This is a genomic window from Chitinophaga sp. W3I9, from assembly GCF_050434025.1.
GTDB lineage: Bacteria > Bacteroidota > Bacteroidia > Chitinophagales > Chitinophagaceae > Chitinophaga.
This window is the reverse complement of record NZ_JBNPWC010000001.1, coordinates 3713098-3770768: the sequence shown is the minus strand read 5'-3', so window position 1 is coordinate 3770768 and position 57671 is coordinate 3713098. Positions and strand designations below refer to the sequence as shown.

Here is a 57671-nt window from a genome sequence, read left to right as displayed (position 1 = left end):
AGCTGCCATCTTCCAGGAACCGGGATGATTCCAGGTCAGAGTTTTTATTGCCGCCGTATACTGCTTTGGGATCTGTGGCAATGTCCCCCTCTTTCTGCCACCTGTTATGGTTTTTAGGCAGTACCCTTGAATTGGAAGTGGGCTCGCTGCCATCGTTCGTGTTTTCTTCATATACCTGGTTGCCGTTTACAAAATTGAAGAAGGCGCTCAATGTTATTCCTTTCCAGGAAAAACGGTTGTTGATACCACCGGTAAAATCGGGCGAAGCGCTGCCGATGTACTGCAAGGTGGCATCGTCATATGAATTAGTGGTACCAATGGTTTGCTTGCCGTTGGCGTCTGTGCTCACTACTTCCCAGAGCGGGTCGCCGTTCTTCGGATCTACGCCTGCCCATTTGCGCATATGCCAGCTGTACAGATCGCGGCCTTCGCTGATCCACTGCAGGGATGAATAAGGAATGTCTTCATGGTTGTTCAGCTTCAGCACCTTGTTCCTGTTGATGGAAAGGTTGAAGCTGGTTTCCCATTTAAAGCGGGCGCCATTTATATTTTTGGTATTCAGGTTGAACTCTATTCCCCTGTTGCGCACAGAGCCTACATTGCGGGTAACATAAGCATACCCGCTGGTGTAGGGAACCGGTACATCCAGCAACAGCGCACTGGTGGTTTTATCGTATACATCTACGGTCAGGGATATACGTTTTAACAGGTCTATATCCAGCCCGATGTTGGTTGTCTTTGATTTTTCCCAGGTGAGATCAGGATTTTGTAAAACAGATGGCACAGAACCCGGGTTGGATGCATACTGCGAGGTGTATGCATAAATGCCTAACGATTGGTAGTCGCCGATTTCCGCATTACCGGTAATGCCATAGCTGGCCCTGATCTTGAGCTGATCAATGAATCGTTGCCCTTTCATAAACGATTCGTTGCTCAGTATCCAGGAGCCGCCTAATGTGTAAAAGCCCGCCGAGCGGTGATTGGCTCCAAAGCGGGACGACGACTCATTGATGTATGCACCGATGAGATTATACTTTTCGCGGAAGGTATAATCGACCTGCACCAGTCCTTTTGTAAAACGGTTCTCAGACTTGCTGCCGGGGCCAAAGGGCGACTTCTGGATGTTAGCCGCTGCATCCATGATATGCAATCCTGCCGGGATCTTGTTGCCATACAGGCTGTTGTTTTCAAAATAGTTCTTCTCTCCTTCCGCTACCGCTATGGCACTCAGCGCGTGTTCGCCAAAGGTGCGCTGGTAATTAAGGCGGTTGGAGGTGATCAACCTGTTTTCATAGCTGGAGTTGTTATACATTTCCCCCAGTCCCCTGCCTGCTTTGGAGCGCACATCATAATACAGTTCACTTCGCAGGTTTGAATAACTTACACGGTTATACGAAGAAAAGGTGAGATGTGGTGTGATATAATAATCAAGATTGATATCGGCATAGGTGGTCAGCTGTTTTCCTTTATCATAATTGAATTGCCATCCGTGGAGGAAGTTGTCGTGTTCCCGGCCTATCCATCCTTCTTCAGTCCCCATCTTTATGGAGCCATCTGCGTTATAGGGATTATCCCAGGGCAAATTGATTTTCGACAATACCAGTGCGCCGTAATTCCCGGAAGCTTCATTTTCAAAATTGCGGGAAGCTGCGTTGATCCTGGTGCTTAGCTTCAGTTTCTCATTGATGCGATGGGTGATGTTGGCCCGCAGGTTGTATACTTCGTTACTGGTATGCCTGATAATACCATCTTCTTTATAATAATTTCCGGAGACATAAAACTGCGTTTTTTCAGATCCGCCGGATACAGATAACAGGTGATTCTGGGTAAGCCCTGTGCGATAAGCAAGGTCCATCCAGTCGGTGTTCTGCGACAGCAAGCTGGCAGGACGATCCCTTGCAAAATCGGCGGGAGCAAAATAACTTTTCTGGTAATCATACAGCTGCTGGCTGTTCATGAGCTTCATATTGCCCATGCTCATTTTATTGAAGCCAACACTGGAATTCAGGCTGATCTGTGTTTTACCGGCCTGGCCTGATTTGGTGGTGATAATGACTACGCCGTTGGATGCCCTGGCGCCGTACAATCCTGCTGCCGCGGCATCTTTCAGGATGGTAACGGAAGCAATATCGTTCGGGTTGGCGGTACCGCCAATGATACCATCTACCACGTACAACGGTCCGGAACCGGCGGTGATAGAACTGGATCCGCGGATGGTAACGTTAGCGGCTACACTGGGATTACCGGAGGCGTTTTGTACCACCACTCCGGCTACCTTTCCCTGCAACAGGCTGGCTACGTTATTGGAGGTGACATCATTTAATTGTTTCCCGGAAACTACGGCTACAGAGCTGGAGATCTGCGATAACCGTTTCGAAGTATAACCGGTTACCACTACTTCATTCAGGTTGGCATTTTCAGCTTCCATCTTCACCGCTATCCTGCTGCGGCTATTCACCGGCATTTCCTGCGATGCATATCCCATGGCCTTAAAAACGAGGTTTCCTTTTGCGGGTGCCTTTACCTGGTAATGCCCCGTGGCATCGCTGGCAGTACCCGTTTTCAGGGAAGGCACGTATACGGTTACACCGGGAAAAGGATTTCCTTTTTCATCCGTGATCAGGCCGGAAACGGGGATCAGCGTATCCTGCCGCAGTTGTGCATTGGCAGCGGCGCTTTTTTGTCCGCTGAAAACAAGCAGTAACAGGATCAGGCACACATGACAATACAGGTATTTTCTTTTAGCGTCGTTGCGCTGTCTTTTGGTTGACGGCCCGTTGACCGGGCCCTTCTTCATACATTGGAAATACATACGCTTACGGTATTAGGTAGTCTGTAAATAGTTGATCGCTGGCTGATTCTTCATAACTGCATTAACGTCAAAGCATTCAAACGGTAAATTTTTTCCAGTATAGCGGCACTTAATCCCAGCCCGTATAAAGGCCAGTGATAAGTGAATATTTCATGTTCATAAAAATGATCGTCTGTTGTTTCCATAATCCGGAAAGCAGTACGGTAAAACTTAGCGGCATACTCCATATTCATTTTAGGATCATAGCCCAGGTCGGTACCAAATAGCAGCCGGTCCTGGTACTTTTCATAAAATGCTTTGGCAAAACGCGGAATGGTGGCGGTTTCTGCAAACCTCGCGGCATTATCTGCATACAGGTTAGGATAACGATCCAGCATTTTCCCTACTATGCTGAGATCATAGGTGCAGTTGGCAAAATGACAGGCGATGAAAATGGTACCGGGGTTGTCCCTGACTACGTTTTCAAAGGTCTTTATCAGTGTGGGATGGTCCAGGAGTCCTGGCTGAGTGTGGTCTATGCGCCACTCGTATGCATTCATTAATCCGTCGTTCGTAGCATCCATCGGCAGGTACATCCACATGGGATCTGCGATGTGTATATTCACCGGCATATGCAGCTGGCCGCACTTTTCGAAGAGTGGTTTCATGCGCGGATCATCCAGGTGCAGGCCGTATCCGGCTACAGGCCGGGAATAAAATTCGCCAAGACCTTTGTCGCCCAGCTCTCCTACGCCTTTTGCTCCCATCCGGTGGCAACGTTCCAGTTCTGCTACCGCATGATCAATCCAGCTGTCGCCTGGCTGGTCATAACCGGTGTAGTCGAACCCGCACCACAAATCAAAGCGGTTGGCATAATCTGCATATTGCTTCGTAACGGCATCAAAGCCGGCGCCGGTTTCAAACGTAAGAACAGTACTTTTTTCAATGTTTGCCTCGTCCATGCGGGCAATCCATTTGCTTACATCGAGCTCCGGCTGCCATGCGTGAGTATGCATATCAATCACCGGGAAAGCAGCTTTTACAATGGCTGTTTCCGGCGTTTTAAATATCGACTTCGGCCGGTAGTCCTGTAATCTGATATGTTCCGGTGATGACGAAACATCTTCTAATGGCTTTGGTTTTACTTTGTCGAGATCCATAATCATCTGTTTTTAAAATGTCAGTTTATTTTTCAGCAGGATATAAAATACTTTAGTCATGGTAGCGGGCGACGGGCTGAAAATAGGGCCAGATGGGGAATACCCGGAATACCCGGATATTCCCTGTTGATCTGTTTTTTCATATAGGCGTTACGGTAATGTAACATATTTTGCCTCGTATGGATTCAGGTTTACTGCTAATGTGTTGTTGATCTTTGTTTTTTGTATGGCCGCCGTTTTATTGATCATCAGGATCTTTGTTTTGGAAGACATGACCATCACCCGTTGTTCATCTGATACCGTAGTGGTGCATAAGTTAGTACCTGCCGGAAAATAGGTGTTGAAATTTTTGTACAGCGAATAATTCCTGAATGGTTTGCCTCCGTTCGGCACCAGGGTACTGCTGAAAAAGTTGCTTACATTCCCTTCCCCTTCCTGCTGTTCGGGCGCCCAGCGCAGTGATGCGGCATCGCCGGCCAATGCGTGGTGTATCAGCATACAACCCAGTGCTGCCGGCTGAATGGTGGTATCTGTGTTCAGGCCCACATAATCTTCCGACCACCATATAGGCAGTGTAGTTTGCGAATGCAGCCAGTTACTGGCATCCCTGAACTTCTTCGTAGAGGCGATCACGTTGGTGGCAACCCCGTCTTTTGAATCCACGCCTCCGTCTACGCAGAGGAAGTCGCCGCCATGCTTGTTCTGCAGCCAATAGGTTACTACATCCAGGCAACGTTTATCCAGTTCTCCGTAAGTGGGATCTGTGATGCCGCTATGGGCGTTGCCTGGCGCACTATGCCAGGAATCTATCCCGATATACGGACCACCGATGATGGCATCCGGGCGTGCCGCTTTCACAGAGTCATATACCAGGTTATACAGCCGGGTATAGCGCACATAATCCCAGCGGTTATTCGTCTCGTCCCACATACTTTTCAGCTCATTCCATACCTGGAAGGTTTTTACCGCGGGATAACGTTTCGCTACCAATGCGCACAGGTGGGCAAAATCCTTTTCATGTTCCGGCAATGGCGCCCATTCCACTTTGCTCCAATCCGTATCGCTGCTATCTTCATATTTTCCCGGCGCCCAGTCGGGGTCTACCATCCAGGTGGGGGCCGTGGCAAGAGTGATCACCGGTGTTGATTGCATCGCGGTCATCATGTTTACGCGGAGGTCCAGCGATTCCCAGTCAAATACACCGGGTCTTGGCTCAATGTTATCTGCGCCGAAACCGAATATATGCTGGTTGTGATAAACAACCGCTCCTTTCAGCAAATTGGTACCCCTGGTAATGGAGGGGCCGTCACCCCAGGCGTCGAGGTTATTTTTCATATAGGTCACACCCAGCTTGAGCGAACTGGTCATCAGCACAGCATTCTTGTTTACCGTAATTTTCACGGTATCTGCCAGCAGGGCGCCTTTGGTGAGTGATGCTTCTGCAGACAGTATTTTTGGATCAACTTTGCATGATCCGGCAAAGAGGGCTATCATAGCCGGGGCGATAAGGAATTTTTTCCATGTTAGCGTGGTCATTATGTGAGGTTTTTCCAGTGCTTTTATTTTTTATGCACTGCTGGTGAACAATAAATAAAATCAATACTCCGTATAGTCGCGGGCGTTATAAGCGCCCCGACAGTTATGTTTCTAATCGTATTTATTTTTATTCAGACAGGATGAAGATCGCCACCGCTGCCAGCAGCAAACCTGCTGTCAGCACCGCATCCGGCACTACTCCATAAATAATGAGGGAAAGAATGACTGTGATGACAGATGATAAACTGGTGAGCGGTATTACAATAATCGCTTTGCCGTAGCGCAGTGCATATACCAGCATCAGGGCGCCGATGGCATTTAACAGGTGGATGGGAACAGCCAGCCCAAACCCTTTCCATCCCCAGTTGATGGCGCCGGAGAAGTTCGTCATGCCAATGGCCGCGGGCACCAGCAGTAAAGACGACACTGTCATATAAAAAAAGATACTTTCTGCTTTCATACGGCTATTGGCAAACTTCATCACAAAGCCCTGGGTGGCCCACATCACAAACACGAGCATGGCCATGATCAGCCAGGTGTAGCCCTGCGCCTGTTTATTCTGCCCTGGCTGAAAGGCCAGGAAAAATGCGGCCAGCAACGCCACGCCAATACCCAGCCATTGCCTGCGGGAGCAGGTTTCCCCGAGGAACACCACCGACAGCAGGATGGTGAGCAGCGGGAAAAGGGCAATGAGCGGAAATAAAATATAGGCCGGTCCTATCCGCAATGCCTGGAAAAGGATGAGTTGTCCTCCGGCGCCGAGCAGGCCCACCATAGACCCCAGGAAAATATCCCGCGGCGTATGTTCCAGTTGCCACTTCACTATCCGCAACGCTGCGATAGCACAGGGCAGCATAGTCAGCGTCCACACAATATATCCGAGCGTTGCCGGGAAGCCGGCTTTTTCAGGTATTTCTATAAAAGCCCCCCATACTCCTACAAATACAGTATTGATAGCGGTATATAAAAGCCAAAGCCGGGATTTGTGCATACGCGGATATTTGTTGTTTCAAGGCGCCTTAACCTTCGAAACCTTGTTTTTCATTTTAAAACAAAGTAAATATAAGTTTTTTAAATAGAAAACAAGTAATAAATATTTTTTTAGAAAGATTTTGAAGATGCATAACAAAGGAAACGAAGGCATCGGGGTATACAAAGACAGAAGCCGCAAAAAGACTGTTTTATGATCGTCTTTGCGGCTTCCGGCTTGCGGGAAAATGAATGCTATGCTATAATCACCTTTACGTCCAGGTCTTCCAGCCGCTTCTTATCTTCTGCGGAAATACCGGCGTCGGTAACTACGGTGTGGATCTTATTTACAGGGCAGATAAATGCCAGGCTCTTTTTGTTAAACTTGCTGGAATCCGCCAGTACAATCACTTCGTTGGCGATTTCTATCATGATTTCATTCAGGTAGGCTTCTTCCATATTGGGCGTATAAATACCATTGCGGGTATCAAAGCCATCTACCCCAAGAAAAACCTTATCTACATGGAAACTGCGCAGGTTCTTTTCCGCCAGCGGACCAACGAGCGACATGGAATTTTGCCGCAGATAGCCACCAGGGATGATTACATTGATATTTGGATAGCCGGAAAGCATGTTCACAATGTTCATGGCATTGGTAATGACGTTCAGGCTTTTGAAAGACTGCATATGCTTTACCATCTCCGCGGTAGTGGTACCTGAATCAATGATCATGGTATCGTTTTCACTGATGAGGGCAGCGGCACTTTTGCCGATCGCCACTTTTTCGACGTAATGAATTTTGTTCTTTTCACTGATCCGCTGATCCACTCCCACATTATTCTCCAGCTTGATAGCTCCGCCCCTGGCCCGTAACAGCATATTCTTCTGCTCCAGCTGGTCCAGGTCGTTCCGGATGGTCACTTCGCTTACATTAAATTCTTTGCTTAGTTCACTGATGATCACCTGCCCATTTTTATACAGCTTCTGCAGTATTTCTTTCCTCCTGTTTACAGTTGATCCGTTTTGGCTCTCTTCCATTTGCAGTTATTTATTTTGAGATTTTACTATTACAAGCCAGCTAAGTTACAAATTATTGTGCAATCTCTTTCAAACGAAATTTAAAACAAGTTAACCTAAATAATAAAAAGGTTTTGAAAGTAATTTACCTTTTGATATATTTGTATTGTATTACTCACTTATATCTTAACTATGCAATCAGTACTTGAACTGGAATCTTCCGCATTGCAAGAAAAAGGAGCCTTCCATACTGCCCGGGAAATTGCGCAACAGCCTTACATATGGGAAAAGATCATGAACGGGCTCACTGGCGAAGCCACTGCCCTGTCGGCGTTCCTGGAAGAAGCTTATCATACAGTGGACAACATTATTCTTACCGGTGCCGGTACAAGTGCTTTTATTGGCCTTTCGCTCACAGGCAGCTTCTTCCGCCATACCGGCGTTATCACCAGGGCTATACCCACCACAGACCTGGTAGCGCACCCGCACGATTATTTTCATTCCGACAGGATACCACTGATCATTTCCTTTGCACGCTCCGGCAACAGCCCCGAAAGCTGCGCTGCACTGGAACTGGCAGACAACATCTCCCGGCGCTGTTACCACCTGATCATTACCTGCAATCACAGCGGGCAACTGGCCGGCTGGCAGAGCCAACACCCGCAACACATGATCCTGCTGCCACCGGAATGTAATGATAAGAGCCTCGCCATGACCAGCAGCTATACCGGCATGCTGCTTACCGGCGCCCTGATCACCCGGCTGCATAACATCGCCGCCATGCGGCAGCAAGTGGAAGTACTGTGCACCTATGGGAAGCAGCTGCTCACCCGTTACACGGCCCTGCTCCGCACTATCGCCGGCAAAAAATTTACCCGGGCAGTATTCCTGGGCGACGGCGCATTTTACGGTACTGCCACAGAAGCCCACCTGAAACTACAGGAACTCAGCGGCGGCAAAGTCATTTGCAAAAGCGACAGTTTCCTCGGCTTCCGGCATGGCCCCAAAGCTATTATCGATGAAAACACCCTCGTCGTATATATATTCTCGAACAACAGCTACGTTTTAAATTATGAAAAGGACCTCGTCATTTCCATGAAGCAGGGTAACAAGGCACTGCTGGAAATGGGTATACTGCCGGCTAACGGCGAAGTGCCTGAACTGGATACCGTTCTGCTCACAGGTGATCAACAGTTGCTGCTGGAGGAAGATCTGTTATGTGTATGCAGTATATTGCCCCTGCAACTGCTGGCCTTCTTTACTTCTTTATCCCTGGGCCTTCAGCCGGACAATCCTTCCGTAAACGGCGCCATCACCCGCGTTGTGGAAGGTGTTGCCATCTATCCGCTCAATGCCTGATAAAAAACACCGTTATGAACAACACAACGTTTGATGTATTGGTGGTCGGAGAACTGAATGTTGACCTGATACTCAACAAGCTTAACACATTGCCCGCTCTGGGCAAAGAAATACTCGCCAAAGACATGACCTTCGTACTAGGCAGCAGCGCCGCCATCTTTGCCTGCAACCTTAGTACCCTTGGCGCTGCCGTTACCTTTGCCGGTAAAATAGGTAATGATATGTTCGGCCATAAAGTACTGTCGGAACTATCCTCGAAAGGCGTGGATACTTCGGGGATTGTATATAGCCGGACCGCCGGTACCGGCATCAGCATTGCTTTCAGTCATGAGCAGGAAAGAGCCATGATCACGTACCCCGGCGCTATGGAAGAACTGAGTATGGCAGATATTACGGATGCCACGCTCGCAAACGCCCGGCACCTGCATGTAAGCTCTGTATTTTTACAACCAGCCCTGAAACCTGATCTGTGCCGGCTTTTTGCCCGGGCAAAAATGCTGGGACTCACCACCTCTCTTGACCCGCAATGGGACCCGGCAGAACAGTGGGATATCGACCTCCCCACATTATTGCCCCACGTAGATGTCTTTCTGCCCAACATCGCCGAACTATGTGCATTCACCGGCGGCAACAGCGTTTCTTCCTGCCTGCAAACGGTCAGCGCCTATGCCAATATTGTAGCGGTTAAGCATGGGGAAGCAGGCGCCTATGTGTGGGACGGTCACTCGCTGTTCCACCAGCCTTCCTTTAAACAAACAGACATTGCCGATTGTATCGGGGCGGGCGACAGCTTTAATGCAGGCTTTATCAGTCAGTATATCCGTAACCGTTCGTTGCGGCAATGCGCTGAATACGCCGCCCTGGCCGGCGCCATTAACACCACCGCACCCGGGGGCACCACGGCTTTTCATAGTCTTGATACCTTCCACGCTATTGCCATTCAAAAATTTAATTACCTACCAGCATGAACCTGAAACAACAACTACAGCAATGTTCACAGTCGGGCTCCGCTTTGCTGGCTGTGAATTTTTATAATTTCGAAACACTGAAAGGCTTGCTGATGGCGGCCAAAGCAGCCAACTGCAGCCTGATACTGCAACTATCAGAAAGCACGTTGCAATACCTGGGTATCAACTCCGCCGTTAACATGGCGAGGGTAGCGCTTCGTCAGTATGGCGTAACCGGATGGGTACATCTTGATCATGGCAGCAACATACACACGATCCGTGAATGCCTGGATGCCGGCTTCGACTCCGTAATGATCGATGCCAGTGAAAGATCTTTTGAAGAAAATATTCGTACTACCACTGCCGTTGTAAGGGTAGCCGCTGGTTATGATGTGAATGTGGAAGCTGAACTGGGATATATTGCAAAACTCGGACAGGAACAAACAGCTGCCTTCACCAGCCCGGAACAGGCGAAGCAATTTGTAGAAGAAACCGGTGTTAACGCACTGGCCATCGCCATCGGTACCGCGCATGGTTTTTATAAATCACCTCCGCATCTGCAGATCGGCCTGCTCAAAGAGATCCACGCCGCCACACCCGCTGCTCTTGTATTACACGGCTGCTCCGGTGTTCCGGACGACCAGCTGAAAGAAGCGGTTAAAAACGGTATCACAAAAGTGAACCTGGCGACAGAAACAAAAAATATTTTTATGAAAACATTGCAGCAACAATTGCTGACCAGCCAGGACATAGATTTGCGCAGGGTTTTTCCGAAAGCCATCAATGCGGTAACCGAACTGATATCGCAGAAGCTGAGTGTGATATAAAATAACCGGGTTTAATTTTTTAAAGTAGCTGTTTTACCTGAAAACCTTCTGCAGAAATGCAGTGGAATAATCCATTGTTTTATCAAACCAGGGATCAAAAAACCAGAACGGATGCGGCGTATCCGGCAGCTCATGGGCTTCCGAATAGATCTTGTGTTCTTTCAGTACACGCATCATGTCGTTCCTGCCGGCATGAAACTGGGGAAAGGAGCTGTTAATAAAAAGCATGGGAACCGTATTGCTTCCTGCATAGGTTAATGCAGATGCCTCCTTCCATAGCTCCGGCTTTTCCTCATAGGTGCCGCCCAGCCATTCAGACGCCGCGCCGGCTTCCGCCGACTCCGGGTGTTTGAATGCCAGGATACCATCGATATCAATGGCGGCCTGAACAGCGGAGGAATGAGCTATGTTGCCCTCTTCAAACTTTGGTGCGCCGTTGGTGGCGCCCATTAACGCAGCCAGCTGCCCACCGGCAGAACAACCCAGTGCTGCAATGTGATTGGTATCAATACCATACTCACCAGCATGCGCGCGCATCCAACGTACAGCCGCCTTCAGATCCTGCACAGCCGCGGGGTATTGCGCTTCCCCGGACAAACGGTATTCTGCTGATACCGCTACGTATCCTCTTTTCACCAGCTCCACTGCCATTGCATGGTTATGGGTTTTATCGCCCGAATGCCAGCCACCGCCAAAGATCAGTAACACCGCAGGTTTACGCTGTTTTTCTTTACTATAAAATACATCCAGTAATAAACTGCGACCGCTTGCTTCGCGATAAGGCACATCCATTGCCTGCTTCATACCGGCGGGCGGCGTTGGCGATGCAATCTTTATAAATGGAAACTTCAAACGTTGTTTCTGATAAGTACTCCAAACGGCGAAAGACGTATCCCGCGGCACTTGTGTGTCCATCCGCACATTATCAAGCACAATATTATCGGCATCCGTTAATTCTTTTCCGATAGTTGTTTTAAAGACACTATTGCTGATCCGGATGTTCCTCACCGGCATCTCCGGTAAACCACGGATAAAAATTGCTTTCTTTGCACCATTACAAACAATGTTATCAAACTCCATGTCCCTGAATACCGGCGTACCTTCATTTACCTGTGGCCGTTCATCCCGCTGGCTGTCTGTAGTAAATTTCACGAAGTAGTACAGGTCAAAAAATACCGCTTCTTCCACAATATCTTTCATGAATATATTCTTTGCATAGATCTTTTCCACCACGCCTCCACGGCCACGGGTGGATTTGAATCGCAGCCCCTTGTCCGTTCCCACAAAAGTACAGTTGTATACAAAAATGTTCCGGGCGCCGCCACTCATTTCACTGCCTATCACAAAACCGCCGTGGGCTTTATACACAATACTGTTACGCACAATACCATTTTCGGTTGGCTTGCCCCGCCGGCGTCCTTCTTCATCTTTGCCGGATTTGATGCAAATGGCATCATCACCTACATCAAATGTGCAGCCCTCTATCAAAAAGTTGCGGCACGACTCAATATCAGCGCCATCCCCGTTTTGCGCATAAGCCGGGTTTTTAACCAGCAGGTTACGCAAAGTGAGATCTTCGCAAAGAGAAGGATGCAGGCACCACGCAGCGGAGTTCTGGAAAATTACGCCCTCCAGCAATACTCTTTTGCAGTTATTCAGCGCTACAAGATTGGGCCGGAGGAAATCTTTCATCACGGCATACTCCTCCAGTGGCTTGCCTGGCACCAGCAGCATGCTCATGCCTTGTTCCTTAGCCGCTTTGTATTGCTCACTCGGATACCATTCATTTCCATTTTTTCCAAATACACCACCCGACGCTACTTTCTTTTTCCATTCACTTTCGGTTAGCTGGCCCTTGCCCACTGCACGCCATACATCACCGTTACCATCAATCACTCCTTTCCCGGTAATGGCGATGTCATGCAGGTTGCTGCCGCTTACCGGCGATTGGTTACGGGCGGCGGAACGGCCTTCATAAAGACCTTCCACCAACGCATACTGGCTCTTATCCGGTGTAAACAATAGCGTAGCGGCACTTTTCAGATGCAGGTTCACATTATTTTTCATGACCACAGGCCCGGTAAGCCAGAGTCCTTCCGGCACCAGCACCACGCCGCCACCATTCCGGCTGCATGCGGTGATCGCGTTATTGATCGCCGTTGTATTCAATGTAATACCATCCGGAACCGCGCCATAGCGGGTGATATTAAAAGTATCTTTCTTAAAAACAGGAGATGCTATTTCAGGTAACCGCGTCCAGGAATACTGCGAAAAAGCCTGTACAGCTATTCCTATGCCTGCGGCCATTAAGATGCTTATCTTTCGTATGTTCATACCAGTTATTTTTCTTTGTTAACAGGATCCCACCCTCCCAATATATTAGTCGCCACATATCTTTTGGCCTCCCTGGCGCTCAATTGCTTGCTCCAGGGAACCCGCCCTGCAACAATGGCCCCTTCTCCCGTGTTATTATATTCTGCGTAAAAAGCAGTTTGTTCATTTTCCTTTTTATCCCAGTTATGCCAGCCTGCCGGCAAAATATGCCTGCCCATTTCACATCGGATAAAAACGGTACGGGCATACGCCCGCCACGGTCTGCCGAGATATACTTTGCTGGCCTCTTTACCAGCTGTGATGTTGCATTCCAGGAATACATAGCCGTATGCCTGTTCCTTTGTGGTAGAAGCGGCCGTGATATAGGAATCGGAAAGGCTCCGGATGGCGCAGCTACGGAACAACGCCGTAGCCGGGCCAAAAATAAAATCGGTGGTGCCTTCAATCAGACAATTCTCATAATACTGGCAGCTGTTGCTGTTAGCCGTCAGCAGCGTATCCTGGTTGCCGAGCAGATTACAGTTACGGATCACAAAATGATCGCCGTCTACATGCAATGCAACGGCCTGGCCTACACGCCCTGCTGTATTCCGGATCGTAAGGTTTTCTATTTTCACATCATTGCCCTGCACCCATACGGTGTAGGAGTTGAAAGTACTTAACTTCTTATCTCCCACCAGCTTACCGGAATAATCATCATTGGTGATAATAGTGCTATCACGGCTTTCACCGATGAAGGTGATGTTTGTAACCCATGAAGGAACGACCAGCTTTTCGGGATACACCCCGTTTTTAATAGTAATAGTAAGTGGTACGGGAGAATAAGCCCTGACGGCATTCACCGCTTCCTGGATGGTACTATAGTCTCCGCTGCCATCTTTAGCCACCGTTAACCGCGAGGGATATACTTGCTGCGCCATTGCGCCTGCAGCGGAGCATATAATAAGTAGCAGGTAAAATATTTTTTTCATATGGATGATTTTTAGAATTCCCTTAACCAGATATTGCGGAAGCTCACGCGGCTATTATGTTCCTGTAATACCAGCGGTAATTTATTTTCATGATATTGATACTCCGGGTAACCGGCATATACCATTGGTCCTTTGATAGCTACATGATATTGTATCAATACCCCGTTATGAAATACCGTGATATACGCCGGTGTTTTCATCGACCGGTCGGTGTTGAATACCGGGGCTTCAAATACCACATCAAATGTTTGCCAGGTTTGCGGCGGCAAACAGGCATTTACCAGCGGCGCGTATTGTTTATAGATACTGCCTGCCTGCCCGTTGTAATAGATTTTATGAAGATATTGATAGTTCTCGTATATCTGCAGTTCATATAGTCCCATGAACAGTACCCCGCTGTTACCACGACTATTACCACGATCTTCCCGGGGATCAGGTGTTTTCCATTCTATGTGCAGTTGTATATTGCCGAAGGCCTGTTTGGTACGGATATCTTTGGCTCTAGGCGTTACCGTTAGTTCGCTTCCTTTTACGGTCCATTTTACCGCGCTGCTGTCGGCGTGCTCCCATTTGCCCAGGTCTTTTTCCCCTGCAAACAACACGATGGCATCGGAAGGGGGGCCTGCATTTTTACCGGGTGTTACCTGCGGCGGTTGCGTGGACCAGTCCTCCGTAGCTTCCGGTTTTATTTCCTGTGCCTGCACAACGTATGTAAAAAAAAGGAATGCTGTAAAAAGATAAATTGTTTTCATAGAGAAATCATTGCTTGATCATTTGTAACCGGCCGACTGTCATCTGTAACTGGTAGCGCTTTCCTTTCTTCGCCGTAAATTTCACCTGTTGTTCTTTATAGCGCAATTCACAAGGTCCATCTGAAGTAGCCGTTACCGTTAGTTGCTGCAGCTGGCATTGTTGCCAGCGGATATCCAGCACAAAACCTCCCCTGGCGCAAATGCCGCTGACCTGTCCCGAGGGCCAGGCATCCGGCAACGCGGGCAGCAGTTCAATATAATCCATATGGCTTTGCACGATCATTTCTGCCATGCCGGAAGCGCCGCCAAAATTTCCATCTATCTGGAAAGGCGGATGCGCATCAAACAGGTTAATATACGATCCTCCGTGTGCCTTTCCGGTAGGGCCTTCCGCGGGAGTAAGTAATTTGTTGATCATGGTAAGCGCGTGATTGCCGTCTTTGAACCTTGCCCAGAGGTTGATCTTCCAGGCCAGGCTCCAGCCGGTGCCATCATCGCCACGGAAAAGAAGCGATTGGCGGGCGGCTTTCATCATGGACGGCGATTGATCCCAGGTAATGTCGGTGCCGGGGAATACGCCCCACAGGTGCGATACATGGCGGTGATGATTTTCCGGGTCATCCACATCCTGCAACCACTCCTGCAGCTGCCCGTACTTTCCTACCTGGTTGGGCGCAATCTGTTTATATTTTGCCTGTAAGGTTTCACGGAAGGCGGCGTCCTGGTGCAATATTTCGCTGGCTTGTATACAATTCCGGAACAGGTCTCTTATTAGCTGGTGGTCCATCGTGGGACCCGCCACTAAGCCGCCATTCTCCGGCGAGTTGGAAGGAGTGCTGATCAGCCAGCCTGTGGCAGGATCTTTTACGAGGAAATTCACAAAAAAATCAGCTGCGGCTTTCATCAACGGGTAAGCCTGTTGCTGTAAAAAAACTTTATCCTTTGTATAGAGATAATGTTCCCACAGATGGTGGCACAGCCATGCAGCGCCTGTAACCCATATGCCGTGGTTGGCGGCATTGATAGGCGCTGTTCCTCTCCACAAATCCGTGTTATGATGCAACACCCACCCAGGAGCACCGTAATGCTCCGTTGCGGTGCGGCGGCCCGCTTCCGATAATTCGCGGGTCATGGCGAACAGCGGCTCCGCACATTTGGAGAGATGCAACACTTCTGCCGGCCAGTAATTCATTTCCAGGTTAATATTGGTGGTATACTTACTGCCCCAGGGCGGCGACATCTGATCGTTCCAGATACCCTGTAAGTTGAGTGGTTGTCCGCCTGGCCTCGACCCGGAGATCATCAGATACCGGGCGTATTGAATATACAATGCGGCCAGCGCGGGATCGGTAGTCGCGGTAAACCGGCTGATCCGCTGGTCTGTAGGCAACTCCGTTTGTCCCTGGCCCAGATCCACCGAGAAGGTATTGAAATATTGCTGGTAGTCTTTGATATGTGCGGAGCGTATGTTTTGGTAAGATGATAACGGCTGTATAACCTTCCTGCACAGCGTCGCCGGATCCGCCGAAACATCCTTATAATTGCGGTAACTGGTAGCAGCAGTAAGATATAGCGTAGCTGCGTTCGCGTTAGTAACCGTGATGCTGCTATCTGTAACGGCTACACGTCCGTTTGACACACTCACCTTCAGCCAGCTTTCTCCTTTCAACACGCCGTGCAGTACTTTCAGGGAAAGCGCCAGCGTGCTGTCATTTATTTTCCGGGTGGTATACAATGGCTGCGGGCTTTTCAATGCAGCGGTGAAGCTGATGCTGCCGGGCTTATTAGCCGACAGCCGCAGAACGATGGCCTGATGTGGTGCACTGGAAAAATACTCGCGGGTATATTGCACGTTATTGGCAATATAAGTCGTACGGGCAACAGCGTTAGCAAGGTCCAGTTCCCGCCGGTAACCTGTTGCGGCCGGCAGTGTATCTTTAAAACGTAGCCAAAGGTCGCCGAACGGCTGATAATCCGCCTCATAGCGGGATACCGGCGGCGCGCTTTTCTGTCCCATGAAATGCTCTTCCGCCAGTTGTTCCGCTTCCTTTTGCCGCCCTTCGGCGAGGAGTGCACAGATCTTTGGCAGGTACTGTACCACACCGGCACGCGCATGTTCACGCGGACCATCAGTCCATAAGGTAGCTTCATTGAACTGCAGGTGTTCTTCATTTACACCCCCAAAGATCATGGCGCCCAAGCGCCCGTTGCCGATGGGTATTGCGGCGGTCCATTTAGCAGCGGGGTGGTCATACCAAAGCGTTAACGCTGCTTTTTTGGGCGGCAGTGGCGTTAGTACGGGTGTAAGATTGGCTCCGCTGTATATTTTCCCCCCATCTGCAAACACCTGGAAGCCTTTCCCTTTATGATATTTTTTACCCGTTTTATCCCACAGGATGGTAAGCAGGCGGCCATGATAACGCACCTGGTCCAGGCAAAAGTAATCCCAGGTTCCGGCGGGTATCAGCGGGTATATCTCCACCTGTTCATCGTCCCGTGGTTTCAGTCCCACCAGGTCGCTGATCACCAGGTCGCAGAAGCTGGAGTGGTTATAATAGCTGCTGCGCGGATCATCCCCCTTCAGCCAGTAGCCATTCTTTTCATCCTGGTATTCACCCAGGTAAGGCTGCCCGTTTTTCTGATGGGAGCGCGCATAGGTTTGTAACGCGCGGAAATATACACTTGCAGTGATGCCGTCATGATGCCGGTAACACGTAAGCAGGTTGGCCAGCCCTTTCAATGTTTGTGTAGTGGCAAACGGCCATATGGCGCCGTCCCACTCGCAACCACCGGTACCGTGCGTACGAAAAGCCGGATGCCGCTGCTCTGCGGTGGTAAGCCCCCAGGGCGCATTAAAGCCGTTGCGGTCTGTTAACTGCTGCCAGGCCTTTGCATATTCAGGCTGATCGTCCGGCAGGTTGAAATACCAGGGGATATACCCTATTTCTTCTCTTACGCCTGACAACGGGCCCTTGGCCAATTGCACCTTAAAAAAAGCAGCGGTATCATCCCAAAGCCTGTTTTGCACACCGGCTTTGAGCTGTGCTGCCAGTTGCACGTATCTCTGCCGGAGACTGTCGCGCCCGGCCATAGCAGCCAACTGCGACAATGCCCTGGCATTTCCGTACATATAGCTATTGATAGTGGGACGGATATTTCTTTCCTTACGTGAACCACTGATGGATTCTTCCATGCCATCTTTCACATCAAACTGCCAGTACATGCCGTCGGGTAAACCTCTTTCCTGCTCCCACAGCCGGTAATCTTTATCGAGTGAATCCAGCAGGCTTAGGGCAAAATTCCGGTCCGCATTTACGAGATAATAATTATAGATAGCATCCGCCGCCCAGCTGCTGAACTGGTGGAAACGCGGTTTGGTCTGCTGCTGGTCCTTCTCCAGCCAATAGCGGATATATTGATGAACGTACTGTGTATCGCGCAACCAGCGTCCTTCATAAATATGATGGCCAAGTGCGCAACTCAGTGCATTATATCTGCCTGCATGTTTTACAGGAATAATAAATTCTGTGAAGATAAACCCGTCAGGAGTTTTTTTAAGATGCTTACGAAAACTCCACCAGCGGAAATAGTACGTTTGTTCGATCATGTTATCAGGGCAATCAAATAACGGCACATTGCTTTCAAGCCACGCAGCTGCCTGGTCATCCGGGATGTATTGTTTCACTTCTCCTGTGTCCAGGCGGTTGAAGAGCGTAACATATTTCTTCAGTTTATCTGTACTTAATACAGCTTTCCTGTCCTGTGCCCAGCTATTGGCCGACACGCATATCCATAAACAAACATAGAAAAATCGTTGCATGATCACTTTATTTCTTTACAACTTTCAATATTCCTTTCATCACGGTATAATGCCCGGGGAACGTACATACGTAAGGGTAATTACCCGGTGTTGCCGGTGCAATAAAATAAATGCCCTGTGATGTTTCCGGTTGCAACAGGCAGGTGTTAAACAACACATCTGCTGAACGGGGCACATAGGCGAGCTGGGAACCATTCAATCCCATATCCATCGCCAGTTTTCCTACCACATCTCCTTTGCCGGGTTTTACGATCACCAGGTTATGCAGCATATCATCGTTATTATTAAACACCAGTTTCACTTTGCTTCCCGCCGGCACCTGCACTTCAGCCGGATCAAACTTCAGACCGGGCAGGGTACCTATTTTGATGACTACATCGGGACCTTTGGTCCAGCTGGCCGGCTGCATATTTACGCATTTCGAAGGATCACTGCCACAGGCAGTATTATTATTGGCAGTAGCTGCCGCGCTTTTGGGTGTTATAGCACAACCAGGCATCCCGCCGCTTCCAGCCGGAATAGCATTCAGCGTATAATAGGCCGTATTATGCAACAGTGGTACGCCGGCCTGCGATTGCAGACCGGTTATATCCAGCGCATGAATATATCCTTCGCGTAAACCTTCTACATAGATCCTCACCCGGCGGCCATCATCAGACACTTCGCTTTTTACAACGGCGCAGGGTTGACTGTTAATCACCGGGCTGCCGTACTTACTGTGATAGCTATACGTAAATCCTGTTACCTGGAATAAGCGGTTATTGACAGCCTGTTTTTTATTTACCGGAGATGTAAATTCAAGTTCAAAGCCATTGCTTTGCGCCCGCATGGCCTTTATCTCAAAAGGCGTGTTACCCTTAAAGTTCACCCGTTGCAAACCGTAGGGAGCCGGCCCTGTAGAGGCCCATCCCCTGCTGGTCATACCAACAAATAACGAATGATCGCTTCCCCATACAAGCCGCAGCACACCTGACGAAAACCCTTCCAGGAAAGGGAAACAGGCGCCCTGGTATTTGCCGTTCACTTTCTCCAGGAAGGCGCGCATTACTTTGCTGTGTCCCTGATCGCCTACCAGCAGCTGGCCTTTAAAAGGACCAAATGCGTCTGAGTCGATGTTGATGACTGCTGACGTAGAAGTGCCCATGAGTGTATGCGGAAACCATACGCTGGGTTCCTTGAAGTGCGGTATTTTACGGGCAAAATCGTGCAGGATACCGATGGAGTCAGGAAATTGCTGCGGCTTTAAATGCAGTGGTGATCCGTATTCGCCGGACCAGCGCATACCTGCAGGGTGACCCGCAAAATCGCCATAGTCCAGTTGAGTGATCCTTCCGGACCCGATCCAGTCGCCCTGGTTTTCTGCAAAAAAAATATCCCCGCTCTCCGACAATCCAAAACCTGCGGGAGAGCGCATGCCGCCGGCAAAAGGTTTCATGGTGCCATCCGGTTTTATCTGCATCATCCAGCCACGCCACTTGGTAAGGCTTGCGCCGCGACCAATCCAGGAAAGGTTGAGCGTAACGATCATATCTCCGTTGGGCAGGAACAGCGGTCCGTAGGAATATTCATGGTAATTGCCCGATAAAGGCCAGGAGGCAACCGTTTGAAAGAGATCGGCTTTCCCGTCTTTGTCTGTATCTGTAACACGGGTTAATTCCGAGCGTTGCGTAGTGTAAAAGGAACCGTTGTGCCAGGCAAGGCCCAGAGTTTCATGCATGCCTGCTGCAAAGCGGGTATAATGCGGATATCTTGATTTCTTCTGGTAGGGATCTGTAATCAGCCATATCTCCCCGTGCCGGGTGGCCACTCCCAGCTTGTCGTCCGGTGTAAATGCGAGACCTCCCACTTCCAGCGCTACGCTGTCTGGTATGGGCACGTCTGTGATGGAATAATATTTACTTTCCCTGGCCTTCATCTCCTGTTGTGCAGCTGCCATACAGGGTAACAGCATACTCCACACGAGCAACAAAAAAGACCTATGTTGTTTGCTTATCATAATTTTTACCAGATAATGGAATAATGAATGTTCACCTTTTTGCTATCCGCCGGCAAGGGCACTAACAAACGGTATTGTCCTTTACTTTGCACGATCTGCGGCGACAAGGCTGTTTCTATATAATATTGTTTATCATCTACCGCATAACTGCCATCCGGTAATTTTTCGATGACGCCGCCGCTTGCCATTAACCACCAGGCGTTCCCGTTAGTGCTTCCGTTATTGGTCACCGTCACCTCGCGGATCAATCCTTTCCGGTCGCTGCGGGGATGCAGATAATCTTCCACAGACCATTGATGCAAGGTATACAGGTACACCGGCAATCCATCCGGCAACAGTTTATATCCGCGGTTAGTATAGCTGCTGCTGTCTTCCCGTATGGAGTCCGGCCATGGGGCATCCGGGGCCTGCAACTCCGCAATAGACGGCGTACCTGCCAGTTCCAGGGCAGCGCCCAAAGGTTTTTCCAGCTGCTTCTCACCGCGTTCATGCCACATTTCAGCGATATCCAGGTACCGGCCGTGCCAGGTCATTAAAGGGCTATAGTTAACCATATCGTAAGCGTAGTTCAATCCGCCGGGCATACCCACTGCTATGCTGTATGGATTAACCTTACCGCGATGTTCTATAAAACCGCGTTGTACTGCCGGGGCATTCCTAACAGGATATTCCATCTGTGGCGATATTTCTGCCATCCTTTCAGAAGCAGGCGTAGTAAGGGCGGTAAAAGGAATATGCGGACCTTCATACAGCAGTACCAGGCTTTCGTCGTAATTGGCGTAGCTGAGTTGAAAAGTATGTTCTCCTTTCTCCAGCGTAGTATCACCGTAAAAAGCGCGCTGGTAGTCGCGGGTACCGCCGTTGTTGGCGATTTCATTTCCATCAATCATTAACCGCACAGGACCACCGGCCTGCAGCCTGAAGATGTATTGGCCTGTTACCGGTACCAGTAGTTTTCCTTCCACTAATAAGTGGGCGCGTTTATCGCCGGTATGGAAGGTCAGTGAATCGGTGCTGCCTGATTTTACGGGCGTTAGCTGTCGCAGCGTATCGTGATTTTTATAGACGCCCTTATACACACGGAAACGCATATCTGCTAATTTCGCGCGATCATTGCCATAGGTTTTATAGCGGATATTCCGGAAGGCCACCGGGCCTTTGTATACGATAAAACGCAGCGGTCCGGGTACATCGCGCAATGCGGTGTCGTGTGTGTTAATGATCTGCAACCCGCTCACCGCGCGGCCATTCAGTTCCACGGATGCAAAGCCGTTTTCGCTTCCGGAGTAAACACCATTGCTATCCGGTTTTGAGGGACGCAATGCCTTATATCTCACCGACAGGTGCTGCCATAAACCCGGCGCTTTGCAGGCGTTCAATACAGGCGGTCTTCCTTCAATAGCTCCGCAGTCTGTGTTTGTAACACTGTCTTTTAGCCATCTGTCATTCAGCTGCAATGCATATTCTCCCTGGAAAAGAATACTTGCCGCGGCATCAGCAGATAACATGAAATCCAGCTCCAGGTCAAGATCGCCATGTACCAGCCTGGTGCGCAGCTCCGTACTGTCTGCCGTATTTCCGGAAAGGTCACACACCAGGATGCCTTTGCCGGCTGCAATTTCCATGTGATGCGGTTGCTGCCGGTCCGCATATACGTTGCCGGCTATGCGCCAATGATGATCCGTTGCCGTAAAAGCATCCGTATTATCCAGGTTGATTTCCTCCATGGGCAGGCTTTCCGGCTGAACGGCATTTTTACTGCCGGACGAGCAGGATGCCATACCCAGTATGGTTAGACTTTGTAATAAAAGAGATCTGATCGACATTGACAGGTTATCAAAGAATTAAAAAAAGTTGCTACGCTGCTTACAGAAAAGCTACACGCTTATCCATCATCCGCACAAGATCCGGCACATCATAATATTGCAATGCGCCCGGAATTATGTTACTGTATTGGTCCTTCTTCATTATCCGGCGGATCATCGTGATAAAGGAATCCGGGTATTGGTCTATTTGCAGGCGGTTAATCCGTGGATCTATTACCGCTGCATGCAGGGCTACCAGCGCCGTAGCGCCGGAGGCTCTTATATCAACCATGCTTTTCTGAAACTCCTGGTCCGACTGCAGGTAATCCAGCAGCAGCAACAGGTCTGTTACGCGTTGGCCGATCAACGGCCGGCCAATATGCAGGGAAGACATCACATTCCGGTACTCCCTGTTATAAAATTTTGGATGATTGAATGCAGCTCCATCAGCCGTTTCACCTATTCCACGCAGATCAGGCAATAACACCGCATAACCTTTTTGCAGGTACGATTGCAGGAGGGCAGTGCTGTCCAGCAGTGTGCGCTTGCCTTCATCGTTCAGGCATATCACTACCTTTTGTACCACACTATTGCCCGGTGGCCGCATCAGTATAAAAGGAAGCGGCGGTTCATTTTCGCTGCGCAACAATAACTTTTCGTATACCCATTCCTGTTGCTGCCTTGTAGCGGCACGTTCCACCTGCACTTTATTCCGCCGGACATGGATGCCCAGTAATTGCTGCAATGTATCTGTAAACGCTTTTTTAGTAACCGTGCGTTGAAATTGCATACGGCGGGCGGCGAGCGCGGTAGCGGTTTGCAGGAAATGTTGTTGCAGGGTAATTTCTCCGGAGATACTATTATTTAATTCCCCGCTGCCGGTACAATTCAGCGCGGTAGCTGGCAGCACGGCAAGAACCCCTTCCTGTACCGGTTTATCATCCTGGTACAACCACCTCCTGAACCAGCGGGCGGCGGCTTCGCGCTTAGGTTGCGATATGCCATGCCCATCGTCTACCGTGAACAATTCTATCCGTTCCGGTGCTCCCAGGGTAGTATAACATTGTTTTGCTTCGTTGTAAGCCTGTTCTGCGCCGGTATAGTCTACAAAATCGTATCTGCCGGCCAGTACCAGCAACGGCTTAGGCGCCAGCAGGTGCATACAGTCGGTGATCTCCAACCCGTATTTACCTTCATTGGGTATTTGCACACAGCCATCCAATGGACCAGACAGTTCAAACGTTCTTTCACGGGTGGTGATGTAGCTGCATACCGCGGCAACTTTTATCCTGTTTTCAAAGGCCATGAAATAAGCGGTTTGTGTGCCGCCGCCGGAATTACCCAGGCAACCGATCCTGGTGGTATCTACTTCTTTACGGGACAGCAGGTAATCGAGCCCCCGCTCATTATCCCATAATTCATAAGCGGCCACACTGGAGCCTACCATGGCTGCTGCGGTATTCAGCAGCGTATGTTCCGTAGTGCCTCCTCTTGTGGAAGGCTGGCCAGTGCTGTCTGTCAGCTGATGCCGCTCTCCTTGTGAAACAGGATCAATCATCAATACCACAAACCCCTGCCTGGCGAACAGGATAGCGGTTTGCTGGTACGAGGGTGTGGCCTTTGCTTCTGCCTCATGACCGCAAAATAATAGCACACCGGGAAACGGACCGTTACCTGCCGGCACATACAAACTGGCCGTTACGTGATGTTTGGGGAAACTCTGATAAATGATCTTTTCAATATGATAGCCATCCTGACGGAGTATACCCGTGACCGTTGGCTGTAACGGCGTTTTTTCCGGCAATACGCCCAACAGCTGGCGATAGGAAGCACGAAGCTGTTGCTGGTAAGCCTGTACGCTGGAAGCTGATTGCATGGCCTGCTGCACCCGGTTACTACGCCCCGCATACTGCCGGTGCATTTGCTGCATCAGGTAGGTGTTCAGCATTTTATCTGCGCCCCAGTCGATAATACTGGCAGGCGCTTGCGCACATACCGTTGTGGCCGGCAGCAATAAAATAAATGGAATAAGTATGGCAGCCGTTAAATAATTGTGTAAGTAACACTTATCGGATAGTAAAAGGCTACGCGTAAATATTTTCATCAACATGGAATTCTGTTCTCCTTTACCGCAATCAAGCTACAGAAATATCTATGCAAAAAAGTATTTTTTTACGCAATCGTTGCCGGAGCGCGGTGGTATAGCATAATAGGAAATGTTCTGTTAACTTTATCTTCTCACTATCTGTATGAAAACTATTTTCCGATATATTATTATCACAGCCGCTATTCTTCACACCTCTCCTTCTTTTGCCCAGCTCCCGGAACTGGACAACCACAATATTACCTGGAACAGCCAGAGCCGGAATGCGGCGGAATCCATGCCTTGTGGCGGCGGCGACATAGGACTGAATGTATGGATGGAAAACGGGGAATTGTTATGTTACCTGTCGCGCAGCGGCACCTTTGATGAAAACAATACCTTTTTGAAGCAGGGCAGGTTAAGGATAAAATTAATGCCCAATCCTTTTGAAGCAGGTACACAATTCCGGCAAACATTGCATCTGCGGGAAGGCTACATAGCTATTACCGGCAGTAAAGGAAAGCAGCAGGCGCAGATCCGGGTATGGGTAGATGTGCATCACCCGGTAGTGCATGTGGACGTGAACACCCGTCAGCCGGTAACGGCCACCGCGCACTATGAAAACTGGAGAATGGACGACCGTGTAATGTCAAAAATGGAGCTGCTGGCATGCTCCGGTTATAAAGGCGCACCGGTAGCCGTTACGGCTTATCATGATGAAGTTACTTTTGATGACAGGAAGGTGTTGTTTTATCACCGCAACCGGAATGATGCGCTGATATTTGACTTCACGGTACAACAACAAGGATTGGACTCCGTAAAGGCACAACTATGGAATCCCCAACAGGGACTTACGTTTGGTGGTTTCCTCTGGGGCAGTGATATGCAGCCCGCCGGTACAGATACCGGGCGATATATAAACACCGCGTATACCTCCTGGCAGCTGCAAAGCATCCGTCCTTCAAAGTCGCATCACATCAATGTACTGCTGCATACAGCGCAAACATCCACGCAGGAAGCATGGTACAAAGGACTGCAGGAACAACTGCGGATAGCCAGCGTAGCAGAAAAAACCGCCTTTCAGCAGACCACTGCATGGTGGCAGCAATACTGGAACAGGAGCTATATTTTTATGGGCGGTGATACTGCCAATGCCGTATGGCAGGCGGGCCGGAACTACCAGTTGTTCCGCTACATGCTTGGCTGTAATGCATATGGCGCTTATCCTACGAAATTCAATGGCGGGCTTTTTACGTATGACCCGGTATTTGTAAATGAAAAATTTCCTTTTACACCGGATCACCGCAACTGGGGAGGCGGCACCTTTACCGCGCAGAACCAGCGCCTGGTATACTGGCCCATGCTCAAAAGCGGCGACTTTGATATGATGACCGCGCAATTTGATTTCTATTTGCGTGCGCTGAAAAATGCCACCACCAGGAGCCGGTTTTACTGGGGACATAACGGCGCCTGCTTCACCGAACAAATGGAATATTTTGGTTTGCCTGCTGCCAGTGAATATGGATGGAAACGGCCCTCCTGGTTTGATAAAGGCGTAGAGTACAACAACTGGCTGGAATATGAGTGGGATACCGTACTTGAATTTTGCCTGATGATATTGGACATGGAGCGCTTCAGCGGGAAAGATATTTCACGGTATATACCGCTTATAGAAAGTTGTCTTACTTTTTTTGATGAACATTATCAATACCTCGCAAGGTTACGCGGCTCCAAAGCGCTGGATGGAAACGGCCACCTCGTGCTATATCCCGGCTCGGCAGCAGAAACGTATAAGATGACCTATAATTCGGCTACTACCATCTCCGGGCTAAGTACCGTTACCAGCAGGATGCTGGAGCTACCAGGCAAATATCTTTCCGACAGCACGCGTACACAACTGCAGTTATTCCGGCAACGTATCCCCTTACTCTCCTATCGTAACGTGAATGGCTACACGACCATTGCGCCGGCCCAATCCTGGGAGCGGATCAACAACCAGGAAACGCCGCAGCTATACCCGGTATTCCCCTATGGCATATATGGCATAGGAAAACCCGGACTGGATACAGCGATTAACACCTGGCGGTATGATACCACGGCTGTTAAACACCGCAGCGCCGTTGGCTGGAAACAGGACAATATTTTCTGCGCCCGGCTGGGCCTTACCGACAGCGCCGCCTATTATACTATCGAAAAACTGAAGAATGCCAGCACGCGCTTCCCGGCTTTCTGGGGGCCGGGTTTCGACTGGACACCGGATCATAACCAGGGTGGATCGGGCATGATCGGATTGCAGGAAATGCTGCTGCAAAACGACGGTAAACACCTTTATCTTTTCCCGGCATGGCCGGTTGCATGGGACGTTCATTTTAAACTGCATGCACCTTACAACACAACGGTAGAAGGCGTTTTAAAAAATGGTAAGCTGTTGTCCCTGAAAGTATTTCCTGAAGAAAGAAAAAAAGATGTCCTGGTAATGCTGCGATAACATCATTTCACTGCAATGCTTACCTGGCTGCTTTGCAATCCGGATGCTGATGCCTTTACAACAATATTTCCCGCCTGCCCGGAAGATTTCACAATCACCAGGCATCTCCCCTGCCAGGCATTACGCTGTGGCAACTGGTAACTCTCCGTACTGAGCGGGTTCGCATTGCCAACGCCCACAATAGTTCCAGGGCCTTCCACATCAAAGTGTACCTGGTTGTCTGCTTTAGTATGACGAACACCATTTGCATCCTGCAATTCCACGGTGATGTAACTTAAGTCCTGCCCGTTTGCCCGGATAGCCGTACGATCAGCTACCATATTGATCTTTGCCGGTTCACCGGCTGTTTGCAATACTGCACTGCTTACTGCTTTACGGCCATTATAACCCGTTGCTTTCAGTGTGCCGGCCTGGTAAGGCACCTGCCAGGTGGCTGTGAATTTATTGGCACGGTTGGTTGCTTTTTTTCCCAGCGACCGGCCATTGAGCGACAGCTCCACCTGTTCGCAGGAGGAATATACTTCCACTTCCAATGGTTGTGCGGTGTTCTCCCAATTCCAGCTAGCTAATACATCATGCCATTCCCAGCGGCTCCAGTCCACCTTATGCGGATTAGTGGCAAACGACGGCTGCGGTGGTTTTACAAAAACAGACACCTGTCCTTCTTTCCATAATACATCGCGGTAATACGACTGTGGGCGCTTCCAACCACAAACATCAATATCGCCGCAATACGCAAGGTTCCAGGGATAGAAGCCCTGCTCCTGCCAATATCCCAACCACCCGATGCTGGCTTCGCCGATGTAATCGAAAGCGGTCCATACAAAATCACCTATCACCCAGGGATGATCTGCCACGCCCATCCAATAGTCAAAAGCTTCCAGCGGCAAAGACTCCGTTGCAAACATCACCCGTTGCGGCAGCCGCTGGTGATCCGTTTGATACTTATCTCTTGCATAGTTGTAACCTGCCACATCGAGTGTTGCGAGGAAAGCATCTTTATCTTCCGTGACGCCGTTTACACCACAGGTGACGAACCGGGTTGTATCCAATGTGCGTATAAAACTACTGAGCGCCTTTGCCACCTCCACTACTTCCGGCTTTTCGCGGTTAGGGATTTCATTGCCGGTGCTCCACATGATGATGGCAGGATGATTCCGGTCGCGGTATACCATACTTTCCACATCTTTCTTCCACCAGTCTTTAAAATACAGGTGATAGTCGTCAGGATTCTTTCCATCTTCCCAGGTATCAAATGCTTCATCGATCACCAGTATACCGAGCCGGTCGCAGGCATCAAGGAAAGCAGGAGAAGGCGGATTGTGCGCGCATCTCACCGCATTATAACCGCTGGCTTTAAGCAGTTCTACCTTGCGTTCTTCTGCACGGTCGTAGGCTTTTGCCCCGAGCGGGCCGTTATCGTGATGCACGCAGCCGCCCTTTAGTTTCAGCGGTTGCCCGTTTAAACGGAAACCATTCACGGCGTCAATGGTAATACTGCGGATACCAAAAGGCGTGACAGTACGGTCCGTTAATTGTTGCTGGCGGTAAACCTCCGTTACCGCGGTATATAGCACCGGCGATTGCACCGACCATAACGCCGGTTTGCGTACGGTGAGATCCTGTTCCCACGTGGCAACCGCGCCGGGTGTTAATTCACGTGTATCCGTCGCCGTAACTACTTCCTTCCCATTTGCATCCATAAGGTGGGTGATTACTTTCACCGCAGCAGTGCTGCTGGTTTCATTCATCACTTTAGTTTGTACATGTACTTTTGCGGCAGCGGCATTTACTTCCGGCGTAGTAATATAAGTGCCCCATTGCGCTACGTGTACGGGGTCCTTCACCTTTAACCATACATGGCGGTAAATGCCTGAACCAGCGTACCAACGGCTGTTTTCCCCTTCATTCCTGACCTTTACGGCGAGTACATTTTGTTCACCGAATTTTACGCGGTCAGTGACATCGTAATAAAACGACGTATAGCCGTAAGGGTGCCTACCCAACCGTTTACCATTGATCCACACTTCTGCGTTCATATAAATACCATCGAACTGTACCTGTATCCGTTTCCCTTTCTGGGTTACAGGCAGCGTAAATGTTTTGCGATACCAGCCGGTACCGCCGGTGGTAAACCCGCCGCTTGCCTGGCTCACCGCATCACGGTTAAAAGGCGACGCGGTGCCGGGGAGGTCTTCTATACTCCAGTCATGCGGCAGATCCACGATGCGCCATTGCGTATCATCAAAAGCTGCTTTATCAGCGCCTTGCGCCCCACCACGATGGAAGCGCCAGTCGTTATCAAAAAGCTGTGTTTCCTGTGCATGGGCGCCAATAGTGGCGAGCAGCAATAAAGTAGTTACTATTTTTTTCATGACGCCGATCACACTTGTTGAAAAAACCGATTTTAAATACGCGGTGTTAGCGCCAAAGTTCCATTTTACATTACGCGGGTCCTGTGCATTACGCGAGCGTTCTATCACCAGCCATCCACGCCAGCCCATCTCATCCAGTGTTTGTTTTACTTTGGGGAGATGAATACGCGGGTTGTCCTGCAACCATACGCCATCTTTATCGGTACAATGAATCTGGCAGATGCGGTCTTTCCCAAGTATGCGCAATTCCTTTTGCAGGTCGCGGCCTGCTTCCAGGGCGTTGGCAAAATTGAAATAGCTTTGGATAGCAGGAGAACCAATATCTTTCAGCAACTGCACTTCTCCGGCAGCATCCAGCGCGGTTTCTATGCCAATGACCACGCCTGCCTTTTCTGCCTGTGCAGCCGCAGCCTTCAACCGTTTAACAATAGCGGGACGCAGTTCCGGATGTTGTACCAGGTCGCCTTGTACGCCCAGCGGCAGGAACGCTACTTTCACCTGCAACTGCTGCATGGTATTGATACAATCCTGTACCATGCGGTCTACACCAGGCCGTTCTGCAAACGACTGCGCATAAAACCCCGACATGGCAATAGAACTGATCTCCAGGTTAAGCCTGCGCGCTTCTTCTATAAATTGTTTGGCGATCGCGGGATCTGTTAGTTTGTTGTCAAACGTTTCACGGGTGCCCAAACCTCCCATGTCCAGCTCCAGTCCATCAGCGCCAATGTCTTTCGTTAACTGGAATGCGCCCAGCTTCTGCCGCTTCAGGATCATCCAGTCGCAAACAGCAATCTTATAACGTTGCGCTGCCGGCGCTGCGGCGAACGATACCTTGCGGTACAGCAGCCCCGCAGTAATAGCGGCGGTTGTATTGATTAAAAAATGACGACGGTTCATAGTAGTTACAGGTTACTCAGGCCATTGCCCGTTTTTAATTGCTTTCAATTGTAGTTGCTTCGGATCGACTTTCACATATTTGATCCGCTCCCGTCTCCAGGTGTAAACGATATGGATAAATCCATCCGCGCCATAAATCACCGCCGGGTATGAATACTGGCTGATGGGTGAGTTTTCCAGCACCAATGCTGCGCTCCAGTTTTTGCCATCTTCTGATACGGCTACATTCAACGGCGTGCGTGGACCTTTGGCCAATCCGTCCGGTGGCAGTACGTGGTTGTAAACAAGTACCTGCCGGCCATCAGGCAGGGTTACTGCATCTGTTCCTGAATTGTTGTTGGGCAGTGCAATAGGCGCTAAAGGCGACCAGGTGCGGCCGTTGTCCGTTGACCAGGACTCCAGTATGGCCCGGTTCTTACTTCTGCAAAGCGCCTGCAGCTTTCCGTCCGGATAAAACAATATGCTGGGTTGTATGGCATTGTAAGTATCACCACCATCCACGGGCGCAGTTTTCTCCCAGGTTTTACCATTGTCTTTTGTTGATTCAACATGTACCCTCCAGCGGTCTCCTTCTGTGCTGGACGGACAAAGCAATGTACCATTGCTTAACAGTACCGGTTTATTCTTTATCGGTCCCAGATAACCATCCGGCAAGGCTTCCGGCGCGGACCAGGTAGCGCCGCCATCTTTGGAGGTAATCAGCCATCCTTTCCATCCGGATATTTTAGGACCTATTTTGTAGAACAGCAGTAAATCGCCGCCGGGTACCTGGTACAATACCGGGTTCCAGCAGGGAAAGCGGGTACCGTTTGGCTGTATGCCATTGGCTACTTCCACGGGCACAGTCCATTCACCGCTCTGCTTTTTACGGCTTACCCATATGCCCACATCCGGATGTCCTTCCTTTGTGCCTCCAAACCAGGCAGCTACGAGGCCCTGCTTCGTTTCCGCGATGGTAGAAGCATGACACGAAGGAAACGCTGCTTTTTCAAATATAAATTCGTCGGTGACAATGCCGGCGCGATAATTTCCAGCCTGACCTTGTGCCAGTAAACCAGCGAACAATAAAATCGTTGTACAAAAAATACGTATAGTCATAAGCGTTGTTTTCGACAGATTAGTTTATCTGTGATTGGGATCTGTTGTTTTCAATGATCCGATATAAAATATCGCCGGCTGCTCCGGTTCTCCTCCGTGTGGCAGATCAAAAGTTTGTTCTGCCGGGGTATCTGCATCCGGCGTATGCCGTGGCATACCCGTGCGGAATACCATACGCGCCACACTTTGCACCGGCGCAAAAGTGAGTTGCGTCAATACATCTTTCCCATTTATATTAACGGTATAAAAACGGGTGGCAGTGTTCAGGGTAATGCGGATATTATAAGTAGCGCCGGCCTGGTACTTCAGAATGTTTTTAAATTTGGCGCCGGCCTTTGCCTTTAATGTACTGTCCGCCTCAAACATGAGCCGTACGCAGGGATTCCCTTTGGTATCCTGCAATTCCGCATGCAGGAGTCCTCTATTATTTTGTGCAGGGGTAATGGAAAACTCCACCACTACCCGCTGCGTTTCGGGAAACAAGCGTTCTGCTTTTGCATAATCATATGGATCGCCGTCTTTCAATGCCAACACCGGGCCGTTTGCGGATTGCTCCATTTTTACCGGCGCCCAGGCAGGGCTGTAGATGTTCCATTGCTGCAATGCTGTGTCCGGCAACATCTGCTTAAACACATCATTTACAGGTGCGGTTGCTTTATCGGTTACAGGTACCGGGATGCGTGCCACCCAGATATCTTCCTTATTCATACTGTACGTGATCCACATATTACCGCCGGGAGGCGTACCGTTATTTTCTGTGATGCCGCGCACATACTGCGGACCATAATCCTTAAAATATCCCTTATAGCGCAGGGGAGATATTTCGCCCTGCACCAGCAACATATTCGTATAATCGAGACCGTTATTACTTACGGAAATAGCCAGTGGCCAGCGGTATTCGGAAGGGTTATATACGGTGGCATAGCGGCCATCTGCAGTACGCTGCCCCCATATTTTAGCATTGGCGTTTACAAAGCCCGGCGCCCTTACAGCCGATTCAGGCCAGGTTTTACCACCGTCGTTGCTGATAGCGGTGAGTGCATTTTTCCATAGCCCTACAACCCTGCCATCGGGCAAATGATAATAGCTGAGGGCTTTGTATTGTTTTTTAAGCGGTATCAGCGGATCATTCCTGTCTGCTTCTTCATTCCATTGCTGCGTTACCAGCGGATCCGCCAGCAGTTCGTTGCACGCGGCTACAAAGTCCTTATCGGGACTGGCGCTGTAGTGTGGATAAGACGTATTCTTTTCATTCCAGGCGGAGTTATAGCGGATGAAGTAAATGGGACCAAAGCTGCCATCAGGGAGTATTTCACGCACAACGCGGCCAATGCCTTGTCCATCATTGGGCCGGTCGTCTTCATCGAGGCAGATGCCATAAAAAGCCAACGCCAGCAACCGTCCTTTTTTTGATGTATAAAAACCCATGCGCTGATGCATTACCGCATACAGGTTATGCGCCACACCGGGATAGCCTTGCTTGGTAGTGCCATCCGGTATTTTATAAAGGGGAAAGATGATGGCCGGCTTTGACCAATTGTAACCATCTTTGGAGGTGGCAAGTAGTGTTTGCCCGGGCGCCACACTTTCGCTGACCTCATCACTCAGGTATTCCAGGTAAAAAGTGTGGTTCCGGTAAGCCAGCATTGGTGCGTGGTTATAAGTATAACCGGTACCTTCGGCCTTTTCAGGATGTTCGCGATTGGCCCGCAACACCTGGATGTTATGCACTCCCATGGCGGGACTTAGCTGCCCGTGATGGTAATCGACATTAACGCGGGTTTGCCCGGTATATCTTACGGTATCGGCGGCGGGTTGCTGTAAAACATCCAGTATATTTTCTGTTACCTGGAAGATAGAACCATGCTTATGCCCTTCCGGCACCTGCACCTGGTCTGATATATCGGTGAATGTTTTAAAATCCTTTGTCTTTACTGCGCCGTAATATTTCTCTCCATAAGCATCAAAATAAATGAGCCATTCGCTGCCCACTTTTACCGTAGCAGGCCCTTCCGTAAAAGAAGATGTAAACGGGACTGAAACATTGATATATGGACCCGTGGGATGCTTACTGAACGCCATCTTCAGGTTCCTTTCGGGACGGGTATTATCTTTTAGCACCAGCGCATATTTACCTGCGGCCTGCTGAACAATGGTGGCGTCAATCACGCTAAACCCAGGATCGAGAAATAATTTTGCGGGAGAAAATGTTTTGAAATCTTTTGTGGTGGTATAGTACATACGGTGGTTATTATCTTCATCTTCCTGCCCGCGGGGAAAACGATGCGGGATCGTAGATGCCCAGATAATAACGAATTGTTGCTGCTCTTTGTCATAAAACAGCTCGGGCGCCCAAACATTCATGGTAGCGGGTTCGTGTGCCATCACATCAATAGCGCGTTGCTCCGACCAATGCACCAGGTCTTTTGAACTGGCGTAACCAAAGCCTTTTTCACTTTTCCAGCCGCTGGTCCATACGAGATGAAAAGTACCATCCGGCCCCTGCACCATAGAAGGATCGCGCATCAGCTTTTTTTCTCCCACTTGCGGTTGCAGGAAAGAGCGGCCCAGACTCATCCAGTGATAACCGTCGTAACTGTACAGCAAACGCAATCCATCAGTGGCCGGTTCCCGGAAAGAAGTGAACAGGTATACTTTTCGTCCGGGAACATAGGTATCCAGTATTAATACCCAGTCGTTACCATCCTGTTGTGTGCCGGGCGGATCAAAGCTGGCGATGCCTTTGTTGGGGAATTTGCCAATAAGTGTTACCTGGCCGTTGCGGGGATCGTACCAGGACGCCTTCACCGTGTCGCCGGCAATTTTGCCCATGTTCACCCGGAAGTTGCGGCCGTTATAAGTATAAATGAAAACATATTGTTTTCCGCGGGTAGCCAGCACGCGGTTATATTTATCGCCGGCGTCGCCTGCTATGAGTGATGGATCGGGCACCCGTTCAAAGTACGGCCTTGACAACAATAAATTTTTCAGATGTACCATTTGCTGTGCACCGGGTGCATTGATCGCATCGGACCAAACATCTGTTACGCCGTAGCTTCCTTTTTTATCCTTGGAAGCATGCATCTGCATCACGGCATTATCACCGTAGGTATAACCTGCTGCGCCGGCAAACACCGACCAGTATCCATAGCGCCGTACATCTTTGTCGTTCCATCTTGCTTCGAGGGAATCATGTAATCCCTGTGGAATCCCTTCATATGATGGCTCGCCATCAAGCGTAGGTTTGGCGGGTGTTTGGCGGTAGTCGGCTTCAATGTATTTCCAGTTATCTTCCCCGTAGTGGAGGTCGCCTGCGCTGGTGTCCTGATCATAACGGCGATGCCCCGACTGGAACATATTGAACTGCAGCCAGGAAGCCTGGTGAAACCAGCGGGATGATTGCGTGCGGCCATGTGGATGGAAAGTAAGCAGATGACCGGGATCCTGTGCGTGGAGCGTGGCGCCGATAGCATTCCATACCTCCATGCCATCGCTGCCTTTAATATCTCCACCATTCAGCCAGATGATGTTGGGTTTGTTTTTGTACCTGGCTGCCAGCCACGCAGCGTATATGCGTGCCTGTTGTTCGCTTACCTGTCCGGCTTTTACATTGGAGCCCCAAACCGGCACCAGCGCCATATACAAGCCCTTCTCCGCGGCTTTACCAACGATATAGTCCACATGATCCCAGTAATCATACTGTGCAGTATCTGTGAAAGCGTTGCCTGTTGTGGTATGCGGGGTGGCTATATTTTTATTGATCAAAGCGGAATCACCATAAGCATTTACCTGCTCAAGGTTATGTACCACCATTACCTGTATGACATTGAATCCTTTCTTACGGCGGTCTTCCAGGTATTTTTCCGCCTCTTCCCTGGTTAATTTATTAAACAATAACCAACCGGTATCGCCCAGCCAGAAGAAGGGCGCATTCCCTCCGGTGGTAAAATACCTGCCGTTGGAAGAAATGCCCAGTTTGGTAATGCGACCTGTTTGTGCATGTATGGCATTGGTAACCGAGAGCAACGTAATAAAAAATATAATAGCGATCTTATGCATGCATCCAGTTTGTTTATTTATTTACGATCGATCCAGATTACCACCGGTCCCGGTTGCGGGCTGGCGAGGCTGACCTGTTTACCACCTTTCTGTTTTTCTTTTTTAAGCAGATGTCCGTCTGTTGGACTAATCCAATAAACACTGTACGCACCGGCTTTGCTCAGATCAAGCTGTACCGGAGCATTGTTATTGGTATAAATAATATAGGCATTGCCGTTATTACCCAGCGCCCATTGTCCCTGCGGGGAACCGGGGAGTACTATGGGTTGCATAGTGGCTGCGGCTTCCAGGAAGCCACCAGCGGCTATGGCGGGAATGCCCGCGAGGGAGCCGCCAGCCATGAAAGCGGCCCACGACTGCTCCTCATATGCGCTGCCTGCATACACTACAGCTTTGCCGGCATAGCGTTCGCGGCATTCATGCACCGCCCTGTAAACCTGTTCGAAGCTGCTTTTCTTTGGTTTCAGCAGGCGGGCATGTTGACGGGGCGCCAGGTTCTGTCCGCCCTTGGGTGCGTACAAACTGCCATCCGGCTGATAATGCCACTGGCGTATATCTATCACCGTTATAGCAGCTGAGCGCACCGGATCCGCTAATATAGCGTCCTGTACATCTTTGGTGGTGCTCAGGCCAATAAGTACTTTTTTACCTGTTTCTTTTTCCCACTCCAGGATGGTATCTATCCAGAACTCTACAAAGGTAACCGGACCGGTAAACTCCGCTCCTATCAAATGGATCACACCATTGTTATCCGCGAAATTGTCGAGGCACTTGCGGATATAAGCGGTGTGCAGTTTGCGGCGTACAGGATCTGTAATATCATAGAATTGCGCCGCCATAAAAATGCGCTTGTCGCCCGCATAGGGCGGTGGTTCCGGGAAGCCGGTATGATTGATATTGTTAGCGGTGCGCCAGGGGAAATCCGCCCAGTGTGCACCGGCTTCAATGATGTTGTGCTGAAAATACTGCTGGTGAACGAGTACCAGTCCCTTTTCATCTGCCAGGTCTGCAAATTGTTTAAGGCGGCTCCAATACCAGTCGTTATACCTGGTGAGATCATAGCGGCTTAGTCCATCCCATGCGCTTCCCTGTCCGCTGCGCGCGAAAGGAAGTTCATAGAAGGGAGCCCATACTTCGCCATCCATACGGCGGATGCGTTCATGATCGTCGCGGCGGCGATCGTACCAGAGACCATAGTTATGCTCCAGCGATACAAAGTGTTCGTTTGTCATCCATGCGGCTACTTCCTGCAGGTCGTCGGTTAATCCTTTACCGGTGCGGCCGGGAACAAACCGGGTGATCGCCGGCATGGCTTCCCGGATACCATCGGGCCGTGTGTTGCCACGCCACCAGGGTACTTCGTAGTGCCTGCCGGTCAATAGCCTGTTGCCGCGCACCAGCCAGCCGTTTGCGATGTGCATGGGTGGTGCAGGAGGAGAAGCCGGTTTCGTATAACCGGTACCGTTGGCTGTTTTAACACCGGTGATTTTTACAGGAATAGGATTCCGTACGGCAGATTGATCTATCCAGTCTGATAGTACCATCGCGGGTTGTACAGCGCGTGCAGTGAGTTCCGCCGCCTGTTCTGCTGCCGGGCTGCTGGAGGCTTCGGATTCCACTGGCAGCAGCTGCGCCCGTTTTAACACATCGGCGCCTATCCGTTCTGCCAGTTGTGCATAGTATAAACTTCGTGGGGTGATATGTTCATTGGATGACTCCCAATAGCCGTCGCCGGCAAACTGTGCCCAGGAGCCAAAGGCCCAATTACTGGCTGTTGGCGGGCGGTAACAATCTATCCGGGCGGCGCTGCATTGCCATAATACGCTGTTGGCAGCGCTCCAGCCGGCGCCCTGTGCATCCTGTCCGAGGTTGCCAAAGCGAATGGCCTGCCCGTCGATGTTCACGATATCGAAGAGCACACCGGAAGCCCAGCTATCGATCGCGCCGCTGAAACTGAAAGGCAGGTGCGCTTCGCATTGCACAAAGGCATTGGGCCCTGGCGCACAAAAGCCAACCGCGAAATCATGGTAACCATACTCCGCGTAGTTGCGCTGGAAAAGCGTTTGCTGCCCGGAAGTAAAAAAAGTATAGCGGCGTTGCCCGCCTATTTCAGATACCGGCGCCAGTGATTTACAGTCTTCCACGGTAATGCGTTTGCCTGTTTCCAGCACGGCCACTGCCGAACCGGCGAAATGCTCAAAGGTTACCTGCCGCACCCAGGCATCGCATGCATTTTCCAGCGTGATGGCCATCCACCGGTGGGCTTCATCTTTGGGGTAAAGGGTGTCGTATGCGGAGCGGCAACGCAGGTGTTCCACACCGGTCTGAGCGATGCGGCCAGGCCACTGATATGCTGCCACAGTACCGCCTCCATAGGCGGTATCCAATGCAGTAGTGAGCGGCGCATCCAGGGTAATAGCCGTGCCGTTTATACCAACAATCGTCCGGTCCCAGGCAATATCACGCTGCCCCGGTTTCCAGCCCAGCGTAGTAATGCCGCCGCCCTGGTGGTCCATGCCAAGTTCGTTTATCCATTCCCGTGTGGACGGCCGTTGTACCAGCACCTTATCGCCGGCTTTGAAGCCTTGTACCGATGCTACCTGTACAGTACGGGCATTTACCGGCACATACGCATCCGTAATCTTAACCGGCGCTTCCGTTACCCGGCCGGGCCGTCCCGCAATACGGATCAGCGTTTGCCGGTCGCGGCCCTCTCCTGTTAACACGGTGCCATCATTACCCATACCGCTGCCACGCAGCACTACGCCGGATGCACGAATTACAAGGCCGCCCGAAAGGTGGTAGTTGCCCTTCTGCAGTTGCACAGCGCCGCGTATGCCGCGGTTATCCGGCGGCAACGCGGCCACTTCATCCAACGCATTTTGTATAGCCGCAGTGGCATCTCCAGTTATAACAGGCACTACTATACGAACCGGAACATCGGGAATGGGCTGTTCTCCTGCCATATAACCGCAATAAGAAAAATCCGGTATCCGGTTGCCCTGTGCATCGGGGCTATATACCAGTTTGCCGGTGGCATTCAGTGCCACCGGCGGTACCGGTTTGGATTTCTTTTGCGCGTAAACGGTAGTAACGGCGCTTATTGCTATTAAACAAAAACTAATTATCGGGCGCTTATTCATTCGGTCGTTTTGATCTGCCATGCGCAACTATTTAGCTTTAGCTGCACTTCTTTTTTTCCATTCCTCTTCCGCCTGCTTCATATTGATGCCGGCAGCAGAAAGATAATTGTTGATCCTTCCTTTGTATTTACCAAACCATTGATGTTTCTTCTCTGATGATCCCGCATCCATCGCATGCTCACGCGCTTCCACCAGCCACGCCATGATCTGCGCTTTTTGCTCAGTGGTGAGATTGGGCAGCATATCATTATACACGCGGTAGGTAAGCGGCAGCACGCCATAGGTCATGCCGTCCTTTACCTGGTTTACCTGTTGCGGAGTCAGGTAAGCCGACAGCTTTTCCAAATACCCTGTATGTCCTTTATCCAGTTGCTGGTTAGTGGCATCTTCTATTCCTTTCAGCTGTGTGGTTAAAGCCGGTTTGTCATTGGCAAATTGTTCTTTAGCCAACTTTACTTCCTGGTCGTGCTTTGCCTGGACTTCATTTAAATAGCGGTATTGCTGCGCGATCACGTCCCGTACGAGCAGGGCGCTATCTGCATTGGCAACGCCGAGGGTGGCTACAATTTTATCCGCCCGCTGATTGGTGGTGCGGATATAAGCTGTGTCATCCTCCGTGTTAGCCTGCCTCGCAAATACAGCTGCCTGGCAAAAAAGAAGGACTCCAAACAACAGCAGGTATCTCTTCTTAATAAAATTTTCCAAAGTATTGATCATGGTTCCACAAGTTAAAATATCACGTGTATTATTTACAAGCTGTTCAGATACATTTCCAACCTGGTGTATCCTTTTTTATTCACAACATTCCGGTCGTCCGGGTTACCCGGATCTGAGCCGTTCTTCTTTTCCCATTCATCCGGCATGCCATCATGATCAGTATCTGCCGGCGCCTCTGCACCTGTGTAGGCAGGCCAGCCTCCCACGGCAGCCGGCAGGTCAATAATGCCGGGCTTCCCTGATGAACCTGCGCCACTGGCAGTAACAGTGCGTGTTTCCTTTACGATGCGCGCATCCACTGCATCCCGTTGGGGACGTGTGGCGCCTGCCTCCGCGAGCACCGCGTTATAGGCGTCCTTTGCACTTTGCAGCGGCAACACGGCTGTAACCGGGAAAGGCGCCGCTGACCGGGCTTCCCCCCTGTTTGCTTCAGGGATCTTTGCGAGGTCTGTTCCCAGCCAGTTATCCGCGGTCATACCGGTACTGCCTTCCATGATATTACCGGCTACATACCATTTTCCGATGCCCAGCGCTTTAGCCGCGGTATAGCTGGCCTCCACAAATTTGCGGGTGGCCGCAGTAGCGGGACCTGGTTTGTAATAATTATTGATGATGTTTACGGTGGACTTTCCTCCGGGTATTTCCACTTCCCCGCCATAACAGGCGCCTGCACTGCCCCAATTGTAGATCACATTATTGCGATAGTCCACCAGTGCGGTTGTATCGTGCGCACGGGCGCCGTTAAACCTTACGGTACGGCTGTTCTGATGCGCGATAAGGTTATGATGATAAGACGCATACTGCCCTCCCCATACGCCCCCATAGGAACGCACGCCCTTTGCGTGGCCGGCATTGTAAAGTCCTTCGCTCACAATGCACCATTGCACCGTGGTATATTTTGTGTCGTATAACGCGGCGCATTCTTCATTGGCCCAACTGAAAGAGCAATGGTCAATGATCACGTTGTGGCAGTTTTCCATATCAAAGCCGTAAACGCCGGTGGACAGCGTTGCACCGGGTCTGGAGCGCAGGTGACGGATAATAATATTGCCGTGGTTACCTCCTTTGCTCAAAGCCCGTGCACCATTCATGATGAGCGAATGACCTTTCAGGCAGATGCCGTTTCCAGGTGCTGTTTGTCCTGCTACGGTAACGTTGGAACGCTGTACTTTAATGGCGGAATGCAGCTCAATGATGCCACCCACGCGAAACACAATGGTGATGGGATCATCGGGATATTCCAGGAATGCCTGGCGGAAGCTGCCGGGTCCTGCATCATTCAGATTGGTAACTTCCACTACTTTACCGCCTCTCCCACCGGTGGCGTATTTACCATAGCCTTCCGCACCCGGAAAAGCGGGTAATGCTTCCGTGTTTTCTGTTCCGCCGTGTTCATCAAACCCGTGCTGTATTTTAGCACAGGTGATGAACATCAGCAGGGAGAATGCAGAGACGTATGTTCTGGAAGAAAGTGCTTTAAGGCCCATTCAGGAGGTTTTGTAATTATGAGTGATTCAGGAACTGTTCAATATTCGTGTATCCATTGCCGTTGGTAGCCAGCCTGGATGCGTCCGATGCATCATTGGGATTTAATCCGTGCTTCTTCTCCCACTCATCCGGCATACCATCCTGATCACTGTCTTTGTACGGTGTGCCTTTGTACACAGGGTATCCGCCTACCTGGCTGATATCTGAAATAATTCCTTCTTTATAGGATTCTTTATCGAGCCGGCGTTTCAGGAACTCGCTGCCTATATCGGTAGCGGAATTAGTCTTGTATTGGATCTTGCCGGTGCGCACCTGTTCTACAATGCGGGTATCCACGGCATCGCGCTTAGGAAGGGTGGCGCCTGCATTTTTCAATACATAGTCAAATGCTTCCTTTGCAGACATCATTGGGAACGATGGCATCGGGAAAGGCTTGTTCACCCGCATGCTGTCGCGGTAGGGTCCTGCATTTGCTTCATCTTCCACCTGTACACCGCCATCCCAGTTGTCTTTCGTTACTTTATCGTAGCCTTCCATGATATTGCCTTGCACATAAGCCCTGCCGTATACATGATAGCCGAGCTTACTGCGGCCGGATTCAGGTTTCAGGATACGGTGGCCTACCGGTTCATCTTTTGGTGTGATCGGTCCGGGTTTATAATAGTTATTGATCATGTTGAACATGCCGCGGTAGTCAGATCCATCAGCAGAACGGTGACGCCAGTTGAACACAACGTTATTCACGAAGTTAAACACGCCATTCCATCCGATGGAGGGATTACGACCGGTATTGCAGGCCCACAGGTTGCGCATGAAGGTGGCGTTTTCGCCGCCCAATGTGCTGCCAAAAGAATGGTTGTAGGTATCCAGCGCTTCAGCGGAGATTGTATTCTGGATGGTTACATTCACGGTTGCCAGCTTCTGATCCTGTGAACCGTCTCCTGCATTGTACATGTGACGGTAGATAGAAATATTTTCATCCAGTCCCCAGCTGGTAGAGCAATGATCGATGATGATATTGCCGACAGGATTACCGCCCAGTGCGTCGTCCCTGCGGCCAACGTAGGTTTCCCCGCGCCGGAAACGCATATAGCGCAGCACTACATCATGCGTGTTGATCCAAACAGATTCACCGGCCACACATACACCGTCGCCAGGCGCAGTTTGCCCTGCGATGGTGATGTAAGGCGCCCGTATAATAAGGGGACTTTTCAGGCGGATAATGCCCGCTACGTTGAACACTACGATACGTGCGCCTCCCTGTTCACAGGCATCCCGTAAAGTGCCGGGGCCACGGTCTTCCAGGCTGGTTACCACGTATACTTTTCCTCCCCTGCCACCAAAGGAATAAGCGCCACCGCCCATAGCGCCGGGAAAGGCCGGAATATCTGCCTGCGGCAGATCATAAGGGCGGGTAGCCCAGGGAATGTAAGGTTTCCCGTTTACCGCATCTTTTTGAATAATGGGTAATGCTTTTGCCCAGGCTTCGTCCGAGAGCCGTTGCGCTTCTTTCAGTGCTGCCTCGCTGGAGTCCTGTATGCGCTTTGGTATGGTGGGGTACTGGGCTTGTGCCGCCTGTACCGATACACAAATTGCTGCTACTGCCAGCAAAAATACCTTTTCTGTTCTTCATTGTTGTTATGGTTGTTGTTAAAGCTGATTTCCTTTATTTAAGCGGGTCGAAAGAACCCGGACCTGTAAAGCCATCCCAGTCCTTGGTTTGTTCCAGGTATGGTGCATTGTTAAGAATCGTTTGATTTAATCCGAAGAAATAATATTGATTATACCAGGTAAACTTCCAGTCGTTCTTAGTCGGGTCCAGGTCATCTTTCTCTGTCACCTCAAAATAATTATCATACAGGTAATCTACATACTCGTCCTGGTTGTTGATGCCCGGCGGGAAAGCGGCCGGTTCACGATCAGCCAGCACTTTGCCGCTGCCGCCGTGTTGCGGCGTATAAAGCGGGTCCTGGTTGTTGGCGCCGGTATATTTTGTACCATCGGTATTTTTTACATAGATAAAAATGCCCGTTCTGCGGGTGCCATTTAAAGGCGGAACGCCCAAACGGGCACAGGTGCCATTATCATTATTAAACAGCAACCAGCGCCGCAGGTCCCAGAAACGTTTTCCTTCGTAGGCCAGTTCAATTTTCCTTTCGTTCAGTACAGCCGCAAAAGCCGGATCAGCGCCAGCGATACCGCTTAAGCCATATGCGCCATCGAGGTTTTCCACGCCTGCTCTTTCCCTGATCGTTTTAACATAATCCAGTCCTTCGCCGATGTTATCCATGCCGATGGCGCTTTCCGCCAGGTTAAGGATTACTTCTGCAAAACGCAGTTCTATAAAATCGGTGCCGCTGGTTTTAAAGTTGCCCACTGCATTGCTGGCGTTACCCGTAGTTGCTTTACGGATATACACGCCGCTGCTGTTAGTGCCGCGCTGCTCCGTGGTGGAAGCAGGTGTTGCAGCCGAGGCATTGGCAAACCAGCGGTAAGTCCACAGCCTGTACTTTGAATTTTCCTTGAATGGCCACATGCTTCCGTTATAAGCGAATGTTTTATAAAAACGGGGATCCCTGTTTTTATAAAACTTTTTAGCCTCGTAAGTGTAAGATGATTGTCCCGGCATTTTACCATCTTTCATTGGGAAAGCGTCCAGCATTTGTTTGGTAGGACTCAGGGAACCATCGCCAAATATCTCTTTGGGCCTGGCTGCATTTTCCCATCCGTTCCATTTCTGCACCTGGTCGGAGATCACGTTATTAAATCCAAACACGAGTACGGCTTCGGGGTTGTTGGCTTCTGCCAGGAACATATTTTCCCAGGCAGTGCCATCGGGCAGGTTGCCTGTTTTATATAAGCCAAACCCGTTGGCTTCCAGTAACAGCTTCGCAGCGAGATTGGCATCATACGATTTTTTCCAACGGGCCTTGTCGTTGTTACGGTTAAACTGCGGGCTTGCCCAGGTAAGCAGCACACGGCCCTTCATGGCTGCCGCTGCACCGCTGGTAATTCTTCCCCAGTCGGCTCCGGAGGGCCATTTGCCCGGCAGCATGGCCATGGCAGAATCTAAATCTGCAGAGATTTGGTCAATACATGCCGAGCTGGCGCTGCGGGGAATCTGGAGGTTTTCTCCTGCCCCTACAATGGGGTCCTGCGCGTGCAACACCAGCGGAACGCCGCCGTAAAGTCTTATGAGGTCGAAGTACTGCCAGGCGCGCCAGAAATATAATTGTCCCTTTAGTTTGTTCCGGGTATACAATGGCAGGCTGTATTGATCTACCTGGTCGAAGAACAGGTTGATCTGCTTCATCCTGGTCCAGGTGTTGTTGTTAACGCCTGACGCAAGCGGCACGCCGAAATAAGGCAGTGCGTGTGCATTCAGGTAAGAAACAGCCGGCCATAATTTGTTCCAGTTGGTTTCACCCGGCAATTCCTCTGTTGTTTGCGTAAACTGGTTGTTGTTGGTAGCGAGGTTCCAGGCGAGCGACTGCGCATTACCCGCAGGCAGGAACATACCGTATATGTAGTCCACATAAGCCTGGGCCAGCGTAGAATCCTGGAATACCTGCTCGTTTACACCGCCCAGATCACGCTTCTCTTCGAGGAAGTCTTTTTTACAGGCTGCCAGCGCCGACAACACGAAGGCGGTGGCGATTAATGTTTTACTATATTTCATGATTTTATTTATCATAACGTTATAGATCAATTCGTAAACGAATCAGAGTGTCAGATTAACACCTAAAGAATAAGTTCTCAAGTTTGGAAAAACATCATAAGCGCCTTCCGCTGCTTTATAGTCGAACGGATTGAAGAACTGTACCGGGTTCAGCATCGACAAGATAAAACGGGCGTTATTGATGCGCAATGCCTTAATAACGCGCGGAGGCAGGCTGTAATTCAGGTTCACGCTTCTCATTCCCATCCTGAAAGCGCTTACTTTCCAGAAGGCAGAAGCGCGGTCGAGACTAATACTTTCCCAGTTTGGATTTGGATATTTTCCATTGGGATTTATTTCCGGATCGTAGATATCTTCCCAGTAAGCCGGTCTGCTCTGGAAGTTCCGGTCGATGGCATTATCCATCTTCTCCCTGGAATCACCGTCAATTTCTGCCCAGCCACCGAAAGAGCCACCGATTACGCAATCGAAGCCGATGCCTTTATAATTGGCTTTAAACGTGAAGCCAAAGCCGTAGTGGTTATTGGCTTTTTTCGCCAGCCGGATCTGGTCATTTTCATCAATGATACCATCCGGTCCTCCAAAGGTGCCATCTGTTTTCAGCGCTCCTCTTACATCGCGGTAGTATAACATACCAGGCTTCAGATCTTTGGCTTCTGTGCCAAACACGGAAGTGATGTTATATTGTTTTACATAAGCATCAATATCTCCCTGGGTTTTGAACATACCCTGGTAATCGTATCCCCACATGCCGTTATCATCCGATTGCCCCTGTTGTTTATTCCAGGGATAGTAAGCATCTGTGGCGGCAAAATTTCCCTGTTTCCATTTGTTATCATACCAGGAAAAACGCGCATCCACACCATAACTAAAATCTTTACTGATCCTGTCGTTCCAGCCCAGGCTTACTTCATAGCCGAAGAAGTCCATCTTGCCCCAGTTTTCTGCCGCCACACTTCCGCCTACGGTGAGAGGCGCCGTAGCGGTTCTTTCCATCAATAAATCCGTTCCCTTGTTATAGAATCCTTCCATGGTAAGGGAGAGGCGGTTTTGCAGGAAACGCGCGTCTATACCAAGATTATTTTTGAACTCATTACTCCAGGTAGCATTCCTGTTAGGAGAGGCTTCCATCTTCATACCTGTTGTTACATCTGCATTACCACCAAACACGGCTCCTTTCCCGCCCTGGAAGCTGTAGCGCTGCCGCCATTGCCATGCCTTTGTATCATCTTTACCCAACAGGCCGGCGGAGTATCTTAATTTGAGATAATTAACTGTAGAAGATTTAAAGAAAGATTCATTGGAGATTACCCAGCCGGCTGACAAAGAATAAAATGAACCCCAGTAATTTTCGGGTGCGAAATGGGTGGAAGCATCTGTGCGGAACAGGAATTCCGCCAGGTACTTGTCTGCATAGCTGTAATTAACGCGGCCTATATAACCCAGTGTACCGGATTCTGCTCCTGATGTTCTGCCATCGATGGCGCCGAAAGCGCTGCCAAACTGGCCATTGGTACCGGCTATGGGCTTTTCTTTCCATACATCTTCCTGTTTTACATAGGCTTCTCCTTTTTCAACAGAGAACAGGCCGCTGATATTATGTTTGCCGAATGCGCGGGCATAGTTGAGCGTGAAGTTCACCTGTTCTGATTCTCCGTTTGAGTTGGAGTAATAAAGCCGGTTACCATTTTCGTATGTTGCGCCCGGTAATTTCACGGTGGCCCCGTCATCATAGATATGTGCGTTTGTACCGGTACGGTTGAAGTCATAGAGCTTATAGGTGGTGCCTATCTGTGAAGCGTTTGTCCCGGTAAAGTAGCGCGCATAGTTCACCCTGGCCTTTAATCCTTGCAGAAAAGGGAGTTCATATTCCGCGTATGCATTTACCGCGAGTGTTTTGTCTTTTGTTTCTGAGAGATTCTTCAATCTTTCAATTTCGTAAAAATGATAGCCGGAGAGTTTATCACTGCCTGGTATTTTCACCGGGTATCCATCTACGTAAGACGGGATATAGCGGGGTGCGAGGAGCAGGTTGCGATAGTCGTTTTCTTCGTTTTCGTTGCCTATTTTGTTATAGGTTCTCACCTGGTCCGACCAGTTGCCGGATACCTGCAATCCTACCTTCAATCCTGAAGCTACTGTGATATCCCCGCCTGCGCGGAAGGTCCATTTTTTATAATCGAGACTGCTTAAATTGCCATTTTGCGAATAGTAGGATCCGCTGGCAAAAAAGGTAGATTTTTCTGTGCCACCGCTGATGTTCAGTGTATGGCGGGTATTGGAAGAACTTTGCCACACGGGATCGAGCCAGTCGTGGTTAATTGTTTTAAAATGTTCCAGTTCATCGGCGGAGAAAAACGCATTCTGATCTGTGGTGTCTTTATTTTCACCATAGGGTCCGTTCATGATATTGATATACTGTGCATAGCCATAGGCGCTCAGCATTTTGGTGCGGTAGCTTTCATCGTTGATACCATAAGAGCCGCTGTAGCTGATCCTGGGGGCGCCTGCGCGGCCGCGTTTGGTAGTTACCAGCACTACGCCGTTTGCCGCCCTGGAGCCATAAATCGCGGCTGAACCATCTTTCAGGATGCTGATGCTTTCCACTTCGGAGGGGTCGAGGTTATTGAATTGTTCCGCATCATTTTTACCGTCGCCGGTCACCTGGATCACGCCGTCGATTACATACAGCGGGTCGGTGGAGCCACCATCTTTCGCGAAAGTGGCAGGATTCCTGATCGTTAATGTGGCCTGTGAGCCTGGCCGTGCGGTACCTCCACTCACGGATAGGCCGAGCACGCGGCTTCGCAGTGCGGCGCCAAGATTGCCTACCGGCAGGTCTTCCACCTCTTTGGCTTTGATAGTAGTGATGGCGCCGGTTAAGTGTCCTTTTGTTTGTGTGCCGTAACCTACTACTACTGTTTCGGAGAGATCTGTGGTGCCGTTTTTCATGGTGACGTTCACCACTTGCCGGTCGTTCACCGGTACTTCTACCGGGGCGTGGCTGATAAATGAAAACACCAGCACCGATTTGCCGTTGGGCACCTGGATGGTGTAATTGCCATCAGCATTGGTGATGGAGCCTTTTGAAACGCCTTTAACGCGGACGGTGACGCCGGGAATTTCTTCTCCTTTATCTGATAATACTTTTCCTCTTACGGTGATAGGGGCTGCCGTTTGCGCAGATACAGCAGGGATACAGGCACATATATAAAAGAATAGCAGTAATAGGATCGCCCCTGTGGTAAATGGCTTACCAGGAAGTAGCTGATTAATCATTGATTGAATGATTTAGATGGACAATAAGAGTTGACAGAATAGATTAGTGTCTATCAGACAATAATAACATTGCAGACAGGAATGGAATTTTTATTTTTCATAACAAAGGAATTTTTATGGTCTTTCCTTTACAATCAGAGACGCTGTTCCCCTCTGATAATTACTCCCGGAATTCTTGAGGAGTATATCCTGGGATCAAGCTAGAAAAATATTTACTTAAAAAAGGTATATCACCCGTTTTTTTTTACGCAATCGTTGCCGGCATCGTTGCCGGGAATCTATTTTGGAAAAAAGTATACCATAGTATACCATAGTTCATAAAAAACACTATCTTGGTAAAAGTTGAGGTGATTAAAAAAAGTTTACCCGTCACATTCACTATTTATATTTTTATTATCAACCTGGTCTTCCTCTTACAATCCTGACTGCTGTTTCATTAAATCCAGGTTATGAAGAATACAATGCTGTTTAAATACCGGCAGGGGTTACTACTGCTATTGATCATCTTATTTTACCAGTTATCATCTGCTCAAAAAAATATTGTTTATCAACCTGAGTGGAATTCACTTCAGCAACATAAAGAAGTGCCGGAATGGATCCGTGATGCGAAATTTGGTATTTACTGCCATTGGGGAGTGTACACCGTTCCTGCATATAATAATGAACATTACTATTCGCATATGCATGCCGATTCGGGTTATTCCAAACTGGGCACGTATCAGCGACATATCGCATTATATGGACCACTGTCAAAATTTGGTTATCATGATTTTATCCCGATGTTCAAAGGGGAATATTTCAATGCAGATGAATGGGCCGACCTGTTTGTAAAAAGCGGGGCGCGGTTTGCCGGGCCTGTAGGTGAGCATCACGACGGGTTTGCCATGTGGGACAGCCAACTGACACCTTTTAACGCCAAACAAATGGGCCCCCACCGCGATGTGGTAGGGGAACTGGAAAAAGCCATCCGCAAAAGAGGCATGAAGTTTTTCGTGTCATTGCATCATGAACTGAACTACGGTTATGTAAAGCCCAAACCCGGATGGGCAGCGGCAGATCCTAAATATGCCAAACTATATGGCACGCCCATGCCGCATGAGGCATGGCTGAAGATGTGGCAGGGAAAGTGTAATGAAGTAGTGGATAAATATCATCCCGACATCATGTATTTTGACTCCTGGCTGGAAAATATCCCGGAGCAATACATCAAAGGATACCTGGCGCATTACTTTAATGATGCCGGGCAACGCGGACAGGAGGTGACAATGACCTACAAAGGGAATGATATACCGGAAGGCATCGGGATGGTGGATCATGAAAACAGCAATCCAGACCACATCATCGCCCAACCCTGGCTGTGCGATTATTCCATTGGCACCGGCTTTGCCCTGTCGTGGGGATATACAGCAGGAATGGAGATCCGCTCCCCAAAAGAAATAGTGCATAAGATCATTGAAGTGGTGAGCAAGAACGGGCAACTGCTGCTGAATTTATCTCCAACATCCGACGGCCGCATTCCGCAAAACCAGCAGGAAGTAATGTTCCGGGTAGGCAAATGGATGTGGGCCAATGGCGAAGCAATTTATGGCACCCGTCCTTTCAGTGTGTACGGAGAAACCACCGGAGAGGGTCAACGGGTACACTACACGCGTAAAGGAGATACGCTGTATGCTGTTTTCCTGGACTGGCCGGGCGATAACAAGACGGTGCACCTGAAGGCGCTGAACAACGCCAGTATGGGCGGCGGCATACAATCCCTTCAACTGCTGGGATTAAAATCGCTGGAGAATTGTCCTTTCCGCATGGAGGAACAGGGACTGACACTCACGATTCCTGCGAAAACCAGGATACCTTCCGACATCGCCTATGTTTTCAGGATTGTACTTAAAGATTCTAATCATAACGTGAACGAGAACGGGCAACAAATGTCCCAATCGCAGGGGAACCATGCACAGGCAGGTTCCCCTTTTTTTAAAACTGAAACACCACTGTTTGATATTATAGACGGTCCCGATACCCCGGTGATCAATGAAGGCATGCCCGGTACAACCGGCATCCAGGGCGGTTTTGAAGGAGGCGCCTGTGTGAAGGTGAACGGCACCTATCATTTGTTTCCTACCGAAAGAGCAGGACAACCAGGTATTCCGCCGTACTACGACCGGGTGAAAACACGCATCGGGCACTGGACCAGCACGGACGCCATACACTGGAAACGGCAGAAAACACTTTACCAGGCCAGCGGGCAATATGCGCTGACAGCAGACGATAATCCTATAAATGACCGCCGCGCGGCACTGTGGTCGTTTATCCCTGTATACAGCGAAACACATCAACGCTGGTATGGATATTACCTTGCCTATACTGTGCATAAAGATATTGAGCCGAATCATTCCTTTGGAAGGATCTGGCGCGCGGAATCGGTAAAAAAAGGCATTGAGGGCATTGGCGGACCTTATACGGATAAAGGCATCGTGATGGAACCCGGCCTGGATACACAACTCTGGGAGGGCCGCCAGGGCGTAGCTTCCTTTTTTCCGTATCCTGTTGGGAAGGAATGGCTGTCGTTTTATGCAGGCGCCTATCCTTACGCCAGGCAGGAAGACTATCCCGCAAAATCAGGCAAAGGCTGGTTCATTGGCCTCGCCCGGTCTTCTACCCTGGAAGGGCCGTGGACCCGGATGGACAGCAGCATAAATCCCGTAACTTCCATTCATCCCTGGTTTGTTGAAAACCCGCTTGTAAGCAAACTGCCCAACGGACTATACATCGCTATTTTTGACGGCGGCCCGGAAGGGTTCGGATTACACCTTCCTAACATGATGGGCTATACGCTTTCCAAAGACGGCCTTCACTGGACCGCTGCACGTTACTTACCGATCCAGGCCAAAGTAAAAAAGTGGTGGGATATCATGAGAACGCCGCTTTGCCTGATACCGGAAGGAAACGACCACTATACCATACTATATGCCGCCATTAATAATGATAAACGTTTTCATCCCATCGGTATGGTTCGCGTAAAACTGAACCACCAGGCACTGGAAGAAATAGGAAATAATATCAGCACTACGAACTAAACAGGTATGAAGCGACTTCTCAGCATTCTCTTTTTCGTGGGCCTGTTACCGTTATATGCCTCCGGCCAGGCAGGCCGTGACAAATCCATATGGCTGGTAACCGGCCCCCACCCTGCCGCCAGGGTGCAATACGGCATGGAACAATTAAGCAAAGCCCTTCAGGCAGCCGGGTACCATGTACAAACCAGCACGCAGCGCAACCTGCCTACGGATGCATCCACGATAGTAATAGGCGCACTTGTTGATACACTTACCCAAACGGCTATACGCCAGTTTAAATTCTCCCTTAACAACACACCCGGTAAAGAAGGTTTTGTGATCACTACCGGTAAGCAACATACGCTGATTGCAGGCGCCGACAACAGCGGCACCTTATATGGCTGCCTCGAAATGGCCGGCAGGATCCGCGCTGCGGGGGCGTTACCCACCGGGCTAAACATCACCGACCAACCGGAAATGGTATTGCGCGGCACCTGCATAGGTATACAAAAAACCACCTACCTGCCTGGCAGGAATGTATATGAATATCCCTATACGCCACAGGAATTTCCGTGGTTTTATGATAAGGCATTGTGGATTCAATACCTGGACATGCTCGCCGCCAACCGCATGAATTCCCTCTACCTGTGGAACGGTCATCCGTTTGCATCATTGGTGCGCCTGAAAGATTATCCCTATGCGGTGGAAGTAGACAGCGCCACCTTCCTGAAGAACAGGGACATGTATCATTTCCTGACAACGGAAGCCGATAAACGCGGCATATGGGTGATCCAGATGTTTTACAATATTATCCTGTCCAAACCTTTTGCAGAAAAGCATGGTCTTGTTACACAGGACCGCAAACGGCCGGTAACACCGCTTATTTCAGATTACACCCGTAAGTCCATTGCCGCCTTTGTAGCGGAGTATCCCAACGTAGGGTTGCTGGTAACATTGGGAGAAGCCATGAGTGATGAAGATGATGTGAAATGGTTTACGGAAACCATTATCCCCGGTGTAAAGGATGGGTTACGCGCATTAGGCAAAACCACCCTCCCGCCTATTGTGCTGCGCGGACATGATACCAATCCGCAACAGGTAATGCAGGCAGCCCTTCCGTTATATCCTAACCTCTATACTGAAAATAAATACAACGGCGAAGCATTAACCACCTATACCCCGCGGGGACCATGGGCCGCCATGCACCGGGATCTTAGCCGGTTGACTGTTGACATCGACAATGTACATATCCTCGCCAACCTGGAACCTTTCCGGTATGGCGCCACTGCGTTCATTCAAAAATGCGTGCAGGCCATGCACAGCATCCACGGGGCCAACGGCCTGCACCTGTATCCGCAGGCGTCTTACTGGGACTGGCCATATACCGCGGATAAGGCAACACCGCGTTTGTTGCAGGTAGATCGCGACTGGCTCTGGTACCAGGCCTGGGCGCGGTATGCCTGGAACTGCCACCGCAACCGGGAGGAAGAAGGCCGTTACTGGAGCGGCTTACTGGATGCGCAATTCGGCGGCCGGGAATCCGGTAAGAATATACTGGAAGCTTATGAACAGGCCGGGGAAATAGCGCCCAAACTCCTGCGGCGTTTTGGCATTACTAACGGTAACAGGCAAACGCTCACGCTGGGTATGCTGATGAGCCAGCTGGTGAATCCTTCGAGGTGGCGTGTATGGGCCGACCTGTATGACTCCGACGGTCCTGCAGGAGAAACGCTGACCGCCTATGCTGAAAAGGAATGGCAACATCAGCCCCATACCGGAGAAACACCTGTGCAGGTCATTACGGAAATTATCCAACACGGCGACCGCGCCGTAGCAGCTATTGAAAAAGCAGCTGCCAACGTGCAGCAAAACTCCGCGGAATTTGCGCGCATAAAAAATGATATGTACTGCTACCAGGCGCTGGCCCGTTACTTTAATGCGAAAGTACAGGCGGCCTTATATGTATTGCGGTACCGGTATTCACATGATAACAACGATCTGCAGAAAGCCCTGCCCTTTCTGCAACAAAGCGTGGTACACTATAAAGAGCTGGCAAATCTTACAAAAGATACTTATCTCTATGCCAACAGCATGCAAACCCAGCAAAGAAAAGTGCCTGTTGGCGGTGATAACGGAAAAAATAAAACATGGGTAGAGCTCCTGCCATATTATGAAGCAGAATTGCGCCACTTTAAACAACATCTTGATTCACTCAAAAATATACCACAACATGGCAGCAACGCTAACGGACACACGATAATTACCCGGTTGCACCCGGCGCAGGTCAACTTCTTACATCCTGTTAACGGGTACTATCAGCCGGTGGCGCAACAACGGCCGTTTACAGACAAAGACGTTCGCATACAAACCGCCGACGAGGCATTAAGCGGCTTACAGGCATTGCCCTTTTCCATGCAGCAGCAACAGGAAAAAGGCACCACGCTTCAATTCAGTAATACACAACCGGTAAAAGCAGTAATAGGATATTTTGATACGAAAGAAAAAAACTACCTGCAGCCACCTGACCTGGAAACAGATGCCAGCGCCGACGATCACGGGCAAGCCGCCATCAGGATAGCGCATGCCTTAACCATTCCATCCCTTCCACCGGTGAACCTGCACACGTATTATTTTGATGCAGGGAAGCATACCCTTATATTGGGTAAAGGCGCCTGCCTGGTATTGGGATTTATGGATGGCAAACAGGAGATCAGCGCCGGTGCCGCGGCAGACAGCGTTCAGCGCCTGGATTGGTTATTTGAAGAATAAACATCGCAACATATGAAGTCAATTATTTCACTCGATCACACTTCCGAGGCCCCCAAATATCAACAGATCATACAATCTATTGTCAATGCTATCGACAACAACCAGTTAAAGATCGGTGACAGGCTCCCTTCTGTAAACCAGGTGAGCGACAACACCGGCATTGCCCCTAAAACCGTTATGCAGGCCTTCCGCAGCCTGAAACAGGCAGGACTGGTATCAGCGGTGCAGTATAAAGGATTTTTTGTAGCCAGCACAAATACACAATCGAGGCACAACATCTTTGTATTGTTCAACAGCCTGACGGCCTATAAAGAAGAAATATATGAAAGCATTAAAAACACGATAGCCGGCAAAGGCACAGTGAATATTTACTTCCACCATAACAACGTGGCATTGTTTAATACACTGCTGGCGCAAAGTAATGGCAAATACACGGCGTACATTATTATGCCTATTAAAGATAAAGACATTGCTGCTTCATTAAAGCAACTGCCGCAGCAGAAGGTTTATATTCTTGATCTTGGTTACCGCGACTGGGGCGCCAGGTATCCTTCTGTTTGCCAGTATTTCCATGAAGATATTCACCAGGTGTTGCAGCAGCACTTAACAAAGATCCGTCGCAAGTACAACAAGCTGGTCCTGGTAATGGGGCCTGCCTTCTATAACCTCAAACAAATTGAGAATGGCTTCCGGCGGTTCTGCCGGGAATCCGGTCTCCGCTCAGCGGTGGTTACACATGTTGGCAATAAGCCACTGGCAACCGGGGAACTATATATACTGGTACACGACGGGGATCTTGTGCATCTTGTAAAACGGATCACCGCGTTATCCTTTAAGCTTGGAAAAGATATTGGCATCATTTCCTATAATGAGATCCCCATTAAAGAAATTGCCGCCAATGGTATTGCCACCATTTCCACTGATTTTACAAAGATGGGGACCGATATCATTAACATGGTGCTTAATAAAAAGAAACAGCATTTAAAAAACCCCTGCAAACTGATAGAGCGCCCCTCGTTTTAAGATACGAAGCAGCGCATTACAGCTGGAGCACACGGGCTAGACCGGTTTGCAGCCCCCGGAGTTCAGCAAGCCCCTTCAATCGCCCTATGCAGGAATAACCCGGATAGGTGGTCTTGTTCAAATCGTCCAGCATCTGGTGGCCATGATCAGGCCGTACCGGCAGGGAAATATTCCGCTGTTGCATCAGCAGTAATAATTCACGCACTATAGTCACCATATCAGCATCGCCATCTAAATGAGCTGCCTCAAAAAAGTTCCCGGATTCATCGCGCCGGGTATTGCGCAGGTGAAGAAAATGGATGTGTGCGCCCAATCGTTGAATGATCCCGGTAAGATCGTTACCCGGCCGTACGCCCAGTGAGCCGGTACAGTAACACAGCCCGTTTGCCGATGAAGGAACCGCCTTCACTATGTCCAGCAAATCCGCTTCCGAGCTCACCACGCGGGGTAATCCCAACACAGCATACGGCGGATCATCCGGGTGTATGGCCATCTTCAGCCCCAGTTGTTCTGCTACCGGCACCACTTCTTTCAAAAAATACATTAAGTGCTCCCTTAATGTGGCGGCGTCGATATCTTTATATGTTTCCAGCGCTGCCAGAATTTCTTCCGGCGAAAAGCGCCCGGTGCTGCCCGGCAGCCCCAGCAACGCATTCCGGAATACTTCGTTTTGTTGTGCTTCGGTATGCGCATGCATCCATCTTTCCGCTGCTTCAATTTCAGCGGCGCTGTAATCCTTTTCTGCCTGATTTCTTTTCAGCATAAAAAGATCAAAGGCTACAAAAGCGGCACGTTCATAGTAGAGCGCTTTACTTCCATCGGGCATGGTGTAGCTGATATCTGTACGAACCCAGTCCAGCACCGGCATGAAGTTGTAGGTGATCACCTGAATACCGCAGGCGGCAAGGTGTTGCAGACTCCTTTTATAATTTTCTATATGAACCTGGTAATGCCCACTGCGCCGTTTTATGTCCTCACTTACGGGCAGGCTCTCCACCACCGTCCAGCTCATGCCTTCGGCTTCAATGAGGGATTTCCGCTGCTGAATTTCTGCCACCGGCCACACATCTCCCACCGGGATGTGATGCAACGCGGTAACAACACCGGCACAACCAGATTGCCGGATGTCTTTTAAACTAACGATATCATGCGGTCCAAACCAGCGCATGGTTTCATGCATTAACATAGCGATTCTATTTTACTCAAGAAATGTTGCCTACTATGGCGCGTTTAATATCACCTGTGCCGGCGTTAAGCCGGGTGATTGCGCCGTTACTTTTATTGGTCCTGTTGTTCCCGGCTTTGCGCGGACAATGACCATCGCCAGCCCGTTAAATGCTTTTCTTACTGTAGAAGAAAAAGATTGCAGGTCGGCCGGATCACCGTTATCGGTGGCGACAATTTCGCCTGGTCCGGATACTTCAAAGCGGATCCGGTTGCCGGCCCGCGGTACCAGTACACCTGCGCCGTCGAGTACACGGAGGGTGATAAATGAAAGATCTTTTCCGTCGGCGCGTATGTTATCCCGGTCGGCGATCAGCTGCAACTGCGCCGCCTCACCGGCTGTTCTTACCGTGTCGGCAGCCCATACCGCGCCGTTTTTGTAGGCCACCACGCTTAGCACACCGGGTTTATAAACAACACTGTCCCAGCGGAGGCGATAGGTATAAGGACCTTTCTTCTTTCTGCCCAGGGATACTCCATCCAGGAACAGCTCCGCTTCGTCTCCCGATGTAAACACATGTACCGGGGTGATGGCGCCCACGCGCTCCGGCCATGTCCAATGCGGCAGGATATGCGCCATTTTATAGTCTGGCCGCCACCGGGATTGATACAGGTAAAAGCGGTCCTTTTTAAACCCGGCCAGGTCTACAATGCCGGAATAAGAACTACGTGCGGAATAATAGGGCGTGGGTTCTCCAAGATAATCAAAACCCGACCATACAAATTCGCCGGCTACATAAGGATGCTTGTCCTGCGATGCAAATACTTTATCGGGCGATGCACCAAATGCAGCCGTATAAAGCTCATAGGCGCTTACTTGTTGCAGCTTACCGCTGCCGCCCGTTCCTTCACCAACAGGCGCACTGATCCCCTCAAAAACCGGAAATAAATACGTGCCCCGGGTACTCAATGCGGAGGCGGTTTCACTGCTGAAGATCATTTTACCGGGAAATTGCTGTTGAAAGGCGGGATAAAGCGGTGATGTACGGATGCCCTGCAATTGCTGATAGGCAGGCGCATCGCGTATTCCTTCTCCCTGGTAATTCAAACTCAATATATCCATTACAGCGGGAAAAGGCATTCCCGGCTTTGCATAGTTCATAGATGCGGTGGCCGGCCTGGTACTATCTTCTTCCTTTACAATATCATACAGCTTTTTTGCAATCGCGGCTCCCTGTTCCGCTGTATACTGTTCCCCTACTTCATTCCCAAAGCTCCAGGCAATCACCGAAGGATGATTCCTGTCTCTCCTGATAAAAGCCCTGGTATCGGGTTCATACCAGTCGGGAAAAATCAGGTGGAAATCCAGCGGTGTTTTTTTCCTTTCCCAGTTATCAAATATCTCATCAATTACCAGGAAGCCCATCCGGTCTGTTAAATCCAGCAGCTCCTGCGCCGGTGGATTATGCGCCAGCCGGATGGCATTGCAGCCAAGTTCCCGGAGTATTTCCAGCTGTCTTTCTGCTGCCCGTACATTAAACGCCGCGCCTAATGCGCCCAGATCGTGGTGCTGGTTAACGCCCTGTACGCGAACAGGCGCGCCATTTACCAGTAGTCCTTTTACCGCATCGAATGTAAGTGCTCGGATACCAAAACCGGTGCGATATTCATCGACCGGCTTGCCGTTGGAGATGATATGTGTAACCGCTGTATAAAGATTGGGGGTTTGCGTTGGCGGCGGCCCCCACAGCTGCGGATGTTGCAGTATCACGGAACCTGCTGACTTGTGCGTGGCGCCGGCTTTCAGGATAACCGCTGATGCAGGTATGGTCGCTACTTTTTTCCCGGCAGTGAAGATGTCCGTGATTACTTCGATCTGCTGCTCATGGTCCGATTTATTGCTGACCTGAACCACCACATCAACAGTAGCAGATGAGGCAGAAACATTTTTAGTGGTAACAAATGTTCCCCATTGTGCCACCTGCACCGGGTTTACTTTCGTGAGCCACACATTGCGGTAGATGCCTCCGCCGGGGTACCAGCGGGCTGAATTAGTGGGATTGTCCAGC

The 57671-nt window shown here is 49.9% G+C and carries 30 protein-coding genes (2 of these 30 only partly in view); 7 read left to right on the top strand and 23 right to left on the bottom strand.

What is annotated here, in order from left to right:
• The 5 genes from QFZ51_RS15600 to agaR form a co-directional block, all read right to left on the bottom strand.
• A protein-coding gene (locus QFZ51_RS15600) for a SusC/RagA family TonB-linked outer membrane protein (protein ID WP_429047011.1) crosses the window boundary here: on the bottom strand, positions 1–2797 show its 5' portion. Its footprint begins 257 nt before the window's first position; only the first 2797 of its 3054 coding nucleotides appear in the window; its start codon is at positions 2795–2797; its stop codon lies off the left edge, out of view.
• Between the two features lie 65 nt (positions 2798–2862).
• Positions 2863–3951, bottom strand: a complete 1089-nt coding sequence (locus QFZ51_RS15595; protein ID WP_429047010.1) for an amidohydrolase family protein — start codon at positions 3949–3951, stop codon at positions 2863–2865.
• A 150-nt stretch (positions 3952–4101) separates the two neighbouring features.
• Positions 4102–5487 (bottom strand): beta-galactosidase, encoded by a 1386-nt coding sequence (locus QFZ51_RS15590; RefSeq protein ID WP_429047009.1) that lies wholly within the window; start codon positions 5485–5487, stop codon positions 4102–4104.
• 127 nt (positions 5488–5614) lie between these two features.
• Complete coding sequence (locus tag QFZ51_RS15585) at positions 5615–6478, bottom strand: EamA family transporter (protein ID WP_370912927.1); 864 nt, start codon at positions 6476–6478, stop codon at positions 5615–5617.
• Positions 6479–6711: 233 nt separating this feature from the next.
• Positions 6712–7494 carry a transcriptional repressor AgaR gene (agaR, locus tag QFZ51_RS15580; RefSeq protein WP_370912926.1) on the bottom strand — a complete coding sequence of 261 codons (783 nt, stop codon included), beginning with the start codon at positions 7492–7494 and terminating at the stop codon, positions 6712–6714.
• Between the two features lie 171 nt (positions 7495–7665).
• Here agaR and QFZ51_RS15575 point away from each other — a divergent pair, with 171 nt between their 5' ends.
• From QFZ51_RS15575 to QFZ51_RS15565, 3 genes are read left to right on the top strand one after another with little or no spacing between them, the layout of a single operon-like run.
• On the top strand, positions 7666–8832 hold the full coding sequence (locus QFZ51_RS15575; RefSeq protein WP_429047007.1) for an SIS domain-containing protein: 1167 nt from the start codon (positions 7666–7668) through the stop codon (positions 8830–8832).
• A 14-nt stretch (positions 8833–8846) separates the two neighbouring features.
• Positions 8847–9800, top strand: a complete 954-nt coding sequence (locus QFZ51_RS15570; protein ID WP_429047005.1) for a carbohydrate kinase family protein — start codon at positions 8847–8849, stop codon at positions 9798–9800.
• Positions 9797–10606 (top strand): class II fructose-bisphosphate aldolase, encoded by an 810-nt coding sequence (locus QFZ51_RS15565; RefSeq protein ID WP_370912923.1) that lies wholly within the window; start codon positions 9797–9799, stop codon positions 10604–10606. Before QFZ51_RS15570 ends, QFZ51_RS15565 begins: the two co-directional genes overlap by 4 nt.
• A gap of 33 nt (positions 10607–10639) precedes the next feature.
• On the opposite strand, the gene QFZ51_RS15560 is transcribed toward QFZ51_RS15565, so the two are convergent.
• The 7 genes from QFZ51_RS15560 to QFZ51_RS15530 form a co-directional block, all read right to left on the bottom strand.
• On the bottom strand, positions 10640–12940 hold the full coding sequence (locus QFZ51_RS15560; RefSeq protein ID WP_429047004.1) for a glycosyl hydrolase family 28 protein: 2301 nt from the start codon (positions 12938–12940) through the stop codon (positions 10640–10642).
• Between the two features lie 5 nt (positions 12941–12945).
• Positions 12946–13911, bottom strand: coding sequence for a pectinesterase family protein (locus QFZ51_RS15555; protein ID WP_429047003.1), 966 nt, complete (start codon positions 13909–13911; stop codon positions 12946–12948).
• An 11-nt stretch (positions 13912–13922) separates the two neighbouring features.
• Positions 13923–14663 carry a 3-keto-disaccharide hydrolase gene (locus tag QFZ51_RS15550; RefSeq protein WP_429047002.1) on the bottom strand — a complete coding sequence of 247 codons (741 nt, stop codon included), beginning with the start codon at positions 14661–14663 and terminating at the stop codon, positions 13923–13925.
• Positions 14664–14670: 7 nt separating this feature from the next.
• Positions 14671–18483, bottom strand: coding sequence for a glycosyl hydrolase family 95 catalytic domain-containing protein (locus QFZ51_RS15545; RefSeq protein WP_429047001.1), 3813 nt, complete (start codon positions 18481–18483; stop codon positions 14671–14673).
• A 7-nt stretch (positions 18484–18490) separates the two neighbouring features.
• Entirely contained in the window at positions 18491–20479 is a 1989-nt protein-coding gene (locus QFZ51_RS15540; RefSeq protein ID WP_429046999.1) for a plastocyanin/azurin family copper-binding protein, read from the bottom strand.
• Between the two features lie 5 nt (positions 20480–20484).
• Positions 20485–22260 (bottom strand): family 16 glycoside hydrolase, encoded by a 1776-nt coding sequence (locus QFZ51_RS15535; protein ID WP_429046998.1) that lies wholly within the window; start codon positions 22258–22260, stop codon positions 20485–20487.
• Positions 22261–22345: 85 nt separating this feature from the next.
• Positions 22346–24388, bottom strand: a complete 2043-nt coding sequence (locus QFZ51_RS15530) for an alpha/beta hydrolase family protein (RefSeq protein WP_429046997.1) — start codon at positions 24386–24388, stop codon at positions 22346–22348.
• A gap of 145 nt (positions 24389–24533) precedes the next feature.
• Between QFZ51_RS15530 and QFZ51_RS15525 the strand changes: the two genes are divergently transcribed.
• A complete protein-coding gene (locus tag QFZ51_RS15525; RefSeq protein ID WP_429046996.1) occupies positions 24534–26855 on the top strand; it encodes a DUF5703 domain-containing protein in 2322 nt (773 codons plus the stop codon).
• Positions 26856–26857: 2 nt separating this feature from the next.
• Here the strand turns inward: QFZ51_RS15525 and QFZ51_RS15520 are convergent, their stop codons facing one another.
• Genes QFZ51_RS15520 through QFZ51_RS15480 form a run of 9 tightly spaced genes read right to left on the bottom strand, consistent with a single transcriptional unit; the run spans position 26858 to position 47593 of the window.
• Entirely contained in the window at positions 26858–30130 is a 3273-nt protein-coding gene (locus tag QFZ51_RS15520; RefSeq protein ID WP_429046995.1) for a glycoside hydrolase family 2 TIM barrel-domain containing protein, read from the bottom strand.
• 12 nt (positions 30131–30142) lie between these two features.
• Positions 30143–31228: a sialidase family protein gene (locus QFZ51_RS15515; protein ID WP_429046994.1), complete on the bottom strand. Its 1086-nt coding sequence runs from the start codon at positions 31226–31228 to the stop codon at positions 30143–30145.
• Between the two features lie 24 nt (positions 31229–31252).
• Positions 31253–35287 carry a DUF4038 domain-containing protein gene (locus tag QFZ51_RS15510; RefSeq protein ID WP_429046993.1) on the bottom strand — a complete coding sequence of 1345 codons (4035 nt, stop codon included), beginning with the start codon at positions 35285–35287 and terminating at the stop codon, positions 31253–31255.
• A gap of 17 nt (positions 35288–35304) precedes the next feature.
• Complete coding sequence (locus QFZ51_RS15505) at positions 35305–38451, bottom strand: DUF6298 domain-containing protein (protein WP_429046992.1); 3147 nt, start codon at positions 38449–38451, stop codon at positions 35305–35307.
• A gap of 6 nt (positions 38452–38457) precedes the next feature.
• The gene (locus QFZ51_RS15500; protein WP_429046991.1) at positions 38458–39147 is read right to left on the bottom strand and encodes a DUF3826 domain-containing protein; all 690 of its coding nucleotides are present in this window, start codon (positions 39145–39147) and stop codon (positions 38458–38460) included.
• A gap of 32 nt (positions 39148–39179) precedes the next feature.
• A complete protein-coding gene (locus QFZ51_RS15495; RefSeq protein WP_429046990.1) occupies positions 39180–40634 on the bottom strand; it encodes a pectate lyase in 1455 nt (484 codons plus the stop codon).
• Between the two features lie 16 nt (positions 40635–40650).
• On the bottom strand, positions 40651–42246 hold the full coding sequence (locus tag QFZ51_RS15490; protein ID WP_429046989.1) for a polysaccharide lyase: 1596 nt from the start codon (positions 42244–42246) through the stop codon (positions 40651–40653).
• Between the two features lie 55 nt (positions 42247–42301).
• On the bottom strand, positions 42302–44314 hold the full coding sequence (locus QFZ51_RS15485) for a RagB/SusD family nutrient uptake outer membrane protein (protein ID WP_429046988.1): 2013 nt from the start codon (positions 44312–44314) through the stop codon (positions 42302–42304).
• 42 nt (positions 44315–44356) lie between these two features.
• On the bottom strand, positions 44357–47593 hold the full coding sequence (locus QFZ51_RS15480; RefSeq protein ID WP_429046987.1) for a SusC/RagA family TonB-linked outer membrane protein: 3237 nt from the start codon (positions 47591–47593) through the stop codon (positions 44357–44359).
• Between the two features lie 449 nt (positions 47594–48042).
• Here QFZ51_RS15480 and QFZ51_RS15475 point away from each other — a divergent pair, with 449 nt between their 5' ends.
• Genes QFZ51_RS15475 through QFZ51_RS15465 form a run of 3 tightly spaced genes read left to right on the top strand, consistent with a single transcriptional unit; the run spans position 48043 to position 54438 of the window.
• Positions 48043–50667: an alpha-L-fucosidase gene (locus QFZ51_RS15475; RefSeq protein ID WP_429046986.1), complete on the top strand. Its 2625-nt coding sequence runs from the start codon at positions 48043–48045 to the stop codon at positions 50665–50667.
• 6 nt (positions 50668–50673) lie between these two features.
• Positions 50674–53415, top strand: a complete 2742-nt coding sequence (locus tag QFZ51_RS15470; RefSeq protein ID WP_429046985.1) for an alpha-d-galacturonidase — start codon at positions 50674–50676, stop codon at positions 53413–53415.
• 12 nt (positions 53416–53427) lie between these two features.
• Entirely contained in the window at positions 53428–54438 is a 1011-nt protein-coding gene (locus tag QFZ51_RS15465) for a GntR family transcriptional regulator (RefSeq protein ID WP_429046984.1), read from the top strand.
• Between the two features lie 16 nt (positions 54439–54454).
• Here the strand turns inward: QFZ51_RS15465 and uxuA are convergent, their stop codons facing one another.
• Together uxuA and galB are read right to left on the bottom strand one after the other, a co-directional pair.
• On the bottom strand, positions 54455–55624 hold the full coding sequence (uxuA, locus tag QFZ51_RS15460) for a mannonate dehydratase (protein WP_429046983.1): 1170 nt from the start codon (positions 55622–55624) through the stop codon (positions 54455–54457).
• A gap of 33 nt (positions 55625–55657) precedes the next feature.
• Positions 55658–57671: the 3' portion of a beta-galactosidase GalB gene (galB, locus tag QFZ51_RS15455; RefSeq protein ID WP_429046982.1), read on the bottom strand. 749 nt of this gene lie beyond the right edge of the window; 2014 of the gene's 2763 nt are visible here — the last part of the coding sequence; the start codon falls outside the window, past its right edge; its stop codon occupies positions 55658–55660.

What these genes read in the sequence shown, in the direction of transcription:
- QFZ51_RS15485 (WP_429046988.1), bottom strand. Translation starts at nt 44,314, where the DNA reads ATGAAATATAGTAAAACATTAATCGCCACCGCCTTCGTGTTGTCGGCG.
- QFZ51_RS15570 (WP_429047005.1), top strand. Translation starts at nt 8,847, where the DNA reads ATGAACAACACAACGTTTGATGTATTGGTGGTCGGAGAACTGAATGTT.
- QFZ51_RS15510 (WP_429046993.1), bottom strand. Translation starts at nt 35,287, where the DNA reads ATGCATAAGATCGCTATTATATTTTTTATTACGTTGCTCTCGGTTACC.
- QFZ51_RS15550 (WP_429047002.1), bottom strand. Translation starts at nt 14,663, where the DNA reads ATGAAAACAATTTATCTTTTTACAGCATTCCTTTTTTTTACATACGTT.
- QFZ51_RS15500 (WP_429046991.1), bottom strand. Translation starts at nt 39,147, where the DNA reads ATGATCAATACTTTGGAAAATTTTATTAAGAAGAGATACCTGCTGTTG.
- QFZ51_RS15565 (WP_370912923.1), top strand. Translation starts at nt 9,797, where the DNA reads ATGAACCTGAAACAACAACTACAGCAATGTTCACAGTCGGGCTCCGCT.
- QFZ51_RS15535 (WP_429046998.1), bottom strand. Translation starts at nt 22,260, where the DNA reads ATGGCATCCTGCTCGTCCGGCAGTAAAAATGCCGTTCAGCCGGAAAGC.
- QFZ51_RS15495 (WP_429046990.1), bottom strand. Translation starts at nt 40,634, where the DNA reads ATGGGCCTTAAAGCACTTTCTTCCAGAACATACGTCTCTGCATTCTCC.
- QFZ51_RS15555 (WP_429047003.1), bottom strand. Translation starts at nt 13,911, where the DNA reads ATGAAAAAAATATTTTACCTGCTACTTATTATATGCTCCGCTGCAGGC.
- QFZ51_RS15470 (WP_429046985.1), top strand. Translation starts at nt 50,674, where the DNA reads ATGAAGCGACTTCTCAGCATTCTCTTTTTCGTGGGCCTGTTACCGTTA.
- QFZ51_RS15475 (WP_429046986.1), top strand. Translation starts at nt 48,043, where the DNA reads ATGAAGAATACAATGCTGTTTAAATACCGGCAGGGGTTACTACTGCTA.
- agaR (WP_370912926.1), bottom strand. Translation starts at nt 7,494, where the DNA reads ATGGAAGAGAGCCAAAACGGATCAACTGTAAACAGGAGGAAAGAAATA.
- QFZ51_RS15505 (WP_429046992.1), bottom strand. Translation starts at nt 38,451, where the DNA reads ATGGCAGATCAAAACGACCGAATGAATAAGCGCCCGATAATTAGTTTT.
- QFZ51_RS15530 (WP_429046997.1), bottom strand. Translation starts at nt 24,388, where the DNA reads ATGAAAATATTTACGCGTAGCCTTTTACTATCCGATAAGTGTTACTTA.
- QFZ51_RS15595 (WP_429047010.1), bottom strand. Translation starts at nt 3,951, where the DNA reads ATGGATCTCGACAAAGTAAAACCAAAGCCATTAGAAGATGTTTCGTCA.
- QFZ51_RS15590 (WP_429047009.1), bottom strand. Translation starts at nt 5,487, where the DNA reads ATGACCACGCTAACATGGAAAAAATTCCTTATCGCCCCGGCTATGATA.
- QFZ51_RS15515 (WP_429046994.1), bottom strand. Translation starts at nt 31,228, where the DNA reads ATGACTATACGTATTTTTTGTACAACGATTTTATTGTTCGCTGGTTTA.
- QFZ51_RS15545 (WP_429047001.1), bottom strand. Translation starts at nt 18,483, where the DNA reads ATGCAACGATTTTTCTATGTTTGTTTATGGATATGCGTGTCGGCCAAT.
- QFZ51_RS15575 (WP_429047007.1), top strand. Translation starts at nt 7,666, where the DNA reads ATGCAATCAGTACTTGAACTGGAATCTTCCGCATTGCAAGAAAAAGGA.
- QFZ51_RS15520 (WP_429046995.1), bottom strand. Translation starts at nt 30,130, where the DNA reads ATGAACCGTCGTCATTTTTTAATCAATACAACCGCCGCTATTACTGCG.
- QFZ51_RS15465 (WP_429046984.1), top strand. Translation starts at nt 53,428, where the DNA reads ATGAAGTCAATTATTTCACTCGATCACACTTCCGAGGCCCCCAAATAT.
- QFZ51_RS15540 (WP_429046999.1), bottom strand. Translation starts at nt 20,479, where the DNA reads ATGATAAGCAAACAACATAGGTCTTTTTTGTTGCTCGTGTGGAGTATG.
- QFZ51_RS15525 (WP_429046996.1), top strand. Translation starts at nt 24,534, where the DNA reads ATGAAAACTATTTTCCGATATATTATTATCACAGCCGCTATTCTTCAC.
- uxuA (WP_429046983.1), bottom strand. Translation starts at nt 55,624, where the DNA reads ATGTTAATGCATGAAACCATGCGCTGGTTTGGACCGCATGATATCGTT.
- QFZ51_RS15585 (WP_370912927.1), bottom strand. Translation starts at nt 6,478, where the DNA reads ATGCACAAATCCCGGCTTTGGCTTTTATATACCGCTATCAATACTGTA.
- QFZ51_RS15480 (WP_429046987.1), bottom strand. Translation starts at nt 47,593, where the DNA reads ATGATTAATCAGCTACTTCCTGGTAAGCCATTTACCACAGGGGCGATC.
- QFZ51_RS15560 (WP_429047004.1), bottom strand. Translation starts at nt 12,940, where the DNA reads ATGAACATACGAAAGATAAGCATCTTAATGGCCGCAGGCATAGGAATA.